Annotated in this window: 62 protein-coding genes, 1 tRNA gene and 1 pseudogene (2 of these 64 only partly in view); 50 read left to right on the top strand and 14 right to left on the bottom strand. The window is 62.5% G+C overall.

All coding sequences use genetic code 11. The annotated features are described in order from the left end of the window. From tssH to OX460_RS09100, 7 genes are all read left to right on the top strand, one after another. Positions 1–233 carry the 3' end of a type VI secretion system ATPase TssH gene (tssH, locus tag OX460_RS09130; RefSeq protein WP_099667125.1) on the top strand. 2410 nt of this gene lie to the left of the window's left edge, so 233 of the gene's 2643 nt are visible here — the last part of the coding sequence; the start codon falls outside the window, past its left edge; its stop codon occupies positions 231–233. A 29-nt stretch (positions 234–262) separates the two neighbouring features. Beyond that, complete coding sequence (gene tssA / locus OX460_RS09125; protein ID WP_289898480.1) at positions 263–1294, top strand: type VI secretion system protein TssA; 1032 nt, start codon at positions 263–265, stop codon at positions 1292–1294. Between the two features lie 33 nt (positions 1295–1327). Then, positions 1328–2128 (top strand): transporter substrate-binding domain-containing protein, encoded by an 801-nt coding sequence (locus tag OX460_RS09120; protein WP_289898479.1) that lies wholly within the window; start codon positions 1328–1330, stop codon positions 2126–2128. A gap of 34 nt (positions 2129–2162) precedes the next feature. After that, positions 2163–2675: a lipocalin family protein gene (locus OX460_RS09115; protein WP_289898478.1), complete on the top strand. Its 513-nt coding sequence runs from the start codon at positions 2163–2165 to the stop codon at positions 2673–2675. Between the two features lie 264 nt (positions 2676–2939). Further along, a complete protein-coding gene (locus tag OX460_RS09110; RefSeq protein ID WP_289898477.1) occupies positions 2940–4724 on the top strand; it encodes a methyl-accepting chemotaxis protein in 1785 nt (594 codons plus the stop codon). 86 nt (positions 4725–4810) lie between these two features. Then, positions 4811–5518 carry a tRNA-uridine aminocarboxypropyltransferase gene (locus tag OX460_RS09105; protein ID WP_289898476.1) on the top strand — a complete coding sequence of 236 codons (708 nt, stop codon included), beginning with the start codon at positions 4811–4813 and terminating at the stop codon, positions 5516–5518. A gap of 128 nt (positions 5519–5646) precedes the next feature. Next, positions 5647–6789, top strand: a complete 1143-nt coding sequence (locus OX460_RS09100) for a PA0069 family radical SAM protein (RefSeq protein WP_289898887.1) — start codon at positions 5647–5649, stop codon at positions 6787–6789. Positions 6790–6997: 208 nt separating this feature from the next. Here the strand turns inward: OX460_RS09100 and OX460_RS09095 are convergent, their stop codons facing one another. The 5 genes from OX460_RS09095 to OX460_RS09075 all read right to left on the bottom strand — a co-directional run bounded on the left by OX460_RS09095 (position 6998) and on the right by OX460_RS09075 (position 12195). After that, positions 6998–7174, bottom strand: a complete 177-nt coding sequence (locus tag OX460_RS09095) for a hypothetical protein (RefSeq protein ID WP_158301208.1) — start codon at positions 7172–7174, stop codon at positions 6998–7000. Positions 7175–7328: 154 nt separating this feature from the next. Next, positions 7329–9239, bottom strand: a complete 1911-nt coding sequence (locus tag OX460_RS09090) for a S8 family serine peptidase (protein WP_289898475.1) — start codon at positions 9237–9239, stop codon at positions 7329–7331. A gap of 295 nt (positions 9240–9534) precedes the next feature. Beyond that, entirely contained in the window at positions 9535–10248 is a 714-nt protein-coding gene (locus OX460_RS09085) for an aspartate/glutamate racemase family protein (protein ID WP_251351394.1), read from the bottom strand. After that, on the bottom strand, positions 10245–11465 hold the full coding sequence (locus OX460_RS09080; RefSeq protein WP_289898474.1) for a DUF917 domain-containing protein: 1221 nt from the start codon (positions 11463–11465) through the stop codon (positions 10245–10247). The genes OX460_RS09085 and OX460_RS09080 overlap by 4 nt, the downstream gene beginning before the upstream one ends. Continuing rightward, positions 11440–12195, bottom strand: coding sequence for a hypothetical protein (locus tag OX460_RS09075; protein ID WP_289898901.1), 756 nt, complete (start codon positions 12193–12195; stop codon positions 11440–11442). The genes OX460_RS09080 and OX460_RS09075 overlap by 26 nt, the downstream gene beginning before the upstream one ends. On the opposite strand from OX460_RS09075, the gene OX460_RS09070 reads away from it, so the two are divergent. After that, positions 12161–12619 (top strand): hypothetical protein, encoded by a 459-nt coding sequence (locus OX460_RS09070; RefSeq protein ID WP_289898900.1) that lies wholly within the window; start codon positions 12161–12163, stop codon positions 12617–12619. The genes OX460_RS09075 and OX460_RS09070 overlap by 35 nt on opposite strands. 240 nt (positions 12620–12859) lie before the next feature. Here OX460_RS09070 and OX460_RS09065 read toward each other — a convergent pair. The 3 genes and pseudogenes from OX460_RS09065 to OX460_RS09055 all read right to left on the bottom strand — a co-directional run. Continuing rightward, positions 12860–13678 (bottom strand): annotated as a pseudogene (locus OX460_RS09065) (sigma-54 dependent transcriptional regulator); the annotation flags it as partial. A gap of 374 nt (positions 13679–14052) precedes the next feature. Further along, on the bottom strand, positions 14053–14637 hold the full coding sequence (locus tag OX460_RS09060) for a gamma-glutamylcyclotransferase (protein WP_251351479.1): 585 nt from the start codon (positions 14635–14637) through the stop codon (positions 14053–14055). Between the two features lie 54 nt (positions 14638–14691). Further along, positions 14692–15627, bottom strand: a complete 936-nt coding sequence (locus OX460_RS09055) for a LysR family transcriptional regulator (protein WP_251351398.1) — start codon at positions 15625–15627, stop codon at positions 14692–14694. 118 nt (positions 15628–15745) lie between these two features. Between OX460_RS09055 and OX460_RS09050 the strand changes: the two genes are divergently transcribed. From OX460_RS09050 to OX460_RS08980, 15 genes are all read left to right on the top strand, one after another. Further along, positions 15746–16279: a VOC family protein gene (locus OX460_RS09050; RefSeq protein WP_092710160.1), complete on the top strand. Its 534-nt coding sequence runs from the start codon at positions 15746–15748 to the stop codon at positions 16277–16279. Positions 16280–16341: 62 nt separating this feature from the next. Next, positions 16342–17370, top strand: a complete 1029-nt coding sequence (locus tag OX460_RS09045; protein ID WP_289898473.1) for a fumarylacetoacetate hydrolase family protein — start codon at positions 16342–16344, stop codon at positions 17368–17370. Positions 17371–17381: 11 nt separating this feature from the next. Continuing rightward, positions 17382–18032 carry a maleylacetoacetate isomerase gene (gene maiA, locus OX460_RS09040; protein ID WP_251351401.1) on the top strand — a complete coding sequence of 217 codons (651 nt, stop codon included), beginning with the start codon at positions 17382–17384 and terminating at the stop codon, positions 18030–18032. A gap of 133 nt (positions 18033–18165) precedes the next feature. Continuing rightward, on the top strand, positions 18166–18945 hold the full coding sequence (locus tag OX460_RS09035; protein WP_251351402.1) for a uracil-DNA glycosylase: 780 nt from the start codon (positions 18166–18168) through the stop codon (positions 18943–18945). A 38-nt stretch (positions 18946–18983) separates the two neighbouring features. Beyond that, entirely contained in the window at positions 18984–19535 is a 552-nt protein-coding gene (locus tag OX460_RS09030) for an NADAR family protein (RefSeq protein WP_251351403.1), read from the top strand. Positions 19536–19739: 204 nt separating this feature from the next. Then, a complete protein-coding gene (gene iscR, locus OX460_RS09025) occupies positions 19740–20216 on the top strand; it encodes a Fe-S cluster assembly transcriptional regulator IscR (RefSeq protein ID WP_065310626.1) in 477 nt (158 codons plus the stop codon). Positions 20217–20286: 70 nt separating this feature from the next. Continuing rightward, positions 20287–21513, top strand: coding sequence for an IscS subfamily cysteine desulfurase (locus OX460_RS09020; RefSeq protein WP_289898886.1), 1227 nt, complete (start codon positions 20287–20289; stop codon positions 21511–21513). A 55-nt stretch (positions 21514–21568) separates the two neighbouring features. After that, positions 21569–21955, top strand: a complete 387-nt coding sequence (iscU, locus tag OX460_RS09015; protein WP_034750082.1) for a Fe-S cluster assembly scaffold IscU — start codon at positions 21569–21571, stop codon at positions 21953–21955. Between the two features lie 157 nt (positions 21956–22112). Next, positions 22113–22433, top strand: coding sequence for an iron-sulfur cluster assembly protein IscA (iscA, locus tag OX460_RS09010; RefSeq protein WP_010399774.1), 321 nt, complete (start codon positions 22113–22115; stop codon positions 22431–22433). 66 nt (positions 22434–22499) lie between these two features. Then, entirely contained in the window at positions 22500–23015 is a 516-nt protein-coding gene (gene hscB / locus OX460_RS09005; protein ID WP_230520945.1) for a Fe-S protein assembly co-chaperone HscB, read from the top strand. Positions 23016–23123: 108 nt separating this feature from the next. Beyond that, positions 23124–25004: a Fe-S protein assembly chaperone HscA gene (hscA, locus tag OX460_RS09000; protein ID WP_289898472.1), complete on the top strand. Its 1881-nt coding sequence runs from the start codon at positions 23124–23126 to the stop codon at positions 25002–25004. Between the two features lie 71 nt (positions 25005–25075). Beyond that, positions 25076–25417: an ISC system 2Fe-2S type ferredoxin gene (gene fdx / locus OX460_RS08995; RefSeq protein WP_034750070.1), complete on the top strand. Its 342-nt coding sequence runs from the start codon at positions 25076–25078 to the stop codon at positions 25415–25417. A gap of 1 nt (position 25418) precedes the next feature. Then, a complete protein-coding gene (gene iscX, locus OX460_RS08990) occupies positions 25419–25613 on the top strand; it encodes a Fe-S cluster assembly protein IscX (RefSeq protein WP_071076333.1) in 195 nt (64 codons plus the stop codon). Beyond that, on the top strand, positions 25600–26517 hold the full coding sequence (locus tag OX460_RS08985) for an SAM-dependent methyltransferase (protein ID WP_251351407.1): 918 nt from the start codon (positions 25600–25602) through the stop codon (positions 26515–26517). The genes iscX and OX460_RS08985 overlap by 14 nt, the downstream gene beginning before the upstream one ends. A 99-nt stretch (positions 26518–26616) precedes the next feature. Then, positions 26617–27375, top strand: coding sequence for an rRNA pseudouridine synthase (locus OX460_RS08980; RefSeq protein WP_289898471.1), 759 nt, complete (start codon positions 26617–26619; stop codon positions 27373–27375). On the opposite strand, the gene OX460_RS08975 is transcribed toward OX460_RS08980, so the two are convergent. The 5 genes from OX460_RS08975 to OX460_RS08955 all read right to left on the bottom strand — a co-directional run bounded on the left by OX460_RS08975 (position 27372) and on the right by OX460_RS08955 (position 30136). Next, a complete protein-coding gene (locus tag OX460_RS08975) occupies positions 27372–27800 on the bottom strand; it encodes a group III truncated hemoglobin (protein WP_099667144.1) in 429 nt (142 codons plus the stop codon). The genes OX460_RS08980 and OX460_RS08975 overlap by 4 nt on opposite strands. Before the next feature lie 63 nt (positions 27801–27863). After that, the gene (locus tag OX460_RS08970; protein ID WP_289898470.1) at positions 27864–28400 is read right to left on the bottom strand and encodes an RDD family protein; all 537 of its coding nucleotides are present in this window, start codon (positions 28398–28400) and stop codon (positions 27864–27866) included. Next, complete coding sequence (locus OX460_RS08965; RefSeq protein ID WP_289898469.1) at positions 28390–29166, bottom strand: DUF3106 domain-containing protein; 777 nt, start codon at positions 29164–29166, stop codon at positions 28390–28392. The genes OX460_RS08970 and OX460_RS08965 overlap by 11 nt, the downstream gene beginning before the upstream one ends. Continuing rightward, the gene (locus OX460_RS08960) at positions 29166–29570 is read right to left on the bottom strand and encodes a DUF3619 family protein (protein ID WP_099667147.1); all 405 of its coding nucleotides are present in this window, start codon (positions 29568–29570) and stop codon (positions 29166–29168) included. Before OX460_RS08960 ends, OX460_RS08965 begins: the two co-directional genes overlap by 1 nt. Further along, complete coding sequence (locus OX460_RS08955; RefSeq protein ID WP_034779551.1) at positions 29567–30136, bottom strand: RNA polymerase sigma factor; 570 nt, start codon at positions 30134–30136, stop codon at positions 29567–29569. Before OX460_RS08955 ends, OX460_RS08960 begins: the two co-directional genes overlap by 4 nt. Before the next feature lie 496 nt (positions 30137–30632). On the opposite strand from OX460_RS08955, the gene OX460_RS08950 reads away from it, so the two are divergent. The 9 genes from OX460_RS08950 to OX460_RS08910 all read left to right on the top strand — a co-directional run bounded on the left by OX460_RS08950 (position 30633) and on the right by OX460_RS08910 (position 40377). Continuing rightward, positions 30633–32363 carry an acetolactate synthase 3 catalytic subunit gene (locus OX460_RS08950; protein WP_099667148.1) on the top strand — a complete coding sequence of 577 codons (1731 nt, stop codon included), beginning with the start codon at positions 30633–30635 and terminating at the stop codon, positions 32361–32363. 2 nt (positions 32364–32365) lie between these two features. Beyond that, positions 32366–32857 (top strand): acetolactate synthase small subunit, encoded by a 492-nt coding sequence (gene ilvN / locus OX460_RS08945; RefSeq protein ID WP_010399754.1) that lies wholly within the window; start codon positions 32366–32368, stop codon positions 32855–32857. A gap of 74 nt (positions 32858–32931) precedes the next feature. Then, positions 32932–33948 (top strand): ketol-acid reductoisomerase, encoded by a 1017-nt coding sequence (gene ilvC / locus OX460_RS08940; RefSeq protein WP_034750044.1) that lies wholly within the window; start codon positions 32932–32934, stop codon positions 33946–33948. Between the two features lie 156 nt (positions 33949–34104). Further along, positions 34105–34515, top strand: coding sequence for a hypothetical protein (locus tag OX460_RS08935; RefSeq protein WP_289898468.1), 411 nt, complete (start codon positions 34105–34107; stop codon positions 34513–34515). Between the two features lie 190 nt (positions 34516–34705). After that, on the top strand, positions 34706–35944 hold the full coding sequence (locus OX460_RS08930) for an MFS transporter (protein ID WP_289898467.1): 1239 nt from the start codon (positions 34706–34708) through the stop codon (positions 35942–35944). 206 nt (positions 35945–36150) lie between these two features. Further along, positions 36151–36906, top strand: a complete 756-nt coding sequence (locus OX460_RS08925; protein ID WP_251351414.1) for an SIMPL domain-containing protein — start codon at positions 36151–36153, stop codon at positions 36904–36906. Between the two features lie 101 nt (positions 36907–37007). Next, a complete protein-coding gene (locus OX460_RS08920) occupies positions 37008–37775 on the top strand; it encodes an SIMPL domain-containing protein (RefSeq protein WP_289898466.1) in 768 nt (255 codons plus the stop codon). A 157-nt stretch (positions 37776–37932) separates the two neighbouring features. Beyond that, positions 37933–38784 (top strand): CDP-diacylglycerol--serine O-phosphatidyltransferase, encoded by an 852-nt coding sequence (pssA, locus tag OX460_RS08915; protein ID WP_077407095.1) that lies wholly within the window; start codon positions 37933–37935, stop codon positions 38782–38784. 48 nt (positions 38785–38832) lie between these two features. Beyond that, positions 38833–40377 carry a 2-isopropylmalate synthase gene (locus OX460_RS08910; RefSeq protein ID WP_289898465.1) on the top strand — a complete coding sequence of 515 codons (1545 nt, stop codon included), beginning with the start codon at positions 38833–38835 and terminating at the stop codon, positions 40375–40377. 131 nt (positions 40378–40508) lie between these two features. Here the strand turns inward: OX460_RS08910 and bamE are convergent, their stop codons facing one another. Further along, positions 40509–41006 (bottom strand): outer membrane protein assembly factor BamE, encoded by a 498-nt coding sequence (gene bamE, locus OX460_RS08905; protein WP_289898464.1) that lies wholly within the window; start codon positions 41004–41006, stop codon positions 40509–40511. A gap of 185 nt (positions 41007–41191) precedes the next feature. Between bamE and rpsO the strand changes: the two genes are divergently transcribed. From rpsO to nuoF, 18 genes are all read left to right on the top strand, one after another. Then, entirely contained in the window at positions 41192–41461 is a 270-nt protein-coding gene (rpsO, locus tag OX460_RS08900; RefSeq protein WP_010399743.1) for a 30S ribosomal protein S15, read from the top strand. Positions 41462–41693: 232 nt separating this feature from the next. Next, positions 41694–43811, top strand: coding sequence for a polyribonucleotide nucleotidyltransferase (pnp, locus tag OX460_RS08895; RefSeq protein ID WP_166447941.1), 2118 nt, complete (start codon positions 41694–41696; stop codon positions 43809–43811). 226 nt (positions 43812–44037) lie between these two features. Next, positions 44038–44733: a hypothetical protein gene (locus OX460_RS08890; RefSeq protein WP_251351420.1), complete on the top strand. Its 696-nt coding sequence runs from the start codon at positions 44038–44040 to the stop codon at positions 44731–44733. A 9-nt stretch (positions 44734–44742) separates the two neighbouring features. Beyond that, complete coding sequence (locus OX460_RS08885) at positions 44743–45039, top strand: hypothetical protein (protein ID WP_289898463.1); 297 nt, start codon at positions 44743–44745, stop codon at positions 45037–45039. 121 nt (positions 45040–45160) lie between these two features. Continuing rightward, positions 45161–47107 (top strand): methyl-accepting chemotaxis protein, encoded by a 1947-nt coding sequence (locus OX460_RS08880; protein WP_289898462.1) that lies wholly within the window; start codon positions 45161–45163, stop codon positions 47105–47107. A 162-nt stretch (positions 47108–47269) separates the two neighbouring features. Next, positions 47270–47479 (top strand): hypothetical protein, encoded by a 210-nt coding sequence (locus tag OX460_RS08875; protein ID WP_289898461.1) that lies wholly within the window; start codon positions 47270–47272, stop codon positions 47477–47479. Between the two features lie 109 nt (positions 47480–47588). Continuing rightward, on the top strand, positions 47589–48350 hold the full coding sequence (locus OX460_RS08870; protein ID WP_099388387.1) for a DUF2807 domain-containing protein: 762 nt from the start codon (positions 47589–47591) through the stop codon (positions 48348–48350). Positions 48351–48414: 64 nt separating this feature from the next. After that, positions 48415–49023 carry a tetratricopeptide repeat protein gene (locus OX460_RS08865; protein WP_289898460.1) on the top strand — a complete coding sequence of 203 codons (609 nt, stop codon included), beginning with the start codon at positions 48415–48417 and terminating at the stop codon, positions 49021–49023. A 71-nt stretch (positions 49024–49094) separates the two neighbouring features. After that, positions 49095–50075, top strand: coding sequence for an NAD(P)H-quinone oxidoreductase (locus tag OX460_RS08860; protein WP_289898459.1), 981 nt, complete (start codon positions 49095–49097; stop codon positions 50073–50075). Positions 50076–50147: 72 nt separating this feature from the next. Further along, complete coding sequence (tpiA, locus tag OX460_RS08855) at positions 50148–50897, top strand: triose-phosphate isomerase (RefSeq protein WP_230520958.1); 750 nt, start codon at positions 50148–50150, stop codon at positions 50895–50897. 28 nt (positions 50898–50925) lie between these two features. Next, positions 50926–51330 carry a preprotein translocase subunit SecG gene (gene secG, locus OX460_RS08850; RefSeq protein ID WP_034749996.1) on the top strand — a complete coding sequence of 135 codons (405 nt, stop codon included), beginning with the start codon at positions 50926–50928 and terminating at the stop codon, positions 51328–51330. A gap of 191 nt (positions 51331–51521) precedes the next feature. Next, positions 51522–51606 (top strand) — tRNA-Leu (locus OX460_RS08845). A 177-nt stretch (positions 51607–51783) separates the two neighbouring features. After that, the gene (locus OX460_RS08840; RefSeq protein ID WP_010399734.1) at positions 51784–52143 is read left to right on the top strand and encodes an NADH-quinone oxidoreductase subunit A; all 360 of its coding nucleotides are present in this window, start codon (positions 51784–51786) and stop codon (positions 52141–52143) included. 3 nt (positions 52144–52146) lie between these two features. Then, entirely contained in the window at positions 52147–52623 is a 477-nt protein-coding gene (locus tag OX460_RS08835; RefSeq protein WP_010399733.1) for an NADH-quinone oxidoreductase subunit B, read from the top strand. Between the two features lie 17 nt (positions 52624–52640). After that, a complete protein-coding gene (locus OX460_RS08830; RefSeq protein ID WP_289898458.1) occupies positions 52641–53234 on the top strand; it encodes an NADH-quinone oxidoreductase subunit C in 594 nt (197 codons plus the stop codon). Next, complete coding sequence (locus tag OX460_RS08825; protein ID WP_034749992.1) at positions 53234–54487, top strand: NADH-quinone oxidoreductase subunit D; 1254 nt, start codon at positions 53234–53236, stop codon at positions 54485–54487. Before OX460_RS08830 ends, OX460_RS08825 begins: the two co-directional genes overlap by 1 nt. 12 nt (positions 54488–54499) lie before the next feature. Next, positions 54500–54979: an NADH-quinone oxidoreductase subunit NuoE gene (gene nuoE, locus OX460_RS08820; RefSeq protein WP_034749989.1), complete on the top strand. Its 480-nt coding sequence runs from the start codon at positions 54500–54502 to the stop codon at positions 54977–54979. Beyond that, a protein-coding gene (gene nuoF, locus OX460_RS08815; protein WP_010399729.1) for an NADH-quinone oxidoreductase subunit NuoF crosses the window boundary here: on the top strand, positions 54976–55690 show its 5' portion. Its footprint extends 581 nt past the window's final position; 715 of the gene's 1296 nt are visible here — the first part of the coding sequence; the start codon lies at positions 54976–54978; its stop codon lies off the right edge, out of view. Before nuoE ends, nuoF begins: the two co-directional genes overlap by 4 nt.

Below are 55690 nucleotides of genomic sequence, written 5' to 3'. Positions count from 1 at the left end.
TCGCGCGCAACCACCAGGCGCAGTTCAGCCATGACGCGGGCCTGGTCGACGCCGTGCTGGCGCGCTGCACCGAGGTCGATTCGGGCGCGCGCAATGTCGACCAGATACTCAATGGCAGCCTGCTGCCGGCGATCGCCGAAGCGGTGCTGGCGCGCATGGCCGCGGGCGAGCCGGTCGCGTCGATACGCGTCAGCGCGAACAAGCAGGGGCAGTTCAAATACACCATCAAGTAACGTCGTCAAATAACCCCGCGGAGAGCGCCATGTTCAATCTGGAGCAGTTGCTGCACCCCGTCAGCGCCGTCAGCCCCTGCGGCGACGACCTCACCTTCAGCCAGGAGCTCGACGCCATCGCGCGCGCGCGCCAGCACGACGACCCGAGCCTGGACCAGGGCGAGTGGGTGACGGCGCTGAAGGAAGCCGACTGGCCCTTCGTGGCGACGCGCTGCGAACAGCTGATCGCGGCGCGCAGCAAGGATTTGCGCATGGCCGTGTGGCTGGCCGAGGCGCACGCGAAGACGCGCCACTTCCGTGGCCTGGGCGATGGCTACGCGCTGCTGGCCGGCCTGTGCGAACGTTACTGGGATGGCCTGTACCCGCCGGCGGAAGAGGGCGACCAGGAACAGCGCATCGGCAATGTCTTCTGGCTGCTGTCGCGCACACCGCAGCTGCTGCGCGAGATCCCGCTGACCGAGGGCGCCGACGGCCTGTATGCACTGCAGGATTTCGATGCGGCGCGCCAGCGCGCGGCCGCCGGCGTAGCGCAGGGCGCGGCCGATCAGGGCTGGGGCGACGCGCGCCACGACGAAGGGGCAACCCTGGCGCAGATGGAGGCGGCGCGGCAAAGGAACACGCGCGCCTTTTCCGACGGCTTGCTGGCCGATGCGCAGTACTGCATGCAGTCGCTGCTGGCGTTCGAGCGCAGCGTCGATGCGCGTTTCGGCGCCGACGGTCCGAGTTTCCGCGCCGCGCGCGAAGCGCTGGAAAACGCCATTCATTTCATCGCGCCGCTGTCGCCAGGTGCGGATTTTATCGGCGCGCCGGCCGCCGCCGGCCAGGCCGCTGGCGAGGGCGGCGGCGCCATCGTGCAGCGCCAGCAGGCGCTGGCCCAGCTGCGCCAGGTGGCCGATTTCTTCCGCCGCACGGAGCCGCACAGCCCTGTCGCCTACCTGGCCGAGAAGGCCGCCAGCTGGGGCGAGCTGCCGCTGCACCTGTGGCTGCGCGCCGTCGTGAAGGATGCGAATACCCTGGCGCAGCTCGACGACATGCTGGGCACGACCAGTGCAAACGGGTGATGGCGCTGGACCCTTCCATGCTACTCTTCGGGCATGTCCAGAATGCTCATCTTGCCTGCCGCGCTATGCCTGTTCATCGCCGCCGGCGCGCGGGCCGGCACTGCGGTGCCGCTGGTGATTTACGGCGACGACGACTATCCGCCGTACTCCTACGTTGAAAACGGCCAGCTGAAAGGTATTTATACGGAGATCGTGCGCGAAGCGGCGCAATCGATGCCGCAGTATGCGGTGCAGCTGCGTCCCGTGCCCTGGAAACGGGGCTTGCTGATGCTGCAGACGGGCGAGGCGTTTGCCCTGTATCCGCCGTATTCCTGGCGCAGCGAGCGGCCGTATGTGCGCTATTCCGTGCCGCTGCTGATGGAGCAGCTGGTGGTGCTGTGCAACCAGGACGTGCTGGCCAGGCGCAAGCTGCGGCAATGGCCCGCCGATTACGGCGGCCTGCACATCGGCGTGAACGCGGGTTTCCTGCCGGGCGACGCGGGGTTGATGGCGTCCTTGCGCGCTGAAAAAATCGTGCTCGATCCCGCCAAGGGCACGCGCACGAATTTGCTCAAGCTGATGCGCGGACGCATCGATTGCTATGTCAGCGACCGCCTGTCGGCGCAGTGGGAATTGCAGCGCATCCGGCGCGAAGGGCCGCCGGGCACGCCGATGCAGGCAATCGAGGAAACGGTGCAGCTGGCCAGCCAGCAAGGCCACCTGGGTTTTACGGCGCAACGGCCTGCCGCCTATCCTTATCGCGATGACTTTATCGCACAATTCAATGCGGCCATCGTGCGCATGCAAAATAGCGGCGCGATCCGCCGCATCGTCGACCGCGCATTGCCACCCTGACGCTGCCACCCTGATTCACCCGATGGAGAAGACCATGAAAAAATTGCTGTTTCTGAGTGTGCTCGTGCTGGCCGGCTGCGTGGGCCGCCCCGACAATATTGTGCCTGTCAGTCACTTCGACACGACCCGCTATCTGGGAAAATGGTATGAGATCGCGCGCCTCGACCATTCGTTCGAGCGGGGCCTGAGCCAGGTGACGGCCGATTACAGCCTGCGCCAGGATGGCGGCCTGAAAGTGCTCAACCGCGGCTACAAGGATGCGGATGCGAAGTGGAAGGAAGCGGAAGGCAAGGCGTATTTCGTGGACAAGAAAGACGTGGGCTACCTGAAAGTGTCGTTTTTCGGCCCCTTCTATGGTTCCTACATCGTCTTCGACCTCGACCAGCAAAATTACAGCTATTCCATGATCAGCGGCCCCGACAAGTCGTACTTCTGGCTGTTGTCGCGCACGCCCACCATGGACCCTGCCCTGCAGCAGCGCCTGATCGAGAAAGCCGGCAGCCTGGGTTTTGACACGTCAAAATTGATCTATGTGAAGCAAAACTGACCTTGCTTGCCTGCCGCCCGTTCGTGGCGGCAAAGCGCCTTCTGGTTGTTGCTTTTCTGCATGTTATTTCTTGCAATACCACTCTGATTCACTCACAATCTGCTCCAAAGTAGTGCGCTGCGGCGTGCTGCCATTCCGGTGGCGACGTTCGCGTTGCGCCACCGCTCGTGATTGCCGCACGGCAGATGCCTGCTATATTGGTACGTAGCAGTAGGTCGGTTTCGTGGCGTCTGTGCATCGTTTTCTTCAGATAGGAATCACGCAATGAAAAACCTCAAAATCGGCGTACGTCTCGGTGGCGGTTTTGCCGCCGTCCTGTTCCTGTTGACCAGCCTGACCGTGGTGGGCATCGTGCAGATGCAAAGCGCCAGCAAGGAAACCGATGCGCTCGTCAACGTCAAGGTGCGCAATGAGCGCCTGATCGCCGAGTGGACCAAGGTCATCGAGGTCAACGCGGCGCGCACGGCGGCCGCCTGGAAAGTCAGCGATCCCGAACACCAGAAGCAGTTTGAACAGGAAATGGCGGTCTCGTCTGCACGCGCCACGGAAATCCAGAACGATATCGGCAAGAGCGAGCTGAACACGGACGAGCAGGCGCTGTACCAGGAAGTATTGAGCACGCGCAAGGCCTACACGGAAGTGCGCAAGAATGTGTTCAAGGCCAAGAATGCGGGCGACCTGGAACTGGGCAAGCGCCTGTACGAAGGCGACATGGCCGTCAAGCGCGACATCTACCTGGCGTCGCTGAAGAAGCTGGAATTGCTGGAAGCCAAATTGCTCGATGAAACGGCCGCGCAAATCCGTTCGCGCTACGAAAATGGCCGCATGCTGCTGATCTCGCTGGGCGTGGTGGCCATCTTGCTGGGCATCGCCTGCGCCTACTGGATCACGCGCTCGATCACGCGTCCCATCACGCGTGCCGTCGAGGTGGCGGAAGCCGTTTCCGCTGGCGACCTGACCAGCCATATCGTCGTGGAAAGCCGCGATGAGACGGGGCAATTGATGCATGCGCTGAAAAACATGAACGATAAACTGGTGAGTATCGTGGGCCAGGTGCGCGCCGGTACCGAATCGATCAGCACGGCGTCGAGCGAAATTGCCGCCGGTAACCTGGACTTGTCGTCACGCACGGAAGAGCAGGCCAGTTCGCTGGAAGAGACGGCGTCGTCCATGGAAGAGCTGACCTCCACCGTGAAACTCAATGCGGACAATGCGCGCAGCGCCAACCAGCTGGCCATCGACGCCTCGCAGATCGCCAGCAAGGGCGGCGTGGTGGTGTCGGAAGTGGTCAGCACCATGGGCTCGATCAACGATTCCTCGCGCAAGATTGTCGACATCATCAGCGTCATCGACGCCATCGCCTTCCAGACGAATATCCTGGCCCTGAACGCGGCCGTGGAAGCGGCCAGGGCCGGTGAACAGGGCCGCGGCTTTGCCGTCGTGGCCTCCGAAGTGCGCAACCTAGCGCAGCGTTCCAGCGCGGCAGCCAAGGAAATCAAGGGCTTGATCGACGATTCCGTGCAAAAGGTCGAGGCCGGTTCGCAACTGGTGGACAAGGCGGGCCGCACCATGGACGAGATCGTGCAAAGCATCAGCCACGTGACGCAGATCATGAACCAGATCACCGACGCCAGCGATGAACAGCGCGCAGGCATCGAACAAGTCAACCAGGCCATCGGCCAGATGGACCAGGTGACGCAGCAAAACGCGGCCCTGGTGGAAGAAGCGGCCGCGGCGGCCGAATCCATGCAGGAACAGGCGGCCAGGCTGGCCGAGGTCGTGGGCGTGTTCAAGCTCGATGCCACGCAGCAATATGCTGCCGCCCGTAGCAGCCCGTCCGTGACGGCGCCTGCGCCAGTAGCGGCTGCCACGCGAGCCGCTACGCAACCCGCCACGCAGCCCGCCATGCGACGCGCGCCAGCATCCCGCGCGCCAGCACCCGCCGTGACCGCGACCTCGCCGGACAAGGCGGCGCAAGCGGACGCGGTGCGCGCACGCACGCCGAAGACGCCGGTGGCCTCCGGCGCCGACGAATGGGAAGAGTTTTAAGCACGGATTCTTAAACGCAGATTCCCCCTTGGCATGGCGCGGGCGCTACAATCGCGGCTTGAAGACAGCCGCGAACGCGCTCCGCCATGACCACCCGCCGTACCTCCAGCCCTAGCTCAAATCATCCCGCCAGCCATCCCGCCAGTCCTGGCGCTGCATCGTCTTCCCTGGCTGAACCGGCCAAACGCGCGCGCTGCCCAGCCTGCCTGCGCGCCGTATCCAGCTGCATCTGCCGCTGGATCGCCCCCGTTTCCCACGCGGTGGAAGTGCTGATCCTGCAGCATCCGCTGGAAGTGCACAATGCCAAGGGCAGTGCCCGCCTGCTGCACTTGAGCCTGCCGAACAGCCGCATGCTGACGGGCGAGCAGTTTGCCCCCGATACGTTCGCCGAATTGCTGGCTGACAAGCACAACGTGCTGCTGTACCCGGATACGCCCGGCGACCGTTCGCTGGGCATCGCCCCGCCGCCAGCGCTCGACCCAGCCAGCTTGCTCGATCTTGCCCGCGTGCGGCTGGTGGTGCTGGACGCCACCTGGCGCAAGAGCCGCAAGATGCTGTATCTGAATCCCCCGTTGCAACAGCTGCCGCGCCTGCCCCTGCGCGATACGCCCGCTTCCCATTACCTGATCCGCAAGGCGCATGCGCCAGACCAGTTATCGACCCTGGAAGCGACGTGCTATGCCCTGATGCAGTTGGAGCAGGACGCGGCCCGCTTCGTTCCCCTGATCGCGGCATTTGACGGCTTTGTCGCACAGCAGTTGAGTTATGTCATGCCGCACGGTGAAAAAGCTTGAAACGGCATCACGCCAGCCCTTGATCTTGCCCGCACAGCGGCATAGTATACTGTACGTATATACAGTTGATGGGGCCGTTCATGAAAGCAATCATTCCAGAGCACGATGACAGCTTCGCCGGGCAAGCCATGTTGCCGCCGCAATCGCTGAAAGCCCACAAGGGCCGCGGCGCCGTGTCGAACCTGCAAGGGCGCTACGAGGTGCACGCGCGCGGCGGTTTCGATGATGGCTGGGGCGTGGGCGGCCTGGATGAGGCGACCGGGGAGGCGGGGCCTCCCACCTGGAAGACGCAGGTCAGTGACGAACAGGCGCGCACCATTCTCACGCGCAACGCTTCGCCCGACTTGCCGTTCAATGTTTCCTTGAATCCGTATCGGGGTTGCGAACACGGCTGCATTTATTGCTTTGCCCGCCCCACGCACAGCTATCTGGGCCTGTCGCCGGGCCTGGACTTCGAAAGCCGCATCTACGCCAAGGTGAACGCCCCGGAACTCTTGCGCCGCGAACTGGCCAAGCCCTCGTATGTGCCCGAACCGATCGCCCTGGGCGTGAACACGGATGCGTATCAGCCGTGCGAGCGCGAACGGCAACTGACGCGGCGCGTGCTGGAAGTGCTGCACGAGTGCGACCACCCTGTGGCGCTGATCACGAAATCGTCGCTGATCGAGCGCGATATCGACATTCTGGCGCCGATGGCGGCCAGGCGCCTGGCGGCCGTGGCCGTCACTGTCACCACGCTCGACCCGGCCATCGCGCGCACCCTGGAGCCGCGCGCGGCCGCTCCGGCGCGGCGGCTGCGCACCATCCGCACCCTGACGGAAGCGGGCATCCCCGTGGGTGTGAGCATCGCGCCCATCATCCCGTTCGTGACGGAACCGGAAATCGAGCAGCTGCTCGAAGCCGTGCGCGACGCGGGCGCCATCCACGCCCATTACGTGGTGCTGCGCCTGCCGTGGGAAGTGAGCCCGCTGTTCCAGCAATGGCTGGAAGCGCACTTCCCGGAACGGGCCCAGCGCGTGATGAACCGGGTGCGCGAAATGCGCGGAGGCAAGGATTACGACAGCGCGTTCGGTACGCGCATGCGGGGCGAGGGTGTGTGGGCTGACCTCATCCGCCAGCGCTTTGAAAAGGCCGTGCACCGGCTGGGCTTGCACGGCAAGGGCGGCCGCTTCAAGCAGCTCGATTGCACGCAGTTCCGCCGGCCGCTGGTGGTGCCGCCGCTGGGCGCAAAAGTAAAAAAAGGTAATGCGGGGCAGCTGGATTTGTTTTAGCGCAAGCAGTGCGGGGCACGGGTTTGTGCGTTGACACGGGCGCGCGCAAGGGCATGCGTACTGCGCGAAACAGGCGGACTTGGTGGCGAGTCGCATCGCCGTCCTGCGTCCATCGGGGGGGATGCCGGCAGGGGGAGCGGGCGACGAGAAACTCATCGCCCGCAGGCATGCCGGGCTTAGCCGGAACGGCTCGATCTTGCTGGCTTGATCAGCAAACGGTGGCGTTGCAAGCCATCAGGCAGAGTTGCTGTGCGGTGCCGCTCAAGGCGCCGCAAGCCGCTTTGCACAGGGTGCAGGTAATGCCGGAAGGGGCGACACCCTGGCTGATGGCGGAGATGCTGGGGCTGCGTTGTACGGCTTTGGCTTGCAATGGCAGATTGTTCATTTTAAAACTCCTTGTGGTGGCGCCGCCGCGGGCAACGGCAATGGGTGTGCGTACCGAAGTACGGTGCTGATCGTTTCCCGCCAACGACCGTATGCTGAAGCGCGTGCACGCATCGCTGCGCCCACGAGCCCCGACAATTCAAATGCTGTTGACGTCAGCGTTGCGACCAGTAGCGCACTGCGCCGACGCTGACCGGTATCACATCGCTGACGTCGACGGCGAAACGGGCGACCGTGTTGGCTACCTGCAGGTTTTCCGGGTTGAAGAAGGTCATGATGATGTCGTAGCACTCGGAGCCCGGGCGGCACACGGGGCTCTGTTGCACGACGATGGTATCGAGCTGCATGCCCGTGGTCTTGGCCAGCATTTCCGCCGCTTGCATGGCATTTGTGGCCGAGAAGTTGAGCGCGCGGTCCATGCCCGTGACGCCCAGGTTGCGGAAGTCGTAATAGATGCGGTTCAGGAAGTTTTCCAGGCGCGCGCCCGTGTTGTTGCTGTTGATGTCCAGGCTGTCCTGCACCGCCATCAGGCTGTCGATCAGCTGCGGCACATTCCAGCTGAACATGCCCCGGATGGCCGGCTGGATCACGGGAACGACCTGGCCGGACATCAGCCTGGCGGCGCCCGAGATTACGCCGGGAAACGAATTCATGACGACCAGGCCATCGATGGTGCCGACATAGGCCTCGAACAGCAGTTCATAGGTCATGTCGGCATACGGACCGACGGGGACGACCGCGTAAATCGGCGTGGCGTCCAGGTTGACGGTCCAGGTCAGCGATTGGCGGAAATATGGCTTTGCGCGCAGGAATTCGATCAATTGCTGCGGATCGCTCGGATTGTCCCTGCCTGGCGGCATGGCCTGGACGAAGGAATCGCGGCGCGCTTCGCTGCCGAAGTCGACGCCCAGGTTGCCCAGCGCATACACCAGGGTCGGGCCCTTGGCGCTGCCGCCGCAGCCGCAATCGGAGGCATCGATGCCGGAAGCGGCGATGCCTTGCCGCGTCGCGCCGGAAGGGCCCGCAAGGTTGGCCAGGGAGGGGGTTTCCAGCATGGGAATGCTGAGCGGATGCGCCTGCGCGGAAGTGTCGGCATTGGCTGGGCTCGCTTCAATCACAGTATCGTCTGACATTTCAATTTTCCCTTTTAATAATAGTTGAGTGGCGCCCGGCACATTCAATGTCCCAGTCAGGAGGCGGCGACAGTCCAGCTCGCCATTGGTGTTGCAACGCGTTGCGCTTTGCAGCAATGCGCTGCAAACTCCACGAGGGTCAGGACGATCCCCATGTTGGTGTTGCCGGCATAGCAGCAAGGCTGCGATGGCCGAGACGATCGGGGTGGCAAAGCTGGTGCCGCTGCTGACCTGCACCCGCCCTGCGGGAGCGGCGCCGAGGATGTCGGTGCCGGGCGCCATGATGCCGCGCGCGCGATAGGCTTCGCCCCAGTTGCTGTTGGGCATGGGCGCGCCTTGCCGGTCCAGTGCGCCGACGACCAGCGTGTATTTGATGGAGGCGGGGATGTGCAGGCAATCGCAGCCGTCGTTGCCCGCCGCCGCGACCAGCAGGACGTTGCGTTCATGGCACAGCTGTATGGCTTTTTGCAGCAGGCCATCGGCGGCGCCGCTGTCGGACAGTTCGCCGCCGCTGACATTGATGATGTGCGCGCCGTGCTCGACGGCCTGGGTGATGGCGCGGGCCAGGTCGAGCTGCGTGCATTGCGTCAGTGCGCCGTCGGCGCGGTCGGCAAAGATGGGCAGGATCAAGCCCCGACAATGGGGAGCCAGGCCCGTGACGGGACTGCCCGGCTGGCCAAAGATGATGCTGGCGACATGGGTGCCGTGTTGCGATGCCCGGCCGCTGCCGCTGGCACCCGTGGCGAGCGTGTCGAGCAGTTGCAGCCTGGCGCCGGTAAAACAGGGATGGCTGGTATCGACGGGGCCGTCGAGCACGGCGATGCAGATGTCGGCACAGCCGGTGTTGCCATCTTGCAAGGCAGCCAGGCCGTGCAGCAAGCCATGATTGGCCAGGCTGTCGTGGGTGGTGGATACTTCCATGGTCGTCGGCACGCGGTGCTCCTTGCTGGGTCCTGGAGGGCGTGCGGCGCACCGCTTGAGGTGCTCCGCCCGCCTGCTGCGGCGCCTGCTGCTCCAGCGCCGATAGCATGATCTTTAGCAAGGGGTGTGCCAGAAGGCCAAGTGCTTGATTTTTAAGGGAAGGGGTGGATTTGCATTGTCGTGCTGCAATAATGTTGGCGGATATCGTCCACTCTTGTTGAGCGGGATGGACGAAAACGGCAGGCGGCAAGGACGGGGAGGGGGCGCCCGGGACACGGCATGGCGTGACGCGGGCGCGTGCGGCGGTTCAGCTATCCTTGCTGTAGCAGGCGCGGCTGGGCCGCAGGCGCATGCGCACGAGGGACACCAGGAAGCTGAAGCCTGCCTGGTTCGGATCGATGACCGGCACATAGGTCTGCAGCGCGTCTTCCAGCAGCGCGCTGACGCGCGCGGCGACGCCGACAAAGCCTGTGCAGCCAAGCAGGATGGACTGGGCGCCGTCTTCCTGTACGGCCAGCATGGCGGCCTTGAAGGTTTTTTCGACCACCGTGTCCAGCTTGCCGAGGTCGGCGACGGGACAGTCGATGGAGCGGATGGAGGCGAAGCTGTCCTGCAAGCCGTAGGCCTGCATGTGACCCTGCTGCATGGCGAGCGTGCTGGGCAATATCGTCATGATCGACAGGCGCTGGCTGAGGGCCAGCGCGGTAAAGGCGGCGGGCGGGAAGCCGCCGAGGATGGGGATGTCGATCACTTCGCGCGCTGCTTCCACGCCGCACATGTCGAAGTCGCTGAGCCAGATGCCGTCATAGCCTTCGCGTTCGATTTCCCTGGCCAGCTGCACCACCGGATAGCCGTTTTGCAGCCAGTCGACGCGGTATTCGATGCAGTCGTTCCCAGTAGAAATATTGCGCACGGACACTTCGACATCGGGCGGCATCACGGGCTCGATGGCGTCGAGCAGGCGCTGGTTGTAGATGGACGTGGCCACCGGCGCCACGATGCAGATGCGCAGCGGCTTCATGCGGCGCTCCCTGCCGCGGCGCCGGCGTTGCCCGTGAGCGGCACGTAGGGTCCCAGGTAGCCGATGGCGTTGATCAATTGCATGAAGCTGTCGAGTATCAGGCCATCCCGTTCCCGCAATACCGGATGGGCTTGCAGGCCCAGCAGCGTCACCTTGCGCTGCATCAAGGCCGGGTTGAGCGTGCCGTCCGGCAGCAGCAAGTCGCCATTCGAATACACGGCCTGGCCATCGCCCTCGACAAAGTAACTGATGGTGTCGGGCGCCATGCAGAGGGGCGTGCTGCGGCTGCTGTCCCAGGCCAGCAGCGATTCGTTCTGGTACAGGACCGTGCAGAGCCGTTCACCCGCGCGGATGGTGATCTTGCCCAGGTCGAAGCCATTGCGTGAGTCGACTTCGGCGGCGACGAACGTGCCCTGTGGAAACAATGGCCAGGCGCGCATGTCGCATTGCCGCGCAAGATAATCGACCAGTTCCTCCGCGCTGCGCAAGCGTCCTGCCTGCAGTTCGCGGCCCAGGCGCAGGGCGCGTCCCAGAGTGCCGCGCACGGGCAGCGCCCGGGCCAGCTCCGCCGGCGCCATGATCCACATGGCCAGGCCGCCGAACTGCTTGAAATCGGCCTGCGAAACGATGGGGCGCATCATCTGGTCGATGATCGTTGCCACGTCTTGCTGGTGGGTATGGGCACCGTTCACGCCCTGGCTGGGCTGGACGTCGAGTTCCACGCGCAGCCCCGTCTGGCTGACGAGGAAGGCGGGGCGCGGATTGATGTGCGCGGCCGCATACGTCAGCTGGGGCAGCGAGGGGACGGCGCGGCCGGCCCCGTCGGCGTCGATCACGGCCAGGCCCAGGCGGGCGGCGACCAGGCAGGCGACGAGAAACCCCAGCGCGCCGCTCTCGGGCGGCGCCAGGTAGGCCAAGGTGCGATTTTCCAGCGCCAGGCGCTCCCTGACGGCGAGCACGGCGTCGACGGGGCCCTGCGGAAAATGGGCGCCATTGATCGCCACGGGCGAACCCAGGTAAGCCACCATGACCGTTTCGCCAGCGGTGGCTTCGTCGACGCCGACCACGCGCACCTGGGCGTCCGGGTAATAATCGCCGGCGTGGAACTGGGCCAGCAGGCTGCGCGCGGAAGCGAGCGTGCCGCCGCCACCGCTGCCGAAGAAGCAGGCGCCCAGCAACAGCGATTCAAGGTCATCGTGGTTCAGCACATAGCTCATGTTGCGGGTCCTCAGGTTGGCATGGCATGGAAATGGTTTGCGCCAGGATGGCCTGCAACTGCAGCGCCTGGGCAAACCGGGGAAAAGCCGTGTCGCGTTCCACGCCGCGCAAGGCGCGCGTGAGGTGATCGAGTGCTTCGTGCCGGCGGCCGCGCTGCAGCAGCAGTTGCGCCAGGCGGGTCGCCACCAGCAGGCTGCCGGCCGCGGCGCCCAGCGCCTTGGCGGTCGACAGCGCACTGCCCAGTTCGCGTTCCGCGTTGTCCAGGTCGCCCACCGCGATCCACGTCCGGGCATGCATGTCGAGCAGTTCGACCAGGTAGGCCCGTTCGCCATGTTCCAGCGCCAGTTCGATGGCGCCGTGCAGCAATTGCCGGGCTTGCGATGGCTGGCCTGCCGACAGCAGCAGTTCGCCCCGCTTCCAGGCCTGGAATGAATGGAAGAGCATGCCGCCTTCGCACAGCATGTATTGCTGGTAGCCGTCGGCGATGCGCTGTTCGGTCTGCGTATGGATGTTGCCTGTTGCCAATGCGCAGGCATGGAATATCTGCCCCACCCCCAGGTAGAATTGATAGCCGTATTCGCTGGCGACGGTTTGCAGGTCCGCCGCCAGGCTTGCCAGCCGGACCCAGTCCTCGAACATGCAGGCCAGCCATGCGGCGCCTTGCAGCGCGATGGCGCGATGGAAGGGGTGCGGGTTGTCGGCGCCGCCGCGCAACGCCAGGTGTTCCATCACCGCGCGCGCGCCGGAAGGCGCCGCTCTGGAAGCAGGACAGGCCTTCGAACGTGCTCGACAGCGCGGCGATGTCCAGACCCTGTCCGCCCGTGTCGGCCGCTGCCGCGCCGCACAGCAGGTGTCCGCGCGCCAGGCAGGCCAGCGTCTCGCGGTAGTCGCCGAGCCAGAACAGCGTGTTGGCCAGGGCCAGGTGGGCCTGCGACAGCAAATCCGTGTCGCCTATCGCTTGCGCCCGCTGCAGCATGTCTTGCGCCGTTGCCCGCGCCGCCACCAGGTCCAGCGCCATCAGTTGCGAACTCCAGATGCCGAAACGCAGGGCGGTGATTTCCACCTCGTCGCCCAGCGCCGCCGCTTCCTGCAATGCCTGCTGGTAGCAGGCGAGCGCTTCGGCGCTTTGCCAGCCGCTGATGCCGCGGTGTGAAATCGCCAGCCAGCGGTGCAGGTCGCAGCTCAGGCGGCGAGCGGTGCAGGGATGCGCATCGGCGGCCAGCAAGGTGAGGCCGCGGCGCAACACTTCGATGGCCTCCTTGAAGCGGGCCGCCTCGATCAGCGCGCGTCCTTCCAGCAGGCAGACGCGGGCGAAATTGCTGCGCTCCTCGTCGCCATGCACGCGGCGTTCGATGACCTTGCGGTTGATGCCCAGGTGGCGGGCCGCGGTCGTCTTGTTGCCATCGGCAAGGCGCATCGCATAGTCGATCAGCAATTGTTCCGCGGCCGCCAGCTTGTCGTCTCCGTCCAGCCGCATGAGGGCTTCCGCCAGCAGCGTGTGATCGGCGTCCTGCGGCTTGCCCGCCGACAGGAAGGCTTCCAGGCTGTGGGCGTCGATCAGCGCCGATTCGGCCAGTATCGACAGCCGCTCCACCAGGTTGCGCAGTTCGCGGATATGTCCGGGCCAGGCATGCCGGCCCAGGCGTTCCATGGCGGTGGCGGTAAAGCGGATGGGGCGCTTTTGCTGCCCGGCAAAGTGCGCGGCGAGGGCGGCGACGTCGCCGCGGCGCTGGTCCAGGCCCGGCACGTCGAGTTTCAATACCGCCAGCCGGTAATACAAGTCTTCGCGGAAACGGCCCGCCTGCACCATCGCGGCCAGGTCGCAATGGGTGGCGGCCACGATGCGGCCGTTGAACGGCTGCGTATCGCCACCGCCCAGCGGCCGGAAACAGCGCGATTCGAGCACGCGCAGCAGCTTGCTCTGTACCGCCAGCGGCAATTCGCCGATTTCATCGAGAAACAGCGTGCCTTGTCCCGCCTGGGCGAAAAAACCGGCGCGGCTGCTCAGCGCTCCCGTAAACGCCCCCTTGGTATGGCCGAAGAGTTCGGCGTCGATCAGGTGTTCCGGCAGGGCGCCGCAGTTGAGATCGACAAAGGGCGCGCCGGGATCGCCGCTTTGCCGGTGCACGAGCTGGGCGATGATTTCCTTGCCGGAACCGGTGGGACCGCTGATGAGCACCGTGCAGCGGGTCGGCGCCACGGCGTCGACCATGCGCAGCAGGCGCTGGAAGATGGGGGAGCTGCCAATGACGTTCAGCCCACCCCCGAGGCTGGCGCGGTGCAGGGGGGCTTGCACAGGAGCAATGGTGCCCGTCCCGGGCAGAACGTAATGCGGCTGCCTGCCATGCTGTTGCAGCATAGACCTGTCGGACATGGTCGTCTCGCTCCGATGAATTCGCTCCGATCGTGCAGGGCCATCATTTTTGTTTTGCCCTGCTGCCTCCTGACGCGTGCCATTGCCCTACTCGGGCATAAAGGAATCGCGCGTTCCGATTATGGGCGTTAATGAAACGGCGATAGTCGCCAATTGTCACAATAAAAAGATTTTCATCGCTTGCATCATGCAAGCCGGCGGCCCGCTGCAGCTCACTGCGCGGCAGGCGGCACATCCTTCAATTGCGCCAGATGTTGCTCGATGGCAAAGACGTGGGGATCGCTCTTGCCCAGCTCGCGCAGGGCGCTGGCCAGGTGCAGCAGGTAGTCGCTGTTCGGGCCGCTGGGGCCGCTTGATCGGGCGATCTGGCGCGCGATGTCCAGTTCCGGCGCGGCACCGAGGAAGGCGGCGTTTTCCTCGTTGGCGATGTACACCAGGCCTTCGGCCTTGCTGCCATCGTCGAAGGTGATCTCGGTGGCCAGGCGCAGGTAGCCGTTCTTTTCGCGGTGGTCGAGGTGGGCGAAGACTTCGGGCGTGATCAGGTAGGCCATGCCGTCGCACACGGCGCCCGCCTGCGGCACGATGGTGGCGACGCGGCCCGGCGCCATCGGCGTGCCCCGGTGGTCGTGCGAGCCTTGCCAGAAGCGCCGCGTCCAGCCGGCGATGCTGGCGGGGCGCCGTTCGATATACGGAAAATCGGCCTTGTAGATCAGCGAGCCATAGCCGAACAGCCAGACCTGCGCATGGCCGTCGAATGTGGTCATGCGCTGGTTGATGGCGATGGTGGCGGCGTCGATGGCGGACAGGTCGGGCTGGGTCATGGTGCGGGCGGAGAATGGGGCGATGCGCGATTATAAAGCGGCGCCAGCCGGGCCGCCCGCTCCCACGTTCCACTCGTGCGTCTCGACAAAGCGGAACAGGAAGGCCATGAAGCTTTCGGCCGCCGGCGACAGCGAACGGCCCGTCTTCGTGTAGACGAAAAAGCGCCGCGTCAGTTCCGGTTCGTGCAGGGCGCGCATGTGCAAATTGTATAGTTTGACCATCGGTTCCGCGTACGGCAGGCACACCGTGATGCCCAGGTTGGCGCTGACCATGGCCAGCGCCGTCGTCATGAAGGTCACTTCATTGTAGGGATTGAGCGACAGCTCGCGAAACGCGCCGTGCATGTCGCGCAGCAGGCGCTCCGTGAACTGGCCCTGCAGCGAAATGAACGGGTAGTCGCCCACGTCGGCCCAGGTGACGCGCTCTTTCTGCCGCAGCGGATGCTGCTCGGGGTAGACCAGCACGAAGGGCATTTCGAACAGCACCTGCGCGGCGATTTCCGCCGTCGGATCGCGCTCGGGGCCGATGCCGAAATCGACTTCGCCGCTGAACACGCGCGCCGAGACATTCTCCACGGGGCAGTCGACCAGGCGCAGCTGCACGTCCGGGTGTGCCTGGCGGTAGGCGGCGATCACTTCCGGCAGCAGGGTGCATGCCATCATCTGCGGCGCGGCGATGCGCACCATGCCCGTTTTCAGGGCCTTGCGCTGGGCGATGCCGGCCATGGCGCCGTCGAGGTCCTCGATCATCTTCTCGAACAGCGGATACAGTTCGCGGCCGATTTCCGACAGCTGCGTCTTGCGCGTGCTGCGCTCGACCACGCGCACGCCCAGCACGCTTTCCAGTTCCTTGATCAAGCCGCTCAAGGCGGACTGCGTCACGTGCAGGTATTCGGCGGCCAGGGTAAAACTGCCGGTCTTGGCCAGCGCCACGAAGGCGCGCATCTGTCGCAGGCTGGGACTCATAAGATAATCCGATAAATCGATGGTTAAAAATTGTTTGTATGATAGCTGTAACTGGATTCTAATGGTGAAAAGCTGAAAAACATCGCGCCCAGGGCGCCATCCATCGGAGACAGACCGCATGAAAATCAAGCAGATCCACCACGTCGCCTACCGCTGCATCGACGCGAAGAAAACCGTCGAGTGGTACGTCAAGCATTTGAACATGAATTTCGTCCTCGCCATCGCCGAAGACCTGGTGCCGTCGACCAAGGCGCCGGACCCGTACATGCATGTGTTCCTCGACGCGGGCCAGGGCAATGTGCTGGCCTTCTTCGAGCTGCCGACGCAGCCGCCGATGGACCGCGACCGCAATACCCCGGCCTGGGTGCAGCACCTGGCGCTGGAAGTGGGCAGCATGGAAGAACTGCTGGCCGCCAAGGAGCGCCTGGTGGCGGGCGGCATCGAGGTGCTGGGCCCCGTCAACCACGCCATCTTCCAGTCGATCTATTTCTTCGACCCGAACGGCCACCGCCTGGAACTGGCGGCCAACGTGGGCACGCCGGAAATGATGGCCAAACTGGACGCCGTCAAATGGGAAATGCTGGAAGAATGGTCGCAGACGCGCCGCGCGCCGAAGCACGCCGCCTGGATGCACGCGCCGGCCGACGCCTGAGCGCAGCAGATTGACTGCTGCAGACCGACACTCTCTGACCAATACACCGAACCAGGAATACCATGAAACTCGCAACCCTGAAAAACGGCAGCCGCGACGGCGCCCTGATCCTCGTCAGCCGCGACCTGCGCCAGTACCAGCGCGTGGCCGCCATCGCCCCCACCCTGCAGGCGGCGCTCGACAACTGGGACGCCGTCGCGCCCAAGCTGGAACAGGCGTACGCCAACCTGAACGCGGGCCAGGCGCCGGACGCGCAGCCGTTTGATGCCAATCAGTGCCACTCGCCGCTGCCGCGCGCCTACCAGTGGGCCGACGGTTCCGCCTACATCAACCACGTGGAGCTGGTGCGCAAGGCGCGCAACGCGGAAGTGCCGGCCTCGTTCTACACGGACCCGCTGATGTACCAGGGCGGCTCGGACAGCTTCATCGGCCCGCGCGACCCCATCTTCGCTCTGTCCGAAGAGTGGGGCATCGACCTGGAAGCGGAAGTGTCGGTGATCACGGGCGACGTGGCCATGGGCGCCGGCGCGGATGACGCGGCGAAGGCGATTCGCCTGGTCATGCTGGTCAACGACGTCTCGCTGCGCAACCTGATCCCGGGCGAACTGGCGAAAGGCTTCGGTTTCTTCCAGTCGAAGGCGGCCAGCGCGTTCTCTCCCGTCGCCGTCACGCCCGATGAACTGGGCGCGGCCTGGGCGGACAGCAAGCTGCATTTGCCGCTGCTGGTGGACCTCAACGACAAGCCGTTCGGCAAGCCGAATGCGGGCGAAGACATGACCTTCAATTTTGCGCAACTGGTCGCCCATGCGGCGAAGACGCGCGAACTGGGCGCCGGCACTATCGTTGGCTCGGGCACCGTGTCGAACAAGCAGGGCAACCTGTTCGGCTCCAGCATCGAGAACGGCGGCGTCGGTTACTGCTGCCTGGCCGAAGTGCGCATGTATGAAACCATCGAACACGGCGCGCCAAAGACGGCGTACCTGAAGTTCGGCGACACGGTGCGCATCGAGATGCGCGACGCGGCCGGCGCCAGCATCTTCGGCAGCATCGAGCAGACCGTGGCCTTGTACGCTGGCGCCACGCGCGCCTGAGGAGGCCGCCCGTGAAGCTGTACACCTACTTTCGCAGTTCGGCCGCCTACCGCGTGCGCATCGCCTTGAATCTCAAGGGCATCGCTTACGACAGCATTCCCGTGCATCTGCTGCAGGATGGCGGCCAGCAGTTGCTGCCAGCCTACCGCGCCGTCAACCCGTCGGCGCTGGTGCCGGCCCTCGACGATGACGGCGCCATCCTGACGCAGTCGCTGGCCATGCTCGAGTATCTGGAAGAGACGCGTCCTGGCGTGCCCTTGCTGCCGGCGGACCCGCTGGAACGGGCGCGCGTGCGCGCGCTGGCGCTGGCCATCGCTTGCGACGCCCATCCGCTGACGAACCTGCGCGTCCTGAAATACCTGAAAACCACCCTGGGGCTGTCGGACGAGGTCAAGCAGGAGTGGTACCGCCACTGGATGGCCGAGGGGTTGGCGGCCGTGGAAGCGCTGCTGGCGCAGGGCGATCTTGCCGGCACGGGGCTGTTCTGCCACGGCGACAGCCCGACGATGGCCGATTGCTGCCTGGTGCCGCAAGTGTTCAATGCGCTGCGCTTTGCCATCGACCTGGCGCCGTATCCGCGCGTGGCGCGCATCCATGCGCATTGCGCCGGCTTGCCAGCCTTTATTGCGGCGCACCCGTCGCAGCAGCCTGACGCCGAATAGCAACACACGGCGCGGTGCGGGAAGCCCCGTCTGGCAACAGGCGGGGTTTTTTTATGCGTGCTTGATTTTGATCAGTCAATGCCATCTTGCCGGTGCGCTACAATTTGCGTTTGCCCAAATACTTCACGTCCCCATGACCGCAACAACCGTTCCTGCCAGCATCACCGATGCCCTGTCCCTGGCGCACGCTTCCTGGCGTCCCATCCTGCTGCGCGGCTTGCAGGCCGTGATGGCGGCCGATCCCGCCTACCTGCCGGCGCTGGCCGCCGACGATTACCTGCCCACGCAGGGCCGGCTGTTCGCCGCCTTTGCCCTGCCGCTGGCGCAGGTGCGCTACGTGCTGGTGGGCGAGGGGCCGTATCCGCGCGCCGACAGCGCCACGGGCGTGTGCTTCATGGATGGCGCCGTCGGCAGCCTGTGGTCGGCCACGGGCCTGTCGAAACCCGTCAACCGCGCCACGTCCTTGCGCAACTTCATGAAGATGCTGCTGGTGGCCGATGGCCAGCTGCAGGGCGGCGATACGTCCGGCGCGGCCATGGCGCCCGTGGCGGCGGCCGCGCTGCAAGCGGACAGCGGCGTGATCCAGACCTTGCCCGACTTGCAGCGCAAGATGACGGAGCAGGGCTTTTTGCTGCTGAACGCGGCGCTGGTGTTCCGTTCCCACGTGCCGCCCGTGCAGGATGCGCGCGGCTGGCTGCCTTTCCTGCAAGTGGTGCTGGAAGCGCTGGCGCAGCCGGGCGGGGCGGTGCAGCCGCAACTGGTGCTGTGGGGCAAGATCGCCGAGCTGATCAAACGTCTGCCGGTGGCGACATCCTTGCCGCAGGTGACGGCGGAACATCCGTATAATCTGTCCTTTATCGGCAATCGTGACATGCAGGCCTTGTTTGGCCCGATGCAACTATTGCGTGCTTGAGCTTGAATCATCGCCTGTCTGGCGGAAGTGCGGGGAATATGCAAATCAGTAACGTGGAAGAATTGAAGGCGTGGATCGCGGCGGGCGGCGTGCCCGACTATCTGTATTTCTGGGGACACACGCCGGCGCAGCCGCAGGTGCCCGACAAAAGCTGCTTCAGCCAGTGGTTTCCGTCGCCGTTCAGCCTGGCCGGCGTGACGTATGCGACGGCCGAGCATTACATGATGGCGCAAAAGGCGGCCCTGTTTGGCGACACGGCCGTGCAGGCGCGCATCGTGGCGGCCGAGCGGCCGTCGGAAGTGAAGAAGCTGGGACGCGAAGTGGCGAACTTCGACGCCAGGGTGTGGGAAGCGGCGCGCGCTGGCATCGTTTTCGATGGCAACTTTGCCAAGTTCTCGCAAAAGGCGGCGCTGCGCAAGTTTTTGCTGGGCACGGGCGAGCGCGTCATCGTCGAAGCCAGTCCCGTCGACCGGATATGGGGCGTGGGCCTGGCGTCGGACAATCCGCGCATCCTGGACCCCGCCCGCTGGGACGGCTTGAACCTGCTGGGGTTTGAACTGATGAAAGTGCGGACCGCTTTACGGGGCTGAGAACGCCCTGCAATTTCCCGACTGTTGTTTTCCTGAAGCCGCCGCGCCTGGCGCGGCCGGCCATGCCCCTTCCAGCCCTGTGGTCATCGAGGGGCGCTCTGACAAACCCCGCCGAATTTGTTATACTTGACTAAATCATTCAACTACTCGGGGTTTGAGGAGTTGAAAAGCCGCAATATTTTAAACCAGTTGACCAGAGGATGTATGCGTCTGACTACAAAAGGCCGTTTTGCCGTGACAGCGATGATCGATCTTGCCCTGCGCCAGGGCAAGGGACCGGTCACCTTGTCCGGTATCAGCCAGCGCCAGTCGATTTCCCTGTCCTACCTGGAGCAGCTGTTCGGCAAGCTGCGCCGGCATGAGATCGTCGAATCGATCCGCGGCCCAGGCGGCGGTTACAGCCTGGCGCGCCGCGCCGACAAGGTGACGGTGGCCGACATCATCATCGCCGTCGACGAACCGCTGGACGCCACGCAGTGCGGCGGCAAGGAACATTGCCACGGCGCCGACGCGGCCACGGGCGCGCGCTGCATGACGCATGAATTGTGGTCCACACTCAACGAAAAAATGGTCGATTATCTGGATTCTGTGTCCTTGCAGGACCTGGTCGACCAGCAGAGACAAAAGAATGCCGAGCAAAGCGTGATGGTGATGCACCGTAACCACGCCGCCCTCGGTTGATAATGACAAAAATACCAGTTGCTGATTGCAGGAGTTATTGATGAACGCCCCAGAAAAAAACGTAGGCCAAGTGCACTTTGAAACCGCACCGCATTTCCCGATCTACATGGATTACTCGGCCACGACGCCGATCGATCCACGCGTCGCCGACAAGATGATTCCTTACCTGCGCGAGCAGTTCGGCAATCCGGCATCGCGCAGCCACATGTACGGCTGGACGGCGGAAAAAGCCGTGGAAGAGGCACGCGGCCACGTGGCGGCCCTGGTGAACGCGGATCCGCGCGAAATCATCTGGACCTCCGGCGCAACGGAAAGCAACAACCTGGCCATCAAGGGCGCGGCGCAGTTCTACAAGACCAAGGGCAAGCACATCATCACCGTCAAGACCGAGCACAAATCGGTGCTCGACACGGTACGCGAGCTGGAACGCATCGGCTTTGAAGCGACCTACCTGGAACCGCAGGATAACGGCCTGATCACCGTCGAGCAGCTGGCCGCGGCCGTGCGCCCGGACACCATCCTCGTGTCGGTGATGCTGGTGAACAACGAAATCGGCGTGATCCAGCCGATCGACGAGATCGGCGTATTCTGCCGCTCGAAAGGCATCATCTTCCATTGCGACGCCGCGCAAGCGACGGGCAAGGTCGTCATCGACCTGCAAAAGACCAAGGTCGACCTGATGACCTTCACGGCGCACAAAACCTACGGCCCGAAAGGCGTGGGCGCCCTGTACGTCTGCCGCAAGCCGCGCGTGCGCCTGGAAGCGCAGATGCACGGCGGCGGCCATGAGCGCGGCCTGCGTTCGGGCACCTTGCCGACGCACCAGATCGTCGGCATGGGCGAAGCGTTCCGCATCGCCAAGGAAGAGATGGACAGCGAAATCGGCCGCATCCAGGCCTTGCGCGACCGCCTGGCCAAGGGCTTGCAGGAGATCGAAGAAGTCTACATCAACGGCGACATGGAGCACCGCGTGCCGCACAACCTGAACGTCAGCTTCAACTACGTCGAAGGCGAGTCGCTGATCATGGCGATCAAGGATATCGCCGTATCGTCCGGTTCGGCCTGCACCTCGGCCAGCCTGGAGCCATCGTACGTGCTGCGCGCCCTGGGCCGCAGCGACGAACTGGCGCACAGCTCGATCCGCTTCACCATCGGCCGCTTCTCGACCGAGGAAGACATCGACTTCGCCGTGAACCTGCTGAAATCGAAAGTACACAAGCTGCGCGACCTGTCGCCGCTGTGGGACATGTTTAAAGATGGCATCGATATCAATTCGATCCAATGGGCTGCCCACTAACCAATACCCTGGCCCTGTTGGACAGGGCCGGCAAGAATATTTAAGGAGCATCAAAATGGCTTACTCGGACAAAGTACTCGATCACTACGAAAACCCGCGCAACGTGGGCGCTTTCGACAAGGGTGATGAAACCATCGGCACCGGCATGGTAGGCGCGCCTGCCTGCGGCGACGTGATGAAACTGCAGATCAAGGTTGGCGCCGACGGCCTGATCGAAGATGCGAAATTCAAGACGTATGGCTGCGGTTCGGCCATCGCCTCGAGCTCGCTGGTGACCGAATGGGTGAAAGGTAAAACTCTGGATCAGGCGCTGGCCATCAAGAACACGCAGATCGCCGAAGAACTGGCCCTGCCGCCAGTGAAGATCCACTGCTCCATCCTGGCGGAAGACGCCATCAAGGCGGCAGTGCTGGACTATCAGACCCGCCATCCGGCCGCGTAGAGCACCTGAGAAAACGCCCATGGCTGCGTTGCATTGCCTTGTCGTACTAGTCGTACTGCCTGCGGCAATGCGCCTTGCCCTGAACGTTTTTCAGGCACTCTAGAATTTGTTGGATTTTGATACCTGTTCCCATGTGGGAACAGGAGCGGAGAAATACATGATCACACTGACCGAAAAAGCGGCGAAACACATCAACCGTTATATCGAACGGCGCGGCAAGGGCATGGGCTTGCGCTTTGGCGTGCGCACCACGGGCTGCTCGGGCCTGGCCTACAAGCTCGAATATGTCGATGAAGTGGCGGCCGAAGACAGCGTCTTCGAATCGCACGGCGTGAAAGTCTTCGTCGACCCGAAAAGCTTGCCTTACATCGACGGCACGGAACTCGATTTCGCGCGCGAAGGCTTGAACGAAGGCTTCAAGTTCCACAATCCGAACGAAAAAGACGCCTGCGGCTGCGGCGAGTCCTTCAGGATTTAAACAGCTGGCAAGACCCCGGTCGGTGCGCTGTACCCATCGATTGCGGTACAGCGACCACCGACCATTATGCAAAACCACTTCGAATTATTCCAGTTGCCGGCGCAGTTCTCGCTCGACATGAGCGCGCTCGACGCGGCCTACCGCGACGTGCAGGGCAAGGTTCATCCGGACCGCTTCATCAATGCCAGCAGCGCTGAAAAGCGCGTGGCGATGCAATGGGCCACGCGCGCCAATGAAGCCTATCAAACCCTGAAAAGCCCGCAAAAACGCGCGCAATACCTGTGCGAACTCAATGGCGTCGACCTGCAGACGGAGTCGAACACGGCCATGCCCGTCAGTTTCCTGATGCAGCAGATGGAATGGCGCGAAGAGCTGGGCGACGCCCGCGCCGGCAAGGATGCCGACGCGCTCGACGCCCTGGACCGCCAGCTGCGCGGCGAACGCAAGGCCTTGCTGGCCCAGGTGGCGGCCCAGCTGGACGCGGCCGACTACGCGAATGCCGCGCAAAGCGTGCGCGCCCTGATGTTCCTCGACAAATTCGGCGAGGAAGTCCGTTTTGCCTATGAGGCCATCGAGGCTTGACCAGGCGATCGCTTGACCGGCGTGCCAAGCGCCAGTCTGGCCCGCGACTTATAATGCGCGTCAGGCATCAACTGCATCACGCAAAAAATTAATCGAGGCACGAATACAATGGCACTTCTGCAAATTTCCGAACCAGGCATGTCGACCGCGCCGCACCAGCACCGCCTGGCCGTCGGCATCGACCTTGGCACCACCAATTCCCTGGTCGCCACCGTCCGCAACAGCATTCCCGAGGTGCTCAACGACGAAGACGGGCGCTCCCTGCTGCCTTCCGTCGTGCGCTACCTGCCGAACGGCCACGCGAACATCGGCTACAAGGCCCTGGCAGCGCAAACCACCGATCCGAAGAACACCATCGTTTCCGTGAAACGCTTCATGGGCCGCGGCCTGGCCGACATCGCCTACGCGGAAAACCTGCCCTACGACTTCCAGGACACGCCTGGCATGGTGCAGCTGAAAACCGTGGCCGGCGTGAAAAGCCCCGTCGAAGTGTCGGCACAGATCCTCGCCACCCTGCGCCAGCGCGCGGAAGATTCGCTCGGCGACGACCTGGTGGGCGCCGTGATTACTGTACCAGCGTATTTCGACGATGCACAGCGGCAAGCCACGAAAGATGCGGCCCAGTTGGCCGGGATCAATGTCTTGCGCCTGCTGAGTGAGCCGACGGCCGCCGCCATCGCGTATGGCCTCGATAACGCGTCCGAAGGCGTGTACGCCGTGTACGACCTGGGCGGCGGCACCTTCGACATCTCGATCTTGAAACTGAGCAAGGGCGTGTTCGAAGTGCTGTCTACGGGCGGCGACTCGGCCCTGGGCGGCGACGATTTCGACCGCCGCCTGTTCTGCTGGATCAGCGAGCACGCCAAGCTGGCGCCGCTGTCCGACGAAGACACGGCCATCCTGATGGTGAAGGCGCGCGAAATCAAGGAATTGCTGTCGACCAAGTCGGAAACGACGATCGACGCCAAGCTGAACTCGGGCGAAGAAATCCATCTGCGCATCACGGCAGCCGACTTTGCCGCCATGACGCAGCACCTGGTCGTGAAAACCATGAACGCCATCAAGAAAGCCTTGCGCGACGCGAACGTGGATGCGGACGACGTCGACGGCGTGGTGATGGTGGGCGGCGCCACGCGCATGCCGCACGTGCAGCGCGCCGTGAGCGAGTTCTTCCACACGACGCCGCACGCGAACATCGACCCCGACAAAGTGGTGGCGCTGGGCGCCGCTATCCAGGCGAATTTGCTGGCCGGCAACCGCGCCGCCGGCGACGACTGGCTGCTGCTGGACGTGATCCCGCTGTCGCTCGGCATCGAAACCATGGGCGGCCTGGTAGAGAAGATCATCCCGCGCAATTCGACCATTCCCTGCGCCAGAGCCCAGGAATTCACGACATTTAAAGATGGCCAGACGGCCCTGGCCGTGCACGTGCTGCAGGGTGAGCGCGAACTGGTCAGCGATTGCCGTTCCCTGGCGCGTTTCGAGCTGCGCGGCATTCCGCCGATGGTGGCGGGCGCCGCGCGCATCCGCATCACGTATCAGGTCGATGCGGACGGCTTGCTGTCCGTGTCGGCACGCGAGCTGCGCTCGGGCGTGGAAGCGTCGATCAGCGTCAAGCCGGCCTACGGCCTGGGCGACGACGATATCGCGCGCATGTTGCAGGATTCGTACACCTCGGCCGACGTCGACATGGTGGCGCGCGCGCTGCGCGAAGAGCAGGTGGAAGCGGAACGCATCCTGCTGGCCACGCAGTCGGCGCTCGATGAAGACGGCGGCTTGCTGGATGCAGACGAACGCGCAGCCGTCGACAGCCTGATGAACAAGGTGCGTGACGCTATTGCGCAATCGCAAAGCGGCGCCATCGATCACCAAGCCTTGAAGCTGGCGATCGAGGCGCTGGCCGACGGCACCGAGGATTTCGCCTCGCGCCGCATGGACCGCAGCGTGCGCACGGCACTGACCGGCAAATCGCTGGATCAAGTCGTTTAAAGATAATTGACATGCGCGCCGCAGGCATTCGCCGCGGCCGTGCCCCGAATGACAGACTGAAAGAAGACACCATGCCACAAATCGTTATCCTGCCGCACGCCAAGCTTTGCCCGGACGGCGCCGTCATCGAAGCACCTGCCGGCAAGTCCATCTGCGACATCCTGCTGGAAAACGACATCGACATCGAGCACGCCTGCGAAAAATCGTGCGCCTGCACCACCTGCCACGTGCTGGTACGCGAAGGCATCGAATCGCTGAACGAAGCGACGGAACTGGAAGAAGACATGCTGGACAAGGCCTGGGGCCTGGAAGCCGTGTCGCGCCTGTCGTGCCAGTCCATCGTGGCCGAGGCCGACCTCGTCGTCGAAATCCCGAAATACACGATCAACCAGGTCAGCGAAGGCAGCCACTAACATGAAATGGTCCGACATTCACGCGATCGCCGAGGCGCTGTACGATGCGCATCCGGACATCGATCCCCTGACCGTGCGTTTCACCGACCTGCACAACTGGGTGGTGGAACTGGACGGCTTCGACGATGACCACACGCGCGGCGGCGAAAAAGTGCTCGAAGCGATACAGATGGCGTGGATCGATGAAGCGCGCTAAGGGCGCGGCAGCCGCCGCCACCGCAGTCGCCGCGCCGAAAGACGTCATCACCGCCGCCAGCAACATGCCCGAAATCAAGGATGGCCAGTCGGTCGCCTTGCTGCAGGAATTGCACATCCTGACGCGCGACGGCAAGATGAACCAGGACAGCCGCCGCAAGTTGAAACAGGTATACCACCTGACGCAATTCATCGAGCCGCTGCTGCGCGAAGTGCAGCTCGACCATCCCGGCGTGTCGCTGGTCGACCACGGCGCCGGCAAGTCCTACCTGGGCTTCATCTTGTACGACCTGTTCTTCAAGAACGGCAACGACGGATCGCACATCTACGGCATCGAGACGCGCGAAGAACTGGTGCAGCGCTCGCAGGAGCTGGCGAAGAAATTCAAGTTCCCCGGCATGTCGTTTTTGCCCCTGTCCGTGGCCGAATCGACGGAATCGACCTTGCTGCCGCAGCAGATCGATATCGTCACGGCCTTGCACGCGTGCAATACGGCCACCGACGACGCCATCCATTTCGCCTTGAAGAAAAAGGCGAAATTCATGGTGCTGGTGCCATGTTGCCAGGCTGAAGTCGCCTCCGTATTGAAGAAGAACAAGGGCAAGAGCCTGGGCAAGAGTGTTTTGACGGAATTGTGGCGCCACCCGCTGCATACGCGCGAATTCGGCAGCCAGATCACCAACGTGCTGCGTTGCCTGCAGCTGGAAGCCCATGGCTACCAGGTCAGCGTGACGGAACTGGTGGGCTGGGAGCATTCGATGAAGAATGAACTGATCATCGCCAGCTACAAGAACTTGCCGCGCCAGCGTCCGACGGAACGCTTGCAGGAAGTGCTGCAAACCCTGGGCCTGGAAGAGATGGGGCACCGCTTCTTTGCCGAAGAGCTGGCCAAGGCGGGCGCGTAAAGTATCCGCAGGGCAAAGTATCCGCAAGGGCAAACGAGGGGAGGAGCGGGTCGGTTACAATACCGGCTTTCTCCTCCTCTTGCTTTTTGCGCCTCCTCCATGACCACACCTATTGAAATGCCCACCGTCCGCCTGGCCAAGCGCCTGTCTGAAGACGTGCCCTGTTCGCGCCGCGAGGCCGAGCTGTATATCGAGGGCGGCTGGGTGACGGTCGACGGCGTGCTGGTGGAAGAGTCGGGCGCGCGCGTGGCGGACAACCAGGAAGTGGTGCTGTTGCCGAACGCCACCCTGGAAGAAATGCCGCCCGTAACGATTCTGCTGCACAAGCCGGCCGGCATCAATGGCGGCGTGGGCGCGGAAGGCAAGCCAGCCCTGAGCTGTTTGCGTCCCGAAGAGATCTTCACGCCGGAAAACGTGGCGCCCAGTTCCGTCACGCGTTTCCTCAAGCGCCACCTGATCGGCCTGACCATCACCAATCCGCTCGACACCATGGCGTCCGGCTTGCTGGTATTCACGCAGGATTTCCGCGTCGCCCGCAAGCTGGTCGACGAAGCGAAAACGGTGGAGCAGGAATTCATCGTGGAAGTGGCCGGCAGCATCATGGAAAACGGCCTGGCGCTGCTCAATCACGGCTTGCCCTTCAATGGCAAGCCTTTGCCGCCGATCAAGGTCAGCTGGCAAAATGAAACGCGTTTGCGTTTCGCCCTGAAAAACGTGCAGCCGGGCCAGATCGCCCACATGTGCAAGATGGTGGGACTGGACGTCGTCGCCATGAAGCGCTTGCGCATCGGCCGCATTCCGATGGGCGCCATGCCCGTGGGGCAATGGCGATATCTACAGGGTTACGAACGCTTCTAAAGCTGCGGCGCCACGATGGAGTGGCTTTCTGCAAAGCTTTTCCATAGCCGTTCGGCAATATTCAAGGCGATGGTGTCGGCCTTCTCTTGCAAGGCCGCATTGCCCATGCTCTCCGTCGTGGCGAAGAACAGGGTCAGCCAGCGGCGGAACATGCAGGGCGTGAGGTGTTCCATTTGCGCGTGCTGGGCCAGCGGCTTGCCGTGGTAGCGCATGGTGCCGCGCAGCAAGCCTGACCAGAAATCGACCAGTGTGGCCAGGTGGGCATCCCAATCCTTGACCTCGGCGGCAAAGATGGGGCCCAGCATGGCGTCGTCGCGCGCGGCCGCATAAAAGGTGTGGACGAGATGCTTGACTTCGTCTTCGCTGCAGACTTCCTCGCGGTAGGGAGCGAAGCGTGTGTGGGGGAGGGGGGCGGTAGTATTCATGGCATGCCATGATCGCAGAGCCCCCGTGGCGCTTCAATGACCCAGGTCAAGCCGCGTAAAAACTCAGGCGGCGACTTTCTTCGGCTTCTTCGCCGGGGCCGGCAATTGCACGATGTGCGTGCCCGCCAGCTTGTCGTGCAGGAATTGACCATTGCCCGTGAACAGGGCCGTGCTGGACCACGCCAGGATGCCGACACCGATGGCGCCCAGGGCCGTCCAGTGCTGCAAGTCCAGCAGATACGACACCAGCAGGGCTGGCAGCAGCCACATCCATGACAGCACGTAGCGGTACGCGGCCACGCGCAGCGGCACGTGGGTGTGGCCCGGCAGCACGACTTTCAGGCGCCACGTCTTCATGGCCAGGGTTTGCCCTTCGCGGCTCCACTGGTGGATGAAATACGCACCCATGACGAGGAAGGCCAGGCACTGGCGCATGTGTTCCGTCAACGGCGTATGCGCGCCCTGCACGGCCAGCTCGAACAGCAGGAAGGGCAAAAACAGCACGGCCAGGGCCAGCAGCGACTCGTACACCATGGAAATCAGGCGGCGCTTGATCGTGGGATGGGAAGTGATGCTGGCGGCAGGCGTGCTATTTGGCATTGGTTGGCAGTGGGGCAGGCGTAATAGATGGCGTAACAGATGGCGTGACGGGCACGGTGGCGGGGGCCGCGGCGGGATCGCTCGGCACGGCCGTCGCTGCGGGCGCGGGCGGCAGCACGGGCGCGGCGGCCGCAGGCGCTGCCGGCGTGGCGGGCAACAGGATCGGGGCCGGCTTGCTCGTATTCGAATTGATCGCGGGCACTTTTTCCAGCGGCTTTTTCGGCACGAGTTCCGTCGCCAGCTTTTTCTTTTGATCTTCCGGCAATTGCTGGTACTGCTCCCATTGCGCGGTTTTTTGACCAGGATCAATCTTCTTCGTGCGCGTATAGTTTTCGCGCACGAGACGGCGCTGTTCCGGCGTCAGCTTGATCCATTCGCGCATGCGTTCATGCACGCGCGTTTGCTCGTCCGGCGTCATGGAGGCGAAACGGCTGGCAATATCGAGCCATTTCTGCTTGCGCAAGGCTTCCAGCTTGTTCCATTCGCTTGCCAGCGGCTGCAGGGCTTCCTGCTGCGCGCGCGACAACTTGTTCCACGAGGGATTCTCGCCCGTCTTGGGCGGCGTGCCGCCCTTGCCGGCCGTGCGGGGCGAACCGGGCTTGGCTGTCGAGGCCGGCGCGGGCGCCACCACGGGCGCGGCTGCCGCGGGAGGGGCGGCGGGCGCGGCATGTTGCTGCGCGCCTACCCAGGCGGCGCCGGCCAGGGCGCATGCACCCAGGCCGATGCCGCCGGCCAGCCAGCCTTTGCGTACGCTCGAGCGTGTCATTATTGCTCGCGTTTCGTCAGGTAGGCGTTGAAGCCATGGTCCATGTAGGCGGAAAGCGGCAATTCGTCCGACAGCACGGCGGCGTCGATTTCTGCCAGTTCGGCAATATGTTGTTCTTGCTCAAACTGATAGATGCCCACCATGCCGCCGACCAGCAGCAGCAGGGGGATGATGACGCTCATGCGGCCCAGCCACGACAGCGGCTCGACAAACAGGCTGCTGGCCACGCCGGCGAACACATTCTGGCGCACGGCGACGGCGGCGGGCGCGTCCGCCTTCTTGCGCGACAGGGCCAGCTTGCGTGCCGCTGCCAGGCGATCGGTGGCCGATGCGGGCAGGTCGTCGAGTTTTTCGTTCAGTGCATGGCGCACTTTGTAAGCGAAATTGAGATCGTCGGTGTTCATAATTTAATTCCCTTGGCTTTCAGCGATTCGGCGAGCGTGTGGGTAGCTCTAGAGCAATGTGTTTTCACGCTACCTTCGGAGCAACCCATCGCTTCCGCTGTTTCAGCCACATCCATGTCCTGCCAATAACGCATGAGGAAGGCTTCGCGTTGACGTGACGGCAGTTTTTGTACCTCCGCATCAATCAAATCAAGGATTTGCGCGCGCTCGACCTGGTCGGCCGAGGATTCGGCGGCGCTGGAGCCCTGTTCCGATTCATAAGTGTCAAGTATATCAAAATCCTCATGCTCGTCGCCCGAGGGCTTCATGCCGGAAAACAGGCTGACCCAGGTGTTGCGGACTTTTTCGCGGCGGAAATAGTCGAGGATGGTGTTTTGCAGGATGCGCTGGAACAGCATCGGCAGTTCGGCGGCCGGCTTGTCGCCGTATTTCTCGGCCAGCTTGATCATGGCGTCCTGCACGATGTCGAGTGCCGATTCTTCCTTGCGGACCGCGTAGGCGGCTTGCTTGAAGGCGCGCCGCTCGACATTTTCTAGAAAGTCGGATAATTCTTTGTCTGTTGCCATGCGGTATGGGGGATCTTAGCGGCTGCGGGTGCGGTGGGCGAAATGGGGGCGGGTATGCTTTTTGCAACCCCGTGCATGCTAGCAAAAAATGTGCGTTTCCGCAGAGTTTTTGCACTCCGTGCGCGCAAAATGGCCTTTCGGCTGACATTTTCCTTGACCATAATGGTGCGACGCGATACCGTATAGGACGCTTTGAACACCCCAAAGCCCTATGGTCAGGTCGCGACCGGCACACAAGGCCATCCGCGGCAAGACGCGCTTTCATTTGTAGGCAGTTTGTTCTAACCCGCGCCACAAGCGCGAGCGGTTCGTACAGGCGCCACAGAAACTCCGGCCAAACGAGTTGCGTTAAGCGTTGTTTTGTAAGGTATCTATGGGTGCCCAAAGAAATTGCGTGACCGCATGAAAAGGGAAGCAGGAGCACTGTCGCGCACAGCGAACTTCGTCAGGAAAGAACATCCGATCAATCTCCAATGGACCTTGAAAGGAATGTTTCATGAATACCGAAGCAGCAGCAGGACCAATTACGGGCGCAGAAATTGTCGTGCGCTGTCTGGCTGAAGAGGGCGTCGAGCACGTCTTTGGATACCCGGGCGGAGCCGTACTCTACATCTACGACGCCATCTTCCAGCAAAACAAATTCCAGCATATCCTGGTACGCCACGAGCAGGCCGCGATCCACGCCGCCGATGCCTATTCGCGCAGCTCGAACAAGGTCGGTGTCGCCATCGTCACGTCCGGTCCTGGCGTCACGAATGCCGTCACGGGCTTGTCCACCGCGTACATGGACTCGATTCCCATGGTGGTGATCTCCGGCCAGGTGCCGAGCCACGCCATCGGGCAGGATGCGTTCCAGGAATGCGACACGGTCGGCATCACGCGCCCCGTCGTCAAGCACAACTTCCTCGTCAAGGACGTCAAGGACCTGGCAGCGACGATCAAGAAAGCCTTCTTCATCGCCCGTACCGGCCGTCCGGGACCCGTGCTGGTCGATATCCCCAAGGATATCAGCATGCACAAATGCCATTTCGACTATCCGAAGGAAGTCGAGATGCGTTCCTACCGTCCCGTCGACAAGGGCCACTCGGGCCAGATCCGCAAGGCCGTGCAGCTGTTGCTGCAAGCCGAACGCCCGATGATCTACACGGGCGGCGGCGTGATCCTGGCGAATGCCTCGGCCGAGCTGAACAAGCTGGTCGACCGCCTGGGTTTCCCTTGCACCAACACCTTGATGGGCCTGGGCGGCTACCGCGCCTCGAGCGAGCAGTATGTCGGCATGCCCGGCATGCACGGCACCTACGAAGCGAACATGGCGATGCAGAATTGCGACGTCCTGATCGCCATCGGCGCCCGTTTCGACGACCGCGTGATCGGCAACCCGAAACATTTCGCCTCGCATCCGCGCAAGATCATCCACGTGGACATCGATCCCTCGTCGATTTCCAAGCGCGTCAAGGTCGATATTCCCATCGTCGGTAACGTCAAGGACGTGCTGATCGAGTTCCTCGCGCAGCTCGACGCGGCCGAAGCCAAGCCGAACGTCAATGCCTTGAGCAACTGGTGGAAGCAGATCGCCGAATGGCGCGGCCGCGAATGCCTGAAATACCCGACCTCGGACCTCGTCATCAAGCCGCAATCGGTGGTGGAAAAGGTGTTCCAGATCACCAAGGGCGACGCCTTCATCACGTCCGACGTGGGCCAGCACCAGATGTGGGCTGCGCAATACTATGGTTTCGACAAGCCGCGCCGCTGGATCAATTCCGGCGGCCTGGGCACCATGGGTGTCGGCTTGCCGTACGCCATGGGCGTGCAGATGGCCAACCCGGACGCCACCGTTGCCTGCATCACGGGCGAAGGTTCGATCCAGATGTGCATCCAGGAATTGGCAACGTGCAAGCAGTATCACTTGACGCCGAAGATCATCATGCTCAACAACCGTTTCCTCGGCATGGTGCGCCAGTGGCAGGAAATCGATTACGGTTCGCGCTATTCCGAGTCGTACATGGATTCGCTGCCCGACTTCGAGAAGCTGGCCGAAGCGTATGGTCACGTGGGCATGAAAATTGAAAAACCGGGCGACGTCGATGGCGCCCTGAAAGAGGCGTTTGGCATGAAAGACAGGCTGGTATTCATGAACTTCATTACCGACCAGTCCGAAAACGTGTGGCCCATGGTGAAAGCCGGCAAAGGCCTGTCCGAAATGATGCTCGGCTCGGAGGACCTCTAATCATGCGCCATATTATTTCTGTCTTGCTGGAAAACGAAGCGGGCGCCCTGTCGCGCGTGGTGGGCCTGTTCTCGGCACGCGGTTACAACATCGAAACGTTGACCGTGGCGCCGACGGAAGACTCGACCCTGTCGCGCATGACCATCGTCACCAGCGGCTCGGACGACATCATCGAGCAGATCACCAAGCACTTGAACCGCCTCATCGAAGTGGTGAAGGTGGTGGACCTGACCGAAGGCCAGCATATCGAACGCGAGTTGATGCTGATCAAGGTTCGTGCCGTGGGCAAGGAGCGCGAGGAAATGAAGCGCACCGCCGATATCTTCCGTGGCCGCATCATCGATGTCACCGAAAAGACGTACACGATCGAATTGACCGGCAACAAGGTCAAGCTCGACGCGTTCATCGATTCGATCGACCGCGCCGCCATCCTGGAAACCGTCCGCACGGGTGGTTCCGGCATCGGCCGCGGCGAACGCATCCTCAAAGTATAAAAATACAAGCAGCTCTACGCGGCCCTGGCGCCGCATTTAAAACAACAACGCATCATCAAATTATAGGAAATACCATGAAAGTTTTTTACGACAAAGACGCTGACCTCTCCTTGATCAAAGGCAAAAACGTTGCCATCATCGGCTACGGTTCGCAAGGCCATGCACACGCACAAAACCTGAACGATTCGGGCGTCAACGTCACCGTCGGCCTGCGCAAGGGCGGCGCGTCGTGGACCAAGGTCGAGCAAGCCGGCTTGAAAGTGGCGGAAGTCAACGACGCCGTGAAAGCGGCCGACGTCATCATGATCTTGCTGCCAGATGAAAACATCGCCCAGGTCTACAACGAAAACATCGCCCCGTTCGCCAAGCAAGGCGCCGTGCTGGCCTTCGCCCATGGCTTCAACGTGCATTACGGCCAAGTCGTGCCACGCGCCGACCTGGACGTGATCATGGTCGCGCCGAAAGCGCCGGGCCACACCGTGCGCGCCACCTACACCCAGGGCGGCGGCGTGCCCCACCTGATCGCCGTGTACCAGGATAAATCGGGCATCGCCCGCGATATCGCCTTGTCGTACGCGTCGGCCAACGGCGGCGGCCGTGCCGGCATCATCGAAACGAACTTCCGTGAAGAAACCGAAACGGATCTGTTCGGTGAGCAAGCCGTGCTGTGCGGCGGCGCCGTGGAACTGATCAAGGCCGGCTTCGAAACCCTGACGGAAGCCGGTTACGCGCCTGAAATGGCGTATTTCGAGTGCTTGCACGAACTGAAGCTGATCGTCGACCTGATCTATGAAGGCGGCATCGCCAACATGAACTATTCGATCTCGAACAACGCCGAATACGGCGAATACGTGACCGGTCCTAAAGTCGTGACGTCGGCCACCAAGGATGCGATGCGTCAATGCCTGAAAGACATTCAAACGGGCGAATACGCGAAGAGCTTCATCCTGGAAAACAAGGCAGGCGCACCGACCCTGATCTCGCGCCGTCGTTTGACGTCCGAGCACCAGATCGAAGAAGTGGGCGCGAAACTGCGCGCCATGATGCCTTGGATCGCGAAAAACAAGATGGTCGACCAGTCGAAAAACTAAGCATTTTTTGCTGATTCACCATAAAAAAGCCGGCGCAAGCCGGCTTTTTTATGTGCGCCGGCGCCTGGCAGGCAACATCCGTTACAATCAGGCCCATTCAACAATACCGTCAGCCTCATGCTTGTTTTTTCTAAAGTTTTTGTCGGGAATCTTCATGTGGTCAAGCGCCCCGTCGCGGTTGCCGTCAGCTGCTGGTTTCTGGTCATCGGCTCGCTGTTTGCACTGGTGTCGGCTTTCCTCGGCCGCCACGACCCCGCCATGCTGGCCGCAATGGGGGACGGCGCGATTCCCGCCGAAGTGCAATACGCGATTTTGCTCTTCAGCCAGGGCATCACCCTGGTGGCGGCGCTGGCCATGCTGCAACGGCTGCGTGGCGCGCGCACGGTGTATCTGGTGTGGGGCGTGATCGACATTGCGCTCTGCCTGGCGACCTTGCCGGTCAAGATGAACGTCCTGCCTGGCGCGCTCATGTTCGCCGTCATCTGCGCCTTCCTGTACAGTCCGAAATCGAATGCCTGGTTTTCGCCACGCACGGCGGCCAATGATGCCTGCATGACGCCAGCCTGAGCATGGCTGCCTGAACACGGCTATTTCCCTGCGCACGCCGTCGCGGCGTTTGCGCTACAATTCCGCCCTTCCTTTGCAGTTTCATATCGCTGCATCTGTTTCGGTATCTGCCGACCGCAACGCGCATTACCGCTATTTGATAGCACGCCAGGCTCGTTGAAGCGCTGCCTGCGCAACCCGAGGTACCCACATGACTGACCGTATGACCGCCGCCGTGCCTGTTTCAGGCACTGCCGGCACTGCCATTTCCCGACGCTTTCCGCTGGCCGCCTTGCTGGCGCTGGCGATGACCAGCTTTATCGCCATCCTGGCCGAAACCTTGCCCGCCGGCCTGTTGCCGCAGATTTCGCAGGGCCTCGGCATTTCCGAAGTCATGACGGGCCAGCTCGTCACGGTGTTTGCGATCGGCTCCATCCTGACCGCCATCCCCCTGACCGCCATGACCAGCGGCTGGCGCCGCCGCAAGGTGCTGCTGCTGGCCGTCGGCGGCTTCCTAGTCTTCAATACCATGACGGCGCTGGCGCCCAATTACATGGTGGCGCTGGCCTCGCGCTTCCTGGCCGGCATGGCGGCCGGGCTGGCCTGGGGCTTGATGGCCGGCTATGCGCGCCGCATGGTCAGCGTGGAACAGCAGGGCAGGGCGATGGCCATCGCCATGATCGGCACGCCGCTGGCCCTGTCGCTGGGCGTGCCGCTGGGCACCCTGATGGGCGGCGTGCTGGGCTGGCGCAGCATCTTCGGCATCATGTCCGGCCTGGCCGTGGTGCTGGTCGCCTGGATACTGGTGGCCGTGCCCGATTATCCGGGGCAAAGGAATGGCGAACGCCTGTCGATCCGCCAGGTGTTCATGACGCCGGGCGTGCGGCCGATCCTGGCGGTGATCGTCGCCTGGATGCTGGCGCATAACATTCTGTATACCTATATCGCGCCGTTCCTGGCGCCGTCCGGCTTGCGTCCCCGCATCGACCTGGTGCTGCTCGTGTATGGCGTAGGCTCGCTGGCCGGCATCTGGCTGGTCAGCCAGCTGATCGACCGCTGGCTGCGCCCGCTCGTGCTGGGTTGCCTCGCCGCGTTGGCCTGCGTGGTGGTGGCGCTGGGCCTGGCGATGGACTCGCCGGCCGTGATCTATGTCAGCATGGCCATCTGGGGCGTCACCTTTGGCGGCGCCGGCACCTTGCTGCAGACGGCGTCAGCGGACGCGGCCGGCGACGGCATGGATGTGGCGCAGGCGATGGTGGCGACCATCTGGAACGTGGCCATCGCGGGCGGCGGCCTGGCGGGCGGCGTGCTGCTGGACGGCTATGGCGCGGCCTCGTTCCCGTGGGCCATGCTGGCCTTGCTGCTGGTGGCCTTGACCATCGCCTGGCGCGCGCGGCGTTACAGTTTCAAGCCGGGCCGGCGCAGCGGCGGCCCGGTGGCGGGCCACTAATAACATTGTTATTTTGAATGACGGTGTATTGAAATGTGAGCAGATGTGACTGGCAAGCACATTTTGTGACGATTTGTTAATTTGCGCCACAGGAATGAATGAGGCGTTAGAATCTACACAGTTTGACAAGTTTCTCAAGCGAAAGAGGTGGCAACAGCCACCCCTTTCGCGGGCTGTCAGCCATATTAACTACCTAGGAGTACCCCATGACCGTGATGAAATCCGTCCTTGTTGCCGCCGCAGCCACCGTTGCCTTGAGCGCACAAGCCCAATCCCTGCCGACCAACGGCACCCTGGTGGTCGTACCCGCGTTTGGCGAAGTCAAGCATGTCAATGACCAGGTGGTCGCTACCCTGGCCGTCGAAGAACAGGACAAGGACAAGGCAGCCGCCGCGTCGCGAGTCAACCAGAAGATGAACAAGGGTATCGCCATCGTCAAGCAGGCCGATCCTTCTGCCGCGCTGAAATCGTATGGCTATTACACCTATCCCGTGTATCCGGAAGAGCGCCCATTGCCAGCCGGCGCCGTGGCCAAGCCACGTTTGCCGACGGCCTGGCGCGTGGGCCAGTACCTGGAAGTGACGACGGCCAATCTGGCAACCCTGCCAAAAACCGTGTCGGCGGCGCAAGGCGTGCTGACCCTGAATGGCTTGAATTTCGGCCTGAAGCCGGAAACCATCCGCCTGCTGGACGACCAGCGCATCGCCGCCACGTATAAAAACCTGAACGAGCGCGTGGCCGCCATCGCCAAGGCCATGGGCCGCAACGTTGCCGACGCCGTGCTCGATACGGTGGACTTCGAAGGTTCGGGCAACTATGTCACCGAAAACCGTGCTGCCGCCGCGCCGATGATGATGCGCAGCGCCAAGATGGCCGAAGACAGCACCGTCGCCGAACCGAGCTTCGAGCCGGGCGAAACGACGCTCGACATGCGTGTCGTCGGCAAGGTCAAGTTCAAGTAAGTGCATTAGCGTGGAAACAATTCCGCGTTAGACTGTTTTAAAAATCATGGGGCTGTTGGCCCCATGGTCGTTTTTGCCCCATTATTTTTCAGGAGAACACCATGACCGTCATGAAAACCATGCTGGCCGCCGCTGTCGTTACCGCCGCCGCTACCGTTGCCCTGTCCGCCCAAGCGCAAAGCCTGCCCACCTCCGGCACCCTCGTGGTGGTGCCCGCCAACGGCGAAGTCGTGCATGCGAACGACCAGGTGACCGTCACCCTGGCCATCGAAGAGCAGGACAAGGACAAGGCCGCCGCCGCCTCGCGCGTGAACCAGAAGATGAACCAGGGCGCCGCCATCGTCAAGAAAGCCGATCCGCAAGCCGTGCTGAAGACCCAGGGCTACTACACGTATGCCGTGTACCCGGAAACGGCGCCGCTGCCGCCGGGCGTCGCCGCCAAGCCGCGCGTGCCGACGGGCTGGAGAGTGGGCCAATACCTGCAGGTCACGACGACCAACCTGGCCGCCTTGCCGAAAACCGTTTCCGCAGCGCAAGGCGTGCTGACCCTGAACCGCCTGAACTTCGGCCTGGCGCCCGCCACCATCCGCAAGCTCGACGACCAGCGCATCGTCGCCGCCTACAGGAACCTGAACGAACGCGTGGTCGCCATCGCCGGCGCCATGGGCCGCAACGTCAATGACGCCGTGATCGACACCATCGATTTCGAAGGCTCGGGCAATTACGCGCAGCGCGTCAGCGTGGCCGGCGCGCGCAACATGAGTGCCGACGCCATGGGCTATGGCGGCAACCAGGTGGCCGAACCGAGCTTCGAGCCAGGCGAAACGACCCTCAACATGGGCCTGGTGGCGAAGGTCAAGTTCAAATAAGGCTAGCTTCGGGATCAATATTGTCAGCTTGACGCCGCCACGCTTTTCTTTGGCGGTAGCTCCTCTATAATGGCAATATCGGCGGGTGCATGGCGAGACAGTCATGCGCCCGCCATCTGGCACCGATTCCCCCGCAGTACACAAGATATGGAACAACATGGCAAACTTCCCCCGTCGTAGAGGCAAGAACGGCACTCCCGCAGCATCCAAAGCGTCCCGCTTCAGCAAATTCGTGCGCCAGCCGGTGACCGATGGCACTGGCAAGAAAACCTTGCGCCGCCGCGGCATCTATCTGTTGCCGAACGCCTTCACGACGGCAGCCCTGTTTTGCGGTTTCTACGCCATCGTCATGGCCATGAACCAGAAATTCGAACACGCGGCCTGGGCCATCTTCATCGCCATGATCCTCGACGGCCTCGACGGCCGCATCGCGCGCCTGACGAATACGCAGAGCGAATTCGGCGCCCAGTACGACAGCCTGTCCGACATGGTGTCGTTCGGCGCCGCCCCGGCGCTGGTGATCTACGAATGGTCGCTGCGCGGCATGGGCAAGCTGGGCTGGCTGGCCGCCTTCGTGTATTGCGCCGGCGCGGCCTTGCGCCTGGCCCGTTTCAACACGAATATCGCCGTGGTCGACAAGCGCTTCTTCCAGGGCTTGCCCAGCCCGGCGGCGGCCGCCATGGTGGCCGGCTTCATCCTGTTGATGAACGACCTGGAATTTGCCGGCAACCAGCTGGCCTGGGTGTCGTGGGCGATCGCCCTGTTTTCCGGCCTGACCATGGTCACCAACGTGCCGTTCTACAGCTTCAAGGATGTGAATTTCCGCAAGTCCGTGCCGTTCATCGTGGTATTCCTGCTGGCATTGTTCTTTGCGCTCATCTCCATCGACCCGCCGAAAGTGCTGTTCCCGATTTTCGTCGCCTATGGCCTGTCCGGCTACGCCGTGTTCTTCTGGCGCATGGCGAAGGGCAAGCCCGTCAGCATTATCCAGACCGACCCCGAGCATTGATGCGCTGAGTCGGTAGCGTCGCCAGTCTTCAGCCAGCCAGGAGCAGCCATGAGCACCAGCAACCGACTCATCATTTTTGACACCACCTTGCGCGACGGCGAGCAATCGCCGGGCGCCTCCATGACGCGCGAGGAAAAGCTGCGCATCGCCAAGCAGCTCGAGCGCCTGAAGGTCGACGTGATCGAAGCGGGCTTCGCCGCCGCCTCGCAAGGCGACTTCGAGTCGATACGGGCGATAGCCGGCGCCGTGCGCGAATCGACCATCTGCTCGCTGTCGCGCGCCAACGACCGCGACATCGCCCGCGCCGCCGAAGCGCTGGCGCCTGCCGAGCGCAAGCGCATCCACACTTTCATTGCCACGTCGCCCCTGCACATGCAGATGAAGCTGCGCATGACGCCAGAGCAAGTGCTTACGCAAGCGCAAAACGCCGTGCGCTACGCGCGCCAGTTCACGGACGACATCGAATTCAGCCCCGAAGACGGCAGCCGCTCCGACGAGGATTTCCTGTGCCGCGTGCTGGAGGCTGTGATCGCCGAGGGCGCCACCACCATCAATTTCCCCGATACGGTGGGCTACGCCGTGCCTGAAATCTTCGGCGCCACTATCAAACGCTTGCGCGAACGCATCCCGAACTCAGATAAAGCCATCTGGTCTGTCCATTGTCATAACGACCTGGGCCTGGCTGTGGCCAATTCCCTGGCCGGCGTCATGATCGGCGGCGCGCGGCAAATCGAATGCACGATCAATGGCCTGGGCGAGCGGGCCGGCAACACGGCGCTGGAAGAAGTGGTGATGGCGCTGCGCACGCGCGCCGCCTATTACAACTTGACGGTGGGTATCGACACGACGCAAATCGTGGCGGCATCCAAGATGGTGTCGCAAATCACGGGCTTTGCCGTGCAGCCGAACAAGGCCGTCGTCGGCGCGAACGCCTTTGCGCACGCGTCCGGCATCCACCAGGACGGCATTTTGAAGGCGCGCGAGACGTATGAAATCATGCGCGCCGAAGACGTGGGCTGGACGGCCAACAAGATCGTGCTGGGAAAACTGTCGGGCCGCAACGCCTTCAAGCAGCGGCTGCATGAGCTGGGCATCGCGCTGGAATCGGAAGCGGACATCAATGCCGCCTTCATCCGCTTCAAGGAGTTGGCGGACCGGAAATCCGAGATTTTCGACGAAGACATCATGGCCCTCGTCAGCGAGGAACAGCAGGCGCAGGAAAGTGAGCACTACCGTTTCATTTCACTGACGCAGCAGTCGACGACGGGGGCCGTGCCGCATGCGCGCGTGGAATTCCTCGTCGGCGGCAAGCAGCTGAGCTGCGAAGGGCGGGGCGACGGCCCCGTCGACGCCACCGTCAACGCCATCGAAAGCGCGGCCGCCAGCGGCGCGGAGCTGGTCTTGTTCTCCGTCAATGCCATCAGCACGGGCACGCAGTCGCAGGGCGAAGTCACCATGCGATTGTCGCGCGACGGGCGCATCGTCAACGGCGTGGGCGCCGATCCGGACATCATCGTCGCGTCGGCCAAGGCGTATCTGTCGGCGCTGAATAAACTGCATGCCAAGGATGAGCGTATCGACCCGCAGCCGTAAGTCGGGGTCAGACCCGCCGGGTCTGACCCCAGAATTTGATGCTCACCGTACCAGAGTACGGTTGCGCTTCTTAGCCACCTCTCTCTTCCGCTCGCTACGGTTTTATCAGGCGTTGTTGCACAGGTAATGAATCACCAGAAAAACCGCCGCTCCTCCTTGGCCGGATCGGGGCCGTTCATCATCATGCGCACGATGCCGTCGTGGTCGAAGTGCACGTGCATCATGGAATCCCACACGCCCGATTCCTTGTAGCGGTAGGACCAGACGTAGAGCTTGGGCAGCGGCAGGTAGGATTTTTCCGTCGGGCGGCCCAGGGTGTGCAGCACGTCTTGCTGGGTCGATACGCCCACCTTGATGCGGGCAAAGCCCGGCGTATCGAGCACTTGCTCGTAGGAAATGAGCTTGTCGTCGGGGCCGAAGCGGGCCATGTACGTGTACTGGCCGTAGGGGCCCGTCGCGTATTCCAGTTCCGCGCCCGTGGGCAGCTGGTAGATGTTGCTTGGCCGGCCCAGGCGCGCTTCCACGGCGGCGCGCGGCTCGCCCGGCTGCGGCGGCGGGACGTTCCAGCTGGCGCAGCCGGCCAGGACGGCAAACAGCATGGGTGTTGCTAATTTGAGCAGATTTTTCATGTTTCACCTCCTGAAATGCAGGAAAACCCTATCATGCACCGAGAAAAGCGCGCACGGCAGGATACAGGCGGGCATTTTTCCGATATACTTGCGCGTCTGGTTGGCAGCATAGGCCAGTATTTTAATAATCGTAGTTCACGGTGGATAGGGTTCAGACTCTGTGCACCGCATGTGAAAGGTTTATCATGACAGTAGAAAACATCAACAAAGCCGCTATCATCGCGGACAACGCACGTGGTCAAAACGACACCGGCTCCCCTGAAGTGCAAGTTGCACTGCTGACAGCTCGCATCAACGAACTGAACGGCCACTTCAAAGCCCACTCGAAAGATCACCACTCCCGCCGCGGCCTGATCATGATGGTCAACCGTCGTAAGAGCCTGTTGTCCTACCTGAAGGCTAAAGACGCTACCCGTTATCGCGACCTGATCGCTAAACTTGGTCTGCGCAAGTAATTTTTGCCGTACAAGGTTTATACAGAAATGCCTGCGCCAGTTCGCTGACGCGGGCATTTTGTCATTTGAATTCCGGATTTATGTCGAGAAGTACAGTATTCTCTACCGATATCATGTTTTAAAAGTAAAGTAGCAAAGGTGGCAACAAGTAAAAGCAGCATTTTTACGCCGCCTGTGGTGAGGTGAACGACAGCCCCTGAAAATCTGTCGGCAATTAGAAAAGGGATACCCCATGTTTAACAAAGTTACGAAAACCTTCCAGTACGGTCAACACCAAGTGACCCTGGAAACCGGCGAAATCGCACGTCAGGCATCCGGCGCAGTGCTGGTGTCGATCGAAGATACCGTCGTTCTGGCAACGGTGGTGGCACGCAAAGATGCCAAGCCAGGCCAGGATTTCTTCCCTTTGACGGTTGATTATGTTGAAAAAACCTATGCTGCCGGTAAAATTCCGGGCGGTTTTTTCAAGCGCGAAGGCCGTCCTTCCGAAAAAGAAACACTGACATCCCGTTTGATCGACCGTCCTATCCGTCCGCTGTTCCCGGAAGGCTACCTGAATGAAGTGCAAGTCATCATTCACGTGCTGTCGGTCAACCCTGAAATCGATCCGGACATCGCCGCCATGATCGGCGCCTCGGCTGCCCTGTGCGTATCGGGCGTGCCTTTCAACGGTCCTATCGGCGCCGCGCGCGTCGGTTACGCCAATGGCCAGTACATCCTGAACCCGACCGTCCAGCAACTGAAAACGTCGGAAATGGACCTGGTTGTCGCCGGTACCGAAACGGCCGTGCTGATGGTCGAATCGGAAGCGAAACAGCTGTCCGAAGAAATCATGCTGGGCGCCGTGGTCTTCGGCCACGACCAGATGAAAGTCGTCATCGACGCGATTCACGACCTGGTGCGTGACGGCGGCAAGCCGGAAGTGGAATGGGCGCCTGCGCCGAAAAACGAAGCATTGATCGCCCGCGTCGCGCATTTCGCCAACGCCAAGATCAATGACGCGTATCAAACCAAGGACAAGCAAGAGCGTACGGCCAAGCTGAAAGCAGCGACGTCGGAAGTGATCGCCGACCTGTCGGCCGAAGCGGCTGCCGCCGGCGGCGCGGCTATCGACAGCGCCGAAGTCAACAACATCCTGTTCGACATCGAAGCGAAAATCGTGCGTACGCAAATCCTGGACGGCGAGCCACGCATCGACGGCCGCGACACGCGCACCGTGCGTCCGATCTCGATCCGCACCAGCGTGCTGCCACGCACCCACGGTTCGGCCCTGTTCACGCGCGGCGAAACGCAAGCGCTGGTCGTCGCTACCCTGGGCACCGCCCGCGACAGCCAGAAGATCGATGCACTGATGGGCGAGTTCACGGATTCGTTCATGCTGCATTACAACATGCCTCCGTTCGCCACCGGCGAAACGGGCCGTGTCGGTACGCCAAAACGCCGCGAAATCGGCCACGGCCGCCTGGCCAAGCGCGCGCTGATCGCCGCCCTGCCAGCCGCTGAAGAGTTCAGCTACTCGGTGCGCCTGGTATCGGAAATTACGGAATCGAACGGTTCCTCGTCGATGGCTTCCGTGTGCGGCGGCTGCCTGGCACTGATGGACGCCGGCGTGCCGATGAAAGAACACGTGGCCGGTATCGCCATGGGCCTGATCAAGGAAGGCGGCAAGTTTGCCGTGCTGTCCGACATCCTGGGCGACGAAGATCACCTGGGCGACATGGACTTCAAGGTAGCCGGTACCCGCAACGGTATCACGGCGCTGCAGATGGACATCAAGATCATGGGCATCACCAAGGAAATCATGCAAGTGGCACTGGCGCAAGCCAAGGAAGGCCGCGAGCACATCCTGGGCGAAATGCAAAAAGCCATGCCGCACGTCAAAACCGAACTGTCCGATTTCGCACCGCGTCTGATCACCATCAAGATCAACCCGGAAAAAATCCGTGACGTGATCGGCAAGGGCGGCGCCGTGATTCGCGCGCTGACCGAAGAGACGGGCACCCAGATCGACATCAGCGACGAAGGCGTGGTCACCATCGCTTCCGTCGACGCCGCTGCCGGCCAGGAAGCCAAGCGTCGCATCGAGGAACTGACCGCTTCCGTCGAAGTGGGCAAGACCTACGAAGGCACCGTGCTGAAACTGCTGGACTTCGGCGCCATCGTGCAAGTCATGCCAGGCAAGGACGGCTTGCTGCACATCTCGCAGATCGCCAACGAGCGCGTCAACGCCGTGGCCGATTACCTGAAAGAAGGCCAGCTGGTGCGCGTCAAAGTGCTGGAAACGGATGACCGCGGCCGCCTGAAACTGTCGATGAAAGCTGCCGAAGGCAACGAAGCGCCAGCCGCTTAATGTCCTTCAGGTTCGCCTGAGTGCGGCTTCGGCCGCATGCTCAAAAACCGCCGGCGCGCAAGCCCTGGCGGTTTTTTTATGCGCCGCGTTTGCGCTGTATCGAAGGCGTGTGCCGCGTTGCCCGCCTGTCTGCACCGGCCTTGATCCAGCGCGTATCGGCCGCCGCTGCTCTCTGTAGATTCGGCATGGGATCTTCCCCTGAACGAGTCTTCCAAGGAGATGCAGCATGCGCACATACTGCGGGCTGGCCGCCGCCTTTCTGCTTGCCTTCGCGCCCGGTGTCCGGGCGCAGCTGGACAGCGCACCGACGCCGGTGCCGTTGCCCATCCCTATCGCCGCCGCGTCCGCGGCCATGCCGGCGCAAGATCTCGACGCCTTGCGCGCCGTGCATGCGCGCGAAATCAATGACCTCAGCACCTTCAGGACGGCGGGCTTGCAGCGCGAAGCCATCGATCCCTACCTGGACAGCGCGCCGGGCCAGCAATTCCTGCGCGAACTGCGCGCCGCCGATCCTGCCGCCCCGGCCGAGACGATTTACGCGCGCGCGGTCGAGCAGCTCGCGTCCGGCAGCACCTTGCCCGATGTACAAGCCATGTCGGCCGCGCTGGTGAAGATCGTGCCGCATGGCCAGAATGTGTCGCCGTACTCGCCGTATTTCACCACCAGCGCGCAATTGCAGCTGGCTTCGGGCCAGTGCGCCAGCCTGGCCGACTGTTTCGGCTTGCCCTTGAAGAGCGAGGCGCCGCTGTATGATGTGTATCAGGTCATGCCCAAGGGTACCGTCAGCGTGTTCGTCAGCCAGGTGGCGCCGACGGAAGAGCTGGGCGGGCTGGTGCGGCGCCGTGGCGGGGCGCAGCAGTATCTGCTGCCCAACCGCAGCCTGTGGTCGGCCCCCGTGCTGATCGGCACGATCAAGAATTGAGGAGAAATGATGGATCAACCGCGCCTGCAAGCCCATGCCGCCGAACTGGAACAGTTGCTGGCGCGCCTGGCGCCCGCCGATGGGGAAGTGGCCGACCTGCGCAGCGCGCTGGAGCCGCTGCTGGCCCTGGCGGGCAGCGGCGCCTTGACGACGCCCCTGCCGTGGGGCGACATCCCCGGCGGGCGTTATTTCACGGAAGGCGGCTTGCGCCGTTACCCCGAGCTGGAGCAGGCATTCGCCCGTTTCCGCATCGAGGCGACGGGCGGCGAATCGCCGGCCCTGCGCAAGCTGCGCGGCGAGATCTGATTAATATATGGTATCAATTGTTGTTTATGGGTAATTGACTGTCAGTATTGCTTGACGACAAAATCTTATTCCCTGACCATGGCGCATCCCTCCCGATTTTCTCTTTTTTATTGGATGCACCATGTTGTCCTCCCTTAAGGCGCGGCTGATCGCCATCGCCGTTTCCATCGTCGTGCTGGCCATGCTGGCCGTCGCCATCGCCAACTTTTTCACTACCCGCTCCAGCACCCTGGCCGCGCTCGACACGCAGATGCTGCAGTTGTCGCACAGCCATGCCGCGGCCATCGCCGAATGGCTGCGTTCCAAGCAAGCCGTCGTGGGCTCGCTCAAGCAGGGCGCCACGGCGGCCGATCCGCTGCCGGCCCTGAAGGCGGCCGAGCAGGCCGGCACCTTCGACATGGCGTATATCGGCTTTGCCGACAAGCACGCCGTCTTTTCGCAAGAGCGCAAGCGCGCCGCCGACTACGATCCCACGGCGCGGCCCTGGTACAAGCTGGCGTCCGAAGTGGGCGGCCCCATCATCACGGCGCCCTACATCGGCGCCAGCACGGGCAAGCTGGTGGTGACGTTTGCCGAGCCGCTGGGCGGCAAGGGCAGCGTGACGGGCGTGATGGCGGCCGACGTGATGATGGATGCGGTGGTGCAAAACGTCGCCTCGATCAAGCCGACGGCGTCCAGCTATGCCTTCCTCGTCGATGGCGGCGGCAAGATCATCGCCCACCCGGACGGCAAGCTGACCCTGAAGCCGCTGGCCGAGCTGGACCCGGGCCTCAGTGCGCAGGCGCTGGCCGATATCGAAAAGAGCGGCGACGGCGCCGCCATCCGCCTGGGCGAACGCAATGGCATTTTGCATGTGAGTAAGGTGCCGGGCAGCGACTGGCTGCTGGCGACCGTGCTCGACCGTGCAGAAGCGACGCAAGCCCTGAGCTCCATGCTGCGCGCCTCGGCCCTGACGGCCTTGCTGGTGCTGGCCCTGGCCGCCACGGTCTTGAGCGTGCTGGTGGCGCGCGCCTTGCGCCGCCTGGGCCTGGTGCGCGACGCGATGGAAGCGATCGCCACGGGCGACGGCGACCTGACCAGCCGCCTCGACGCGGACGGCACGGACGAGCTGGCGCAGATCGCCAAGGCCTTCAATTTGTTCGTGGAAAAGATCGCCACCGTGCTGGTGCAGATCCGCAGCATCAGCACCCTGGTGCGCAGCGAATCGGCCGACATTGCCGCCGGCAACGCCGACCTGTCGTCGCGCACGGAAGCACAGGCGGGCGCGCTGGAAGAGACCGCCAGTTCGATGGATGAGCTGACCTCGACCGTCAAGCAGAATGCGGAAAACGCGCATGCGGCCAATGAGCTGGCCGTGTCCGCCTCGGAAGTGGCGGCCAAGGGCGGCCGCGTGGTGCAGCAGGTGGTGGGCACCATGGCTGGCATCCAGGAAAGCTCGCGCAAGATCGTCGACATCATCGGCGTGATCGACGGCATCGCCTTCCAGACGAATATCCTGGCCTTGAACGCGGCCGTCGAGGCGGCGCGCGCGGGCGAGCAGGGCAGGGGCTTTGCCGTGGTGGCCTCCGAAGTGCGCAACCTGGCGCAACGCTCCGCCAGCGCGGCGAAGGAAATCAAGGAATTGATCGGCGACTCGGTGGCGAAGGTGGATGCGGGCGGCCGCCTCGTCGATGAGGCGGGCCAGACCATGGACCAGGTGGTGGCGTCGGTGCAGCAATTGACGACCATCATGAGCGAGATCACGGTGGCCAGCCGCGAACAGAGCGCCGGCATCGGCGAGATCAATACGGCCGTCACGCACATGGATACCATGACGCAGCAAAACGCGGCCCTCGTCGAGCAAGCCGCCGCTGCCGCGGAAAGCCTGCAGGAGCAGGCCGTGGACCTGGCGCAAGCCGTCGGCATGTTCCGCCTCGGTGATGCGGGCCCAGTCGCGTCACCTGCGCCCGTGACGCGCCTCAAGGCGAAGCCGGCCGCTCCTGCGCCGCGCGCGCCAGCCCGCGCGCTGTCGCCGGCCAGGCCCGTCAAGGCGGCCAAGTCCGGCGCCGACGAGTGGGAAGAGTTTTAAGCGCTTAGCAGTCGCGACGTTTATTTGGCACGTTCATCCGCGTTTTTGTCAGGTCAGCCTGCCAAAAATGCAGTTCGTCGCAATCGGCGTGTCTGTCGGGGGCGGTATGGCTATAGTGACACCATACCGCAAGCCCACTGCCAGATACCCGAGGAGATTCAAATGAACGTCGCTAAAAACATGGAAGTCATCGCCGTTGTCGCCGCCATCCTGCTCGGCGCCAGCTGCTACGCCATCGCCCCGGCCGCCCCGGCCCTGCAAGTGGCCAGTTCCACGGCCACCCTGGCCGCGCCAGCGAACAAGGCGGCCATGCAAGTGGTGGTGGTCAAGGCCAAGCGCCTGACCGCCTTGGAAAAAGCCCGTTTTGCATAATTGATTGTCAGCAATTTTTGCTGCTGCTACAGTGGCAGCCAGCGGCGATGCGCGCGAGTCCCACGAGGGCGCCGCGACACATAAAAACAAGATACCGAGGATGCACTACATGAAAAAGACACTGCAATTGGCGCTGCTGTTCCTGGCGACTCTGGGCCTGGTGCGCGGCGCGGCCGCCGAGACCCGCTTGCTGGAAATGCGCAACATCGACGCCCGCGTGGTGCGCGTCAAGCTCGATGGCGTGATGGAAGTGCGCATTCGCCAGGGCAACGTGCCTTCGCTGAGCATCACGGCCGACAAGCGCTACATCGCCGACGTCAGCACGGCGCAAAGCGGCGATACCCTGCACATCGAAACGGAAGTGCGCGGCTTCAAGATCGGCCCTTCATCGATCCGCGCCGACCTGGTCCTGCCGAATTTGCGCGAGCTGAGCTCGGAAGGCTTCGGCAGCACGGACATCACGGGTTTCAAGGGCGAGGAACTGACCCTGTCGCTGGAAGGGGCGGGCAGCATCAAGCTGGTGGGCGACTACCGCAAGCTCAATGCCAGCCTGGGCGGCGTGGGCAGCATGCAGATATGGATCGGTAACAATGAGCGGGCCGAGCTGGACTTGCAGGGTGCGGGCTCGGTCGTGCTGGGCGGACGCGGACGACTCTTGAAAGCCAGCCTGGGCGGTCTGGGCAGCCTGAATGCGCAGCAATTCGAAGCGGATGCCGTGAACCTGGAATTGAGCGGCCTCGGCAACGCCACGGTGAATGCCCATACGAATGCCAAGCTGAACTTGAGCGGGCTCGGTTCGGTGGTGGTGTACGGCAAGCCGGTCAACCGCGATGTCAGCGTCGAGGGCCTGGGCAAAGTTAGCTGGAAGTAAAAGCATCCTGCCGCAGGCCGTATTGGCAGGACAAGAATAAGTAGTCAGACCACATCCCATTCCGATGAAAAAACTGATCATTACATTACTCATGCTGTTGACGATACAGCTACCCGCGCGGGCTGGCTTCGCCGAAGGCGCCAGTGCCTACAACAACAAGAATTACGCCTTGGCCTACAAGGAAATATTGCCCCTTGCCAAGACCGGCAGCGCCGATGCCCAGCATTTGCTGGGCTTGATGTATTACATGGGGCGGGGCTTGCCGCAGGATTACAAGCAAGCCATGTTCTGGCACCGCAAGGCGGCCGAGCAGGGCAAGGCCGACGCCCAGTATGTGGTGGGTGCCATGTATTACACGGGCAACGCCGTGCTGCAGGATCATAAGCAAGCCGTGGGCTGGTTCCGCAAGGCGGCCGAGCAGAACCATGCCGAGGCGCAGCAGGTGCTGGGCCTGATGTACCGCTACCACATGGGCGGCGTGCAGCAGGACAACGTCATCGCCTACATGTTGTGGAATCTGGCGGCCGCGAATGGCAACGCGAATGCGGCCGACCAGCGCGCCGCCGTGGTGCGCAAGATGACGCATGAGCAAGTCGAAGAGGGGCAAGCCCTGTCGGCGAAATGGAAGCCGGGCACGCCCTTGCCGCGCCAGTCGAAAACGGGCGCCGGTTAAGACGGGGCGGTGGTCTGCAGGGGAGGGCGGCTTGGCGTACAATCGCCGTTTTCCCTTGAGAGAGTCCCGCCATGCGTGCAGTTGCCATCAGCCAGCCAGGTCCCGCCGACGTTTTGCAGATCGCGGAACGTCCCATGCCGCAATATAAGGCGGGCGAACTGCTGATCAAGGTGCACGCAGCCGGCATCAACCGTCCCGACGTGCTGCAGCGCCTGGGCAAATATGCGCCGCCCGCCGGCGCGTCCGACTTGCCGGGCCTGGAAGTGGCGGGCGAAGTCGTCGATGGCGACTTTGCCAATACCGCGTTCAGGAAGGGCGACCTGGTCTGCGCGCTGGTGCAGGGCGGCGGCTATGCCGAATACTGCGCCGCCCCAAGCGGCCAGTGCCTGCCCTTGCCGCAAGGCTTGACGGCGCTGGAAGGCGCGTCCCTGCCGGAAAACTTCTTTACCGTCTGGAGCAATGTCTTCGACCGCTGCGCGCTGCTTGACGGCGAAACGTTACTGGTGCAGGGCGGCACGTCCGGCATTGGCGTGACGGCCATCCAGTTGGCGGCCGCCCTGGGGCATCGCGTGTTCGCCACGGCGGGCAGCGACGAGAAGGCGCGCGCCTGCGAGGCGCTGGGCGCCGAACGGGGCATCAACTACCGCACGGAAGACTTCGTTGCTGTCGTCAAGGAATTGACCGGTGGCAAAGGCGTCGACGTCATCCTCGACATGGTGGGCGGCGACTACCTGCCGCGCGAAATCGATTGCCTGGCCGACGATGGCCGCATCGGCCTGATCGCCGTGCAGGGCGGCACCAAGGCGGAACTGGACCTGGGTAGCTTGCTGCGCCGCCGCCTGACGGTGACGGGTTCCACCCTGCGCCCCCGTTCCGTCGCCTTCAAGGCGGCCATCGCCAGCCATTTGCGCGCGACCGTCTGGCCGCTGATCGAAGCGGGCAAGATCAAGCCCGTGATCTATCAAACTTTCCCGTTGGAAAAAGCCAACGAGGCGCATGCCTTGATGGAGGCGAGCACGCACGTGGGCAAGATCATGTTGCAAGTTGCCTGAAACGGGGCACTGCCTGTTTGACCGGCATCGGTGCCGGAGTTAGAATGACGGGTTATTAGAATTTAGGCTACTATGCGTCGCAAACTCGTCGTCGGAAATTGGAAAATGAACGGCAGTCGCACCTCGAACGCGGTGTTATTGTCTGAAATAGTTGCTGGCCTGGCTGCCTCTGGCGCCGCCAGCGCCGTCTGTGTGCCTGCGCCGTATCTGGCGCAGTGTCAGGCGCAATTGGCAGGCACGGCTCTGGGCTGGGGTGCGCAGGATGTGTCCGCGCACGCCAGCGGCGCCTACACGGGAGAAATCTCGACCGCCATGCTGCAGGATTTCGGCTGCGGCTATGTGGTGATCGGGCATTCCGAGCGCCGCGCCTACCATGGCGAGAGCGATGCGCAGGTGGCGGCCAAGACGGTTGCGGCGCTGGCGGCGGGCATCACGCCTATCGTCTGCATCGGCGAAACCCTGGCGCAGCGCGAAGCGGGCCAGACCAATGCCGTGGTGGCGCAGCAACTGGGCGCCGTGCTGGCGGCGATTTCCGCCGACGACGTGGCGAAACTGGTGCTGGCCTACGAGCCAGTCTGGGCCATCGGCACGGGCAAGACCGCCACGCCGCAAATGGCGCAGGACGTGCATCAGGTATTGCGCGCCCAGCTGGTGGCAAAGAATGCGGTAGCGGCCGCCGGCGTGCAAATCCTGTACGGCGGCAGCATGAAGCCGGAGAACGCGAAAGAATTGATGGCGATGCCGGATATCGATGGCGGTCTGATCGGTGGAGCAGCATTGAAGGCGGCGGATTTCCTGGCGATTATTCACGCCGCTGATTGAATTACTTTAAACTAAGAATGGAATTGCAATGAACATGATGTTCAATCTGGTAGTGGTAGTACAGGTTATTTCGGCTTTGTCGATTATCGCGCTGGTGTTGTTGCAGCACGGTAAGGGCGCCGACATGGGCGCCGCCTTCGGTTCGGGCGCCTCGGGCAGCCTGTTCGGTGCGACGGGTTCGTCGAACTTCATGTCGAAATCGACGGGCGTTGCCGCCGCGATCTTCTTCGGCGCCACCCTGGCCCTGTCGCTGATGGCGAATCAGCGCGCCACCACGGTCGGCGGCGGCGTGATGGATAAAGTCGTCAAGCCAGTGCCAGTCACCGGCGCGGGCGCGATCCCGACGACGGTGCCAGCAGCAGCTCCGGCTGCCAGCGCTCCGGCAGCGGCGGCTCCGGTTGCCAGCACCCCGGCCGGCGCGATTCCGAAGTAATTCTGTATCCGCTCGATACCTCATCGAGAGTAATTCTCATTACGGGCAGATTATTGCTCAATGTTTTAGCAGTGCGGCAGGAAAAAATCGTGGCGCGCTGGAAGATGTAAAAATTTATCGTTTTTATCTGTGTTTTGATGCATTTGTGCATTAACTTTAGCGGCAAAGCAGAGTAGAATACGGGCCTTACCGCCGACGTGGTGAAATTGGTAGACACGCTATCTTGAGGGGGTAGTGGCGAAAGCTGTACGAGTTCGAGTCTCGTCGTCGGCACCAGAAATCAGAAGCCAGCAACGGCGCACGAGCCATGGCTCGTACAAAGTTGCTGGCTTTTTTTACGAGGATGTGTCGTTCGATCCTGGTCTTAGCTTTGATTGGGGTCGTGCGTTAGATACGCTGCAAATGATCGCAGCGTCCTCATTTAACCGATCGTTCAATATAAGCTCATCAATCGTGAACCTCGAAAATTACTTCCCCGTCCTGCTGTTCATTATTATCGGCCTTGGTGTCGGTATCGCTCCCCAGCTCCTGGGGCGCCTGTTAGGCCCTAACAAGCCTGACGCAGCAAAACTCTCCCCGTACGAATGTGGCTTTGAAGCATTCGAAGACGCGCGCATGAAATTTGATGTGCGCTACTATCTGGTCGCAATCCTGTTTATTTTGTTCGATCTGGAAACGGCATTCTTTTTCCCATGGGGCGTTGCAATGCGCGACCTGGGCTGGGCCGGTTTCGTCACGATGATGGTGTTCATCGCTGAATTCGTGGTCGGATTTTGGTACATTTGGAAGAAAGGTGCCCTTGACTGGGAATAAGCCATGGCTATTGAAGGCGTATTAAGCGAAGGTTTCATCACCACCTCGGCCGACAAGCTGATCAACTGGGCGCGCACCGGGTCTATGTTCCCGATGACGTTCGGTCTGGCCTGCTGTGCGGTCGAAATGATGCATGTGGGCGCAGCCCGCTACGATATGGACCGTTTCGGCGTCGTGTTTCGTCCGTCGCCGCGTCAGTCCGACGTCATGATCGTTGCCGGCACCCTGTGCAACAAGATGGCGCCGGCCCTGCGCAAGGTCTACGACCAGATGGCAGAGCCACGCTGGGTCATCTCGATGGGTTCCTGCGCCAATGGCGGCGGGTACTACCATTACTCCTATTCCGTGGTGCGCGGTTGCGACCGCATCGTGCCCGTCGACGTGTATGTGCCTGGCTGTCCTCCGACCGCTGAAGCCTTGCTGTACGGCATCATGCAGTTGCAGAACAAGATCAAGCGTACCAGCACGATCGCACGCTAACGGGGCCGCTTCAGATTATGACAACACATTTAGAAGTATTGCAAAACGCCCTCGGCACTGCCCTGGGCGATCGCGTTAGCACGACGGTTGCGCTGGGGGAAGTCACCCTGGTCGTCAAGGCCGAGGACTACCTGGCCGTGATGCTGACCCTGCGCGACGATCCGGCCCTGCATTTCGAGCAATTGCTCGACCTGTGCGGCGTCGACTACTCGACCTATGGCGACGGTAGCTGGGATGGCCTGCGTTTCGCGGCCGTTTCGCACTTGCTGTCGGTCAAGCACAACTGGCGCGTGCGCGTGCGCGTGTTCGCGCCGGACGACGACATGCCGCTGCTGCCCTCCGTGGTCGGCATCTGGCGTGCCGTCAACTGGTACGAGCGCGAAGCATTCGACCTGCTGGGCATCCTCTTCGAAGGCCACAACGACTTGCGCCGCCTGCTGACCGACTACGGTTTCATCGGCCATCCGTTCCGCAAGGATTTCCCCGTCTCCGGCTATGTCGAGATGCGCTACGATCCGGAACAAAAGCGCGTGATTTACCAGCCCGTGACGATCGAGCCGCGGGAAAACGTGCCGCGCGTGATCCGCGAAGAACATTACGGGATGAAATAATGGCTGAGATTAAGAACTACACCCTGAACTTTGGGCCGCAGCATCCGGCCGCGCACGGTGTGCTGCGCCTGGTGCTGGAGATGGATGGCGAAGTCATCCAGCGCGCCGACCCGCATATCGGCCTGCTGCACCGCGCCACCGAAAAGCTGGCCGAACAGAAGACCTACCTGCAATCCGTGCCGTACATGGACCGTCTCGACTATGTGTCGATGATGTGCAATGAACATGCGTACGTGATGGCCATCGAAAAGATGCTGGGCCTGGAAGTGCCGCTGCGCGCGCAATACATCCGCGTCATGTTCGACGAGATGACGCGTATCCTGAATCACCTGATGTGGCTCGGCACCCACGCGCTGGACGTCGGCGCCATGGGCCCGTTCCTGTATTGCTTCCGCGACCGCGAAGACTTGTTCGACGCCTACGAGGCGGTATCGGGCGCGCGCATGCACGCGGCCTACTACCGTCCGGGCGGCGTGTACCGCGACTTGCCGGATGCGATGCCGCAGCACAAGGCGTCGATCATCCGCAACGCCAAGGCCATCGGCAAGCTGAACGAAAACCGCCAGGGCTCCCTGCTGGACTTCATCGAAGACTTCGCGCGCCGTTTCCCGAACTCCGTGGACGAGTACGAAACCCTGCTGACCGACAACCGTATCTGGAAACAGCGTACCGTCGGCATCGGCGTGGTCTCGCCGGAAGATGCGCTGGCCATGGGCTTTACGGGCGCCATGCTGCGCGGCTCGGGCGTGCAGTGGGACTTGCGCAAGAAACAGCCGTACGAAGTGTACGACTTGATGGATTTCGACATTCCTATCGGCACCAACGGCGATTGCTACGACCGCTACCTGGTTCGCGTGGAAGAGCTGCGCCAGTCGAACCGCATCATCAAGCAATGCGTGGAGTGGCTGCGCAACAATGAAGGTCCTGTCATGACCAGCAACCGCAAGGTGGCGCCTCCGGGCCGCGTCGACATGAAGACCAACATGGAATCGCTGATTCACCACTTCAAGCTGTTCACGGAAGGTTTCCACGTGCCGCCAGGCGAGGCCTACAGCGCCGTGGAACATCCGAAGGGCGAGTTCGGCGTGTACCTGGTGTCCGACGGCGCCAACAAGCCGTACCGCATGAAACTGCGCGCGCCAGACTACGCCCACTTGCAGTCGCTCGACGAGATGGCGCGTGGGCACATGCTTGCCGACGCCGTGACCATCATCGGGACGCAAGATATCGTGTTCGGCAGTATTGACCGCTAAGAGGCAAAAAGTATGTTGTTATCAGAGCAATGCTATAAGAAAATTGACCGCGAGCTGGCCAAGTACCCGGCCGACCAGCGTCAGTCGGCCGTCATGGCCGCGCTGGCCCATGCCCAGGATGAACTGGGCTGGCTGGCGCCGGAAACCATGAAGGAACTGGCCGATTACATCGGCATGCCGGCGATTGCCGTGCAGGAAGTGGCCACGTTCTACAATATGTACAACGTGAAACCCGTGGGCAAGCACAAGATCACCGTGTGCACCAACCTGCCATGCGCCCTGTCGGGCGGCGTGCGCGCTGCAGACTACCTGAAGCAGAAACTGGGTATCGATTTCCGCGAAACCACCGCAGACGGCCAGTTCACCCTGGTTGAAGGCGAGTGCATGGGTGCTTGCGGCGATGCGCCTGTCTTGCTGGTCAGTAATAAAACCATGTGCAGCTGGATGTCGAACGAGAAAATCGACGCCATGCTGGAGGAACTCAAGAAATGACGTCACTCCACAACCGCCATATCGATCCATTGATCCTGAAGGATCTGGATGGCAAGAACTGGCATTTGCAAGATTATGTGAACCGCGGCGGCTATAGCGCCCTGCGGCGTATCCTGGAAGAGAAAATCACGCCGGAACAGATCATCGCCGACCTCAAGGCTTCGTCCTTGCGCGGCCGTGGTGGCGCGGGTTTTCCTACCGGCTTGAAGTGGAGCTTCATGCCGCGCCAGTTCCCGGGTCAAAAATACCTCGTCTGCAATACAGATGAAGGCGAACCGGGCACTTTCAAGGACCGCGACATCATTCGTTACAATCCCCATGCGCTGATCGAAGGCATGGCCATTGGCGCTTATGCGATGGGCATCACCGTCGGTTATAACTATATCCACGGTGAAATCTTCCAGGAATACCTGCGTTTCGAAGAAGCGTTGGAAGAGGCGCGCGCCGCCGGTTTCCTGGGCGACAAGATCATGGGCAGCGAGTTCTCGTTCCAGTTGCATGCGCACCATGGTTATGGCGCCTACATCTGCGGCGAAGAAACGGCCCTGCTGGAGTCGCTGGAAGGCAAGAAAGGCCAGCCGCGCTTCAAGCCGCCTTTCCCAGCCTCGTTTGGCCTGTACGGCAAGCCGACGACGATCAACAACACGGAAACCTTCGCGGCCGTGCCTTTCGTGCTGAACATTGGTCCAGAGAAATACCTGGCGATGGGCA

The sequence above is a fragment of the Janthinobacterium sp. SUN033 genome, from assembly GCF_030397595.1.
Classification (GTDB): Bacteria; Pseudomonadota; Gammaproteobacteria; order Burkholderiales; family Burkholderiaceae_D; genus Janthinobacterium; species Janthinobacterium kumbetense.
Note: the sequence above shows the minus strand (reverse complement) of the source record. Positions and strands in the feature narration are given on the sequence as shown.

Excerpts from the sequence above, each read along its gene's own strand:
- tssA (WP_289898480.1), top strand. The coding sequence starts at position 263 with ATGTTCAATCTGGAGCAGTTGCTGCACCCCGTCAGCGCCGTCAGCCCC.
- OX460_RS09120 (WP_289898479.1), top strand. The coding sequence starts at position 1,328 with ATGTCCAGAATGCTCATCTTGCCTGCCGCGCTATGCCTGTTCATCGCC.
- OX460_RS09115 (WP_289898478.1), top strand. The coding sequence starts at position 2,163 with ATGAAAAAATTGCTGTTTCTGAGTGTGCTCGTGCTGGCCGGCTGCGTG.
- OX460_RS09110 (WP_289898477.1), top strand. The coding sequence starts at position 2,940 with ATGAAAAACCTCAAAATCGGCGTACGTCTCGGTGGCGGTTTTGCCGCC.
- OX460_RS09105 (WP_289898476.1), top strand. The coding sequence starts at position 4,811 with ATGACCACCCGCCGTACCTCCAGCCCTAGCTCAAATCATCCCGCCAGC.
- OX460_RS09100 (WP_289898887.1), top strand. The coding sequence starts at position 5,647 with ATGTTGCCGCCGCAATCGCTGAAAGCCCACAAGGGCCGCGGCGCCGTG.
- OX460_RS09095 (WP_158301208.1), bottom strand. The coding sequence starts at position 7,174 with ATGAACAATCTGCCATTGCAAGCCAAAGCCGTACAACGCAGCCCCAGC.
- OX460_RS09085 (WP_251351394.1), bottom strand. The coding sequence starts at position 10,248 with ATGAAGCCGCTGCGCATCTGCATCGTGGCGCCGGTGGCCACGTCCATC.
- OX460_RS09080 (WP_289898474.1), bottom strand. The coding sequence starts at position 11,465 with ATGAGCTATGTGCTGAACCACGATGACCTTGAATCGCTGTTGCTGGGC.
- OX460_RS09075 (WP_289898901.1), bottom strand. The coding sequence starts at position 12,195 with ATGGAACACCTGGCGTTGCGCGGCGGCGCCGACAACCCGCACCCCTTC.
- OX460_RS09055 (WP_251351398.1), bottom strand. The coding sequence starts at position 15,627 with ATGAGTCCCAGCCTGCGACAGATGCGCGCCTTCGTGGCGCTGGCCAAG.
- OX460_RS09050 (WP_092710160.1), top strand. The coding sequence starts at position 15,746 with ATGAAAATCAAGCAGATCCACCACGTCGCCTACCGCTGCATCGACGCG.
- OX460_RS09045 (WP_289898473.1), top strand. The coding sequence starts at position 16,342 with ATGAAACTCGCAACCCTGAAAAACGGCAGCCGCGACGGCGCCCTGATC.
- OX460_RS09035 (WP_251351402.1), top strand. The coding sequence starts at position 18,166 with ATGACCGCAACAACCGTTCCTGCCAGCATCACCGATGCCCTGTCCCTG.
- OX460_RS09030 (WP_251351403.1), top strand. The coding sequence starts at position 18,984 with ATGCAAATCAGTAACGTGGAAGAATTGAAGGCGTGGATCGCGGCGGGC.
- iscR (WP_065310626.1), top strand. The coding sequence starts at position 19,740 with ATGCGTCTGACTACAAAAGGCCGTTTTGCCGTGACAGCGATGATCGAT.
- iscU (WP_034750082.1), top strand. The coding sequence starts at position 21,569 with ATGGCTTACTCGGACAAAGTACTCGATCACTACGAAAACCCGCGCAAC.
- iscA (WP_010399774.1), top strand. The coding sequence starts at position 22,113 with ATGATCACACTGACCGAAAAAGCGGCGAAACACATCAACCGTTATATC.
- hscB (WP_230520945.1), top strand. The coding sequence starts at position 22,500 with ATGCAAAACCACTTCGAATTATTCCAGTTGCCGGCGCAGTTCTCGCTC.
- hscA (WP_289898472.1), top strand. The coding sequence starts at position 23,124 with ATGGCACTTCTGCAAATTTCCGAACCAGGCATGTCGACCGCGCCGCAC.
- fdx (WP_034750070.1), top strand. The coding sequence starts at position 25,076 with ATGCCACAAATCGTTATCCTGCCGCACGCCAAGCTTTGCCCGGACGGC.
- iscX (WP_071076333.1), top strand. The coding sequence starts at position 25,419 with ATGAAATGGTCCGACATTCACGCGATCGCCGAGGCGCTGTACGATGCG.
- OX460_RS08985 (WP_251351407.1), top strand. The coding sequence starts at position 25,600 with ATGAAGCGCGCTAAGGGCGCGGCAGCCGCCGCCACCGCAGTCGCCGCG.
- OX460_RS08980 (WP_289898471.1), top strand. The coding sequence starts at position 26,617 with ATGACCACACCTATTGAAATGCCCACCGTCCGCCTGGCCAAGCGCCTG.
- OX460_RS08975 (WP_099667144.1), bottom strand. The coding sequence starts at position 27,800 with ATGAATACTACCGCCCCCCTCCCCCACACACGCTTCGCTCCCTACCGC.
- OX460_RS08970 (WP_289898470.1), bottom strand. The coding sequence starts at position 28,400 with ATGCCAAATAGCACGCCTGCCGCCAGCATCACTTCCCATCCCACGATC.
- OX460_RS08965 (WP_289898469.1), bottom strand. The coding sequence starts at position 29,166 with ATGACACGCTCGAGCGTACGCAAAGGCTGGCTGGCCGGCGGCATCGGC.
- OX460_RS08960 (WP_099667147.1), bottom strand. The coding sequence starts at position 29,570 with ATGAACACCGACGATCTCAATTTCGCTTACAAAGTGCGCCATGCACTG.
- OX460_RS08955 (WP_034779551.1), bottom strand. The coding sequence starts at position 30,136 with ATGGCAACAGACAAAGAATTATCCGACTTTCTAGAAAATGTCGAGCGG.
- OX460_RS08950 (WP_099667148.1), top strand. The coding sequence starts at position 30,633 with ATGAATACCGAAGCAGCAGCAGGACCAATTACGGGCGCAGAAATTGTC.
- ilvN (WP_010399754.1), top strand. The coding sequence starts at position 32,366 with ATGCGCCATATTATTTCTGTCTTGCTGGAAAACGAAGCGGGCGCCCTG.
- ilvC (WP_034750044.1), top strand. The coding sequence starts at position 32,932 with ATGAAAGTTTTTTACGACAAAGACGCTGACCTCTCCTTGATCAAAGGC.
- OX460_RS08930 (WP_289898467.1), top strand. The coding sequence starts at position 34,706 with ATGACTGACCGTATGACCGCCGCCGTGCCTGTTTCAGGCACTGCCGGC.
- OX460_RS08925 (WP_251351414.1), top strand. The coding sequence starts at position 36,151 with ATGACCGTGATGAAATCCGTCCTTGTTGCCGCCGCAGCCACCGTTGCC.
- OX460_RS08920 (WP_289898466.1), top strand. The coding sequence starts at position 37,008 with ATGACCGTCATGAAAACCATGCTGGCCGCCGCTGTCGTTACCGCCGCC.
- pssA (WP_077407095.1), top strand. The coding sequence starts at position 37,933 with ATGGCAAACTTCCCCCGTCGTAGAGGCAAGAACGGCACTCCCGCAGCA.
- OX460_RS08910 (WP_289898465.1), top strand. The coding sequence starts at position 38,833 with ATGAGCACCAGCAACCGACTCATCATTTTTGACACCACCTTGCGCGAC.
- bamE (WP_289898464.1), bottom strand. The coding sequence starts at position 41,006 with ATGAAAAATCTGCTCAAATTAGCAACACCCATGCTGTTTGCCGTCCTG.
- rpsO (WP_010399743.1), top strand. The coding sequence starts at position 41,192 with ATGACAGTAGAAAACATCAACAAAGCCGCTATCATCGCGGACAACGCA.
- pnp (WP_166447941.1), top strand. The coding sequence starts at position 41,694 with ATGTTTAACAAAGTTACGAAAACCTTCCAGTACGGTCAACACCAAGTG.
- OX460_RS08890 (WP_251351420.1), top strand. The coding sequence starts at position 44,038 with ATGCGCACATACTGCGGGCTGGCCGCCGCCTTTCTGCTTGCCTTCGCG.
- OX460_RS08885 (WP_289898463.1), top strand. The coding sequence starts at position 44,743 with ATGGATCAACCGCGCCTGCAAGCCCATGCCGCCGAACTGGAACAGTTG.
- OX460_RS08880 (WP_289898462.1), top strand. The coding sequence starts at position 45,161 with ATGTTGTCCTCCCTTAAGGCGCGGCTGATCGCCATCGCCGTTTCCATC.
- OX460_RS08875 (WP_289898461.1), top strand. The coding sequence starts at position 47,270 with ATGAACGTCGCTAAAAACATGGAAGTCATCGCCGTTGTCGCCGCCATC.
- OX460_RS08870 (WP_099388387.1), top strand. The coding sequence starts at position 47,589 with ATGAAAAAGACACTGCAATTGGCGCTGCTGTTCCTGGCGACTCTGGGC.
- OX460_RS08865 (WP_289898460.1), top strand. The coding sequence starts at position 48,415 with ATGAAAAAACTGATCATTACATTACTCATGCTGTTGACGATACAGCTA.
- OX460_RS08860 (WP_289898459.1), top strand. The coding sequence starts at position 49,095 with ATGCGTGCAGTTGCCATCAGCCAGCCAGGTCCCGCCGACGTTTTGCAG.
- tpiA (WP_230520958.1), top strand. The coding sequence starts at position 50,148 with ATGCGTCGCAAACTCGTCGTCGGAAATTGGAAAATGAACGGCAGTCGC.
- secG (WP_034749996.1), top strand. The coding sequence starts at position 50,926 with ATGAACATGATGTTCAATCTGGTAGTGGTAGTACAGGTTATTTCGGCT.
- OX460_RS08835 (WP_010399733.1), top strand. The coding sequence starts at position 52,147 with ATGGCTATTGAAGGCGTATTAAGCGAAGGTTTCATCACCACCTCGGCC.
- OX460_RS08830 (WP_289898458.1), top strand. The coding sequence starts at position 52,641 with ATGACAACACATTTAGAAGTATTGCAAAACGCCCTCGGCACTGCCCTG.
- OX460_RS08825 (WP_034749992.1), top strand. The coding sequence starts at position 53,234 with ATGGCTGAGATTAAGAACTACACCCTGAACTTTGGGCCGCAGCATCCG.
- nuoE (WP_034749989.1), top strand. The coding sequence starts at position 54,500 with ATGTTGTTATCAGAGCAATGCTATAAGAAAATTGACCGCGAGCTGGCC.